The sequence below is a fragment of the Spiribacter halobius genome (assembly GCF_020883455.1).
Lineage (GTDB): Bacteria > Pseudomonadota > Gammaproteobacteria > Nitrococcales > Nitrococcaceae > Sediminicurvatus > Sediminicurvatus halobius.
On sequence record NZ_CP086615.1, the window covers coordinates 2980244 to 3034927 of the forward strand.

Sequence of the window (54684 nt, forward strand, 5' to 3'; positions counted from 1 at the left end):
TCGAGCCGGCGGCTGGCCTGCTCGGCGACCACGACCGTCTCCCCCTCGGGTCCGGGAAGGCGGGCGAAGACACCCTGCATGCGTCCGCTGCCGTCCACCGCGGCGACGTAGACGGTGGCGCCGCCCACCTCGAGAAACCGCCCCGGCTGCACGCCCTGGAACTGGGCATCCTGGCGGGCCTGGGCCAGGGTCTGGTCCGCCAGCCGCTCCGCCGTCGGGCCGAGGACCAGGGAGACCGCGGCGACGCCCACGGCGAGCGGAATCGCCAGGGCGAACAGCGCCCGGTAGAGACGCGCGGGCCCTACGCCGCAGCCCGCCAGCGCCGTCATCTCCGAGTCCCGATACAGGCGGCCCAGCGCCAGCATGACGGCGAGGAAGAAGCTTGCCGGCAGCAGCGTGCCCAGGTTGGAGACGAGCTTGAGCCCGAGCAGGGCGAAGATGGCGTCCACCGGGAACTCGCCGCTCGCCGCCTCGGCCATGAAGCGTGCCAGCCGGTTTGCGAGCAGCACCACCACCAGCACCACGGTCACCGCCAGCCAGGTGGTCAGGACCTCGCGCACAAGGTAACGGCTGAGGCGCGTCATGCGGCGCCCGAGACCGCCCGCGGGCATAGCAGGCACGCCGGTCGGCCGGGGGCTTGCCGTGCGGCGGACAAAATGCGGTACACTTCACAGAAAGTTGCCCGGCCAGGAGGTATGCGCTCCGCCGGTTGCCGGAAGATGGGCCAGGCGCGTGAGGTCGGCTGCGGCCGCGCCGCTGAGCCGTGTTCCGCGTACATCGTTGGCATTCCTGCGGTGGGGCGGCACCGGTCGACGCGCGCCAATGTACCAGAGGCCCCGGCGCAGCGGGGCAGAGCGAGGCGCCATGCAGGTGGACTTCTACGTGCTGCCGGAGGCGGGGGATGCAGCCCGAGAGCTGTTCTGCTGCCGGCTGGCGGAGAAGGCCTGGCGCAGGGGCGTGAGCGTCTTCGTGCGCACCGCCGACGAGGCCGGCGCCGAGCGCCTGGACCAGAGGCTGTGGACCTTCCGCCCGGGCAGCTTCGTGCCGCATGCACGGGCCGCCGAGGCGGACGGCGAGCCGGTGCTGATCGGCGCCGAGCCGCCCGGGTCAGGCGAGCTGCTGATCAACCTGGGCACGGACGTTCCCGGCGGCTGGCAGCGCTGGTCGCGGGTGGCCGAGGTGCTCAGCAGCGACGCGGACACGCGGCGCCGGGGACGCGAACGCTTTCGTACCTATCGTGATGCCGGCACCGCCCCGAACACGCATAATCTCTAGGCTTGCAGGGGAGCACAGCGCATGAGCCGTAACGATTCACAAGCGCAGAGCGCGCTCTACACCGACGGCGGCGGCGTGCCGACGCTGTTCGACGTGGTGCTCCCTGGCGACGTGATGCGCCGCCGCGGCTATCTGCTCGGGCGCGAGGACGAGCCGGCGGCGGACCCGGGCGAAAGTGCCGAGGCCTACCTCGAGCGGCGGATACGCCACACCATCGAGACGGTCCTGCCCCAGGCCCTGGAGGAGGTCTCCGAGCGGCTGGCCGGGCACGAGGACCCACCCCATGACGGGGACGACCGGCGCTAACGGCCTGCGCTATACTTGCCGGCTTTCCCCGCGCGAGAGTGGATGCCGCCGACGATGGAGAAGACCTACGACCCGGGCCGGATCGAGCCGCAGTGGTACGCGTGGTGGGAGCAGCACGGGCACTTTCGGCCGAGCGGCGAGGGCGAGCCCTACTGCATCATGATCCCGCCGCCGAACGTGACCGGCACCCTGCACATGGGTCACGCCTTCCAGGACACCATCATGGACATCCTCACCCGCTATCACCGGATGGCGGGTCGCAACACGCTCTGGCAGCCGGGCACGGACCATGCCGGGATCGCCACCCAGATGGTGGTGGAGCGCCAGCTCAACGCCGAAGGCAAGAGCCGGCACGAGCTCGGCCGCGAGGCCTTCGTGGAGCGGATCTGGCAGTGGAAGGCGGAGTCCGGCGGCACCATCCAGAACCAGCTGCGGCGGCTCGGCGCCTCGGTGGACTGGAGTCGCGAGCGCTTCACCATGGACGAGGGGCTCTCCGCGGCGGTGCGCGAAGTGTTCGTGCGCCTCTACGAGGAGGGGCTGATCTACCGCGGTCAGCGGCTGGTCAACTGGGATCCGGTTCTGCAGACCGCGGTCTCCGATCTGGAGGTGGAATCCGCGGAGGAGCAGGGTCAGATCTGGCACCTGCGCTACCCCCTGGCCGATGGCAGCGGCAGCCTGACCGTGGCCACCACCCGCCCGGAGACCATGCTCGGCGACACCGCCGTGGCCGTGAACCCGGACGACGAGCGCTTCCGCCACCTCATCGGCCGGCATGTGCGCCTGCCGCTGGTGGGCCGCGAGATCCCCATCGTCGCCGATGACTACGTCGACCCGGCGTTCGGCACCGGCTGCCTCAAGATCACCCCCGCGCACGACTTCAACGACTACCAGGTGGGCCTGCGCCACGGCTGCGAGCCGATCAACATCTTCACGCCGGACGCCCGGGTCAATGACAACGCCCCCGAGCGCTATCGTGGCCTCGACCGGTTCGAGGCCCGCGAGCGCGTGGTCGCCGACCTGGAGGCGGAGGGCCTGCTCGAGCGCGTGGAGGCGCACCGGCTGGTGGTGCCCCGGGGCGACCGCACCGGGGCGGTGATCGAGCCCTATCTCACCTTCCAGTGGTTCGTCGATCTCACCCGGGAGACCCAGGACGACGGCCGCCCCGGCGGCTGGCGCGAGATTACCGCGCCCGCGATCGACGCCGTGCGCGAGGGGCGCATCCGCTTCATCCCCGGCAACTGGGAGAAGACCTACTTCAACTGGCTGGAGGACATCCAGGACTGGTGCATCAGCCGCCAGCTCTGGTGGGGCCACCGCATCCCGGCCTGGTACGACGAGGCGGGCAACGTGTACGTCGGCCGTGACGAGGCTGCCGTGCGCGCGCGCCACGGGCTCGGCCCCGAGGTGGCACTGACCCAGGACGCGGACGTGCTGGACACCTGGTTCTCCTCGGCGCTCTGGCCCTTCTCCACGCTGGGCTGGCCGGAGAAGACCCCGGAGCTCGCCACCTTCTACCCCACGAGCACCCTGGTCACGGGCTTCGACATCATCTTCTTCTGGGTGGCCCGGATGATCATGATGGGGCTGAAGTTCATGGGCGACGTGCCGTTCCGCGAGGTCTACATCCACGGCCTGGTGCGCGACTCCGACGGCAACAAGATGTCCAAGTCCAAGGGCAACGTGCTCGATCCCATCGATATCGTCGACGGCATCGACCTGGAGTCCCTGGTCGCCAAGCGCACCACCGGGCTGATGCGCCCGCAGCTTGCCCCGAGCATCGAGCGCCAGACCCGCCAGCACTTTCCCGAGGGCATCGCCGCCCATGGCACCGACGCCCTGCGCTTCACCTTCGCGAGCCTCGCCACCACCGGGCGGGACGTGGTCTTCGACATGGGCCGGGTGGACGGCTACCGCAACTTCTGCAACAAGCTCTGGAACGCCGCCCGCTACGTGCTCATGAACACCGAGGGCGAGGACTGCGGCGCCGAGGGCGGCGAGGTCACCCTCGGTAGCGCCGAGCGCTGGATCATCTCGCGGCTGCAGCACACCGAGCGCGCCGTGGCCGGGAATATCCGGGGCTACCGCATGGATCTGGCTGCGCAGGCCCTCTACGAGTTTCTCTGGGACGAGTACTGCGACTGGTACCTGGAGCTCTCCAAGCCGGTGCTCCAGGGCGAGGCCGACGCCGCCACGCGGCGCGGCACGCGGCGCACGCTGGTGCGGGTGCTGGAGGCCGTGCTGCGCCTCGCCCACCCGTTCATGCCCTTCATCACCGAGGAGATCTGGCAGCGGGTGGCCCCGCTCGCCGGGCGCCGGGGCGAGAGCATCATGCGCGCGCCGTTCCCGGAGCCGGACCCGTCCCGGGAGGACGCCGCCGCCGAGGCGGAGATCGCGTGGCTGCAGCGCTTCATTCTGGGCGTGCGCCGCATCCGCGGGGAAATGAACATCAGCCCCACGCGGCCGCTGCCGCTGCTGCTGCAGAACGCGAGCGCGGCCGACCGCGAGCGCATCGCCCGCCATCGCGAGGCCCTGGACTTCCTCGCGCGGCTCGAGTCCCTGCGTACCCTCGAGCCCGGCGAAAGCGCGCCGGAGTCGGCGCTCGCCCTGGTGGACGAGCTCGAGCTGCGGGTGCCGATGGCAGGCCTGATCGACAAGCAGGCCGAGCTGGAACGCCTGGCGAAGGAGCGCAGCCGCGTCGCCAGGGATCTGGAGCGCACCGAGGGCAAGCTCGCCAACGACCGCTTCGTCGAGCGCGCCCCGGAGGCGGTGGTGCAGAAGGAGCGCGACAAGCTCGCCGACCTGCGCGCCACCCTCGCCCGCCTGGACGAGCAGACCCGGCGCATCGAGGCGATCTGATCAGCGCCCCTCGGCCCAGCTGCGGATGAGCCAGCGGGCGATGGAGTCATGGCGCGGCAGCTGCACGGCCGCGGACTCATCCCCCCAATCGCCCGCCGCCAGCACCTCCGCCGGCGTGAACCAGCGCGCCTCGCGGATCTCCTCGCCGTCGGGGACGATCGCCCCGGGCCGCGCCCGGGCGCGAAAGCCGAGCATGAGCTGGCCGGGGAACGGCCAGGGCTGGGATGCCTGGTAGCGAACGTCGTCCACGGCGATGCCCACCTCTTCCCACACCTCCCGCGCCACGGCCTCCTCCAGGCTCTCCCCCGGCTCCACGAAGCCGGCCAGCGTCGTGAACATCCGCTCGGGCAGCCGGGCATGCCGGGCCAGCAGGCAGACCTCGCCGTCCGCCCCAGGCGCCGTGACCAGCATGATCACCGCCGGATCCGTCCGCGGGTAATGCTCCCGGGCGCAGTCGGGGTGGGTGCAGCGGCGCAGGTGCCCGGCCCGCTCGCTCGCCGTGGGGCTGCCGCAGCGCCCGCAGAACCGGTGCTGGCGGTGCCAGTGCAGCAGGGCCCGGGCGTAGGCGAGCACCTGGGCGTCCCGCCGGGGCAGCGCCGGGCCGACGCGGCGCAGGTCGAGTGCTTCTGCCGCCGGGTCCAGAGCCGCCAGCGCCGGCGGCTCGTGGTCGGAGAGGTCGAAGGCGAATACCGGGACCCCATCCTCCAGGCCGAGGAAGGCGCAATCCTCCGGGCCGAACCCGATTCCACGCAGGCGCGCTCCGGAGACGCCGAGGGCCCGGTAGCCGCAGGCGCGCTCGGCCACGACCACCACCTGCCCTCGCCATACCGCCACCGCACGGGCGCGCTCGTCTGCCAGCCGGGCAGCCAGCCAGTCCGGTGTATGCCGCCGGTCGCCCAGACGGTCGAGATAGGCGCCGGTGTAGCTCAGGTCGGGGGCGGTCATGGCCGGATGGTCCGCAACCGCCACGCGACTGTCCAGTCGCCGTCTCAGCCGAGGCCGAGCAGGCGCTTCCAGAGGGGCCGCTGGGCCCGGCGCTGCGTGCCGCGTTCATGGGCGTGCGCCGCCATGGTGGGATCGACCCCCACGACGCAGGCCTCGAGGAATTCCTGGATGAACGCCTCGGTAAACTGGTACGGATTGAACTCGAGCCGGTAGCGCTCCAGCAGCCCGCGCAGATCCCGCTCGATGGGCAGGTACTTCATGGACCAGTCGCCGAACAGCCGCTCGCCGACCGGGGAGAACGTGAGCGTCTTCACGTCCCTGTGGCGCGGGTCGCGACTGATGCGCTCGTAGAGCTTCTGCACCGCGTCGCGCTCGCCCTCCAGGCACTGGAAGAAGTAGCCGTTGCCATAGTGCAGGACGCCACCGACGGCAAGCTCGCGGTTGTTGCGGCGGGACTGCTTCAGGATGCGCGCGACCTCCACCTCCACGCCGCCCTGGACACTGGGTTCGAAGGTCGCCGTGCTGGCGTAGTTCAGACGCACGAGTTCCTCTGCTGCCATCAGGCCTCCTGGTGCCGATTCGCTGCGTCGGGGGAGGCTCGAACATAGCACGGCGCGCCGATCGGCCCGGCTCACTCGTCATCCAGATAGGCACGGTCATCGAAACTGCGCACCCACTCCGGGCGGAATACGGCGAGGGCGGTGATCACTGCGCCGTTGATGAATCCCTCGGGGAAGAGCAGCAACGGCATCAACGCCAGGTAATCGGCGCGCACTGTCGCCGGCGGCTGCAGCCCGAGGGCGAGGATGAGCAGCGCCGAGGCGAGCACGACGCTGCCCAGTGCCAGCATCCCGCCCAGGAAACCGCTGCCGAGGAAGTAGATGAACGGGTGCGCCGGCAGCCGCCGCCGCAACAGCCCGTGCAGGCGGCTCGCCACGGTAACGGGCAGCGCCACCAGCAGCAGGCCGTGGACGCCGAAGGCAAGCGGCGCCTGGATGCCGGCCCCGGCAAGCAGCACGAGCACGGCGCCGCCGGCCACCAGGGCCAGCGCCGGCCCGAACATCAGGACCAAGGTGGCGGTGCCGAGGAGATGCAGCGTCAGCCCCTCGCGCACGCCCACCTGCATGCTCCAGAGCAACGCCGACAGGGCGATGGCCGCGGCGTACACGGACACCAGACCATTCGCCTGCAGCAGCCGCCAGGGCGCGGCCACCAGGGCCCGCAGCAGCAGGCCGCACCACGCGGCAGCCGCCGCCAGCAGGAGCCACAGCGGCAGGGCTTCGGCTGGGAGATTCAGGACGCACACTCCCGGCGGCGATAAACGCTCACCGGGACTCTACGGGTTGACGGCGGTCCTGCGGCTGATCGCGGTCAAGCCCGGATCAGCCGCAGGCCGGGCCCTCAGGCCGCCCGCTCGCGATCGGCCGGATCGGTCACCGGCCCGACCTTCAGCGAGGTCAGCGCCGGCTCCGGCAGCCTGGCCACGGGTATCCGGCGCCAGACCACAACGAGCGCAGCGATCAGCAGCACCGAGACGACCACTGGCCACACGCCGTGACCGTCTTCCGGGGCATTGAGAAAGTGCTCGAAGGCGAAGCCGAAGCTCATGGCGAAGAGCATGGTCACCCCGGGGGCGACGATCCACTCCACCAGCCGGTCGGGCCAGCCGCCGCCGGGGGATCGGGTGACGGCGCGCACGCCGAAACGCAGGATCAGCATGGCCACGACCAGCAGAATCGAGGCAGTCACGAGCATCATGGGAGTAATCTCGAACAGGTCTCCGTGAAGAGACCGCAAGGCGGCCCTGGCGCCGGTAGCAGTCGGAGACGATCAGCAGGGTCGGCGCGGGCCTCACGGATCGCCCTGCTGTCGCGTTATTCCGAATCTTCGTATACGCCTGCCCTTGCCGCTGCGCAAGCGTCGCCGCGAACCGACTCGAGCAGGCACAGAAAGAGCCGGACATCCCCGGAGGAGATGCCCGGTATCACTGGGCGTCGTCCGACGCGGATCAGGCGGCCTTCACCTCGATGCGCCGGCGGCGATGGCTGGACTTCTTCGGCAGGGTGACCGTCACCACGCCGTTGTCCATCTCCGCGCGAATGCCCTCGGTGTCCACTTCCTGGCCGAGGCTGAAACGCCGCCGGTAGCGGGAGCCGCCGACCTCGGCGTAGGTCGCGGCGATGCCCTCCGGCATGTCCACCGCGATCCGCCCCTCCAGGGTCAGCACCTGGTTGTCCACCTCGATGCTGACCGCATCCGGCGCGACGCCGGGCATGTCCGCGAAGATGCGGATGCTGTCGTCCTGCTCGCCGATGTCCACCAGCGGCAGGAGGTGGCGCACGTTCTGCGCCTCGGCGGCGCTGCCGCCCTGGCTCTCCATGTTCTGACCCTGAACCGTCTTCAGCTCGCTCATGGTCCTATCACCTCCCGATCAGGCGGCCTTGACCTCGATGCGCCGCGGCTGCAGCGCCTCGGTCTTCGGCAGACGGATGGTCACTACGCCGTTGCGGAAGCTCGCCTCGGCGGCATCCGCATCCAGGCCCTCGGGCAGGCTGATGCTGCGCACGAACTCACCCTGCGGGCGCTCACGGCGATACCAGGTAATGCCGTCGTCGCCGGCAGGCTCCCGCCGGCCGCGCAACGTGAGCACGTTGTTCTCGATGCTCACGTCCAGGTCCTCGGCGCGCAGCCCGGGGGCGAACACATAGACCTGGATGGCATCGTCAGTGCTCCCGAGGTTGATCCGCGGGAAGGTTCCCTGCGGCGCACGCAGGTCGCTCAGGCCGAAGTCGCGGAACGTATCGTCCATCCACTGCCGCATCCACTCGAACTCGCGGCCGATGGCCGGGGAATCGAAACGCCACAGATCGCCGAACATGGTTGCTTTCCTCCCATCTGAACACCTCACGATCTGCCAGCGCTGGGGGGCACGGCAGCGCCGCACCCGCCCGGCATCCCGAAAAATAGGGGCATTGCGCGTCGCTTCAACCCCCCCCCAATGCCAACCGGTTCCGGGCGTTCATCCAGGTCAAGGAAGGCGTCGACGACCCCCTGTCGCACGGCTCTGGCTCCCTATACTCCCGGGGCCGGAACACTTCCCACAGCGCGACCGGCCCGCCTCCGGCGCGCCCGTAGACGACCCGAAGGAGGTTCGCACTCATGGAGACACGAAGCACGGAGCATTTCCTGCGTCAGCTCGGCGACATCCAGCAGCAGTTCCTGGCCGATCTCGTCCGCAGCAGCCGGGCGCTCGGTGACAGCCGGGGTGATGTCGGCGACGTCTTTCGCGAGCAGCTGCACTGCTATCGCCGGGCAGTGGACGACACCCTGCGCCTCGAGCACGAGCTGTGCGAGTCCCTGAAGTCCGAGCAGCAGAGCGGTGAGGCGGACGCCGGACTCGCCCGCTTCGCCGCGGACCTGGCCGAGACCGGCATCGAGTTCCGTGAGCAGTTGTGGCACACCTGGTTCGAAACGGCCGACCGCCTCGGCGACGGCAGCCTCGGCACGTTCGTGCACCCGCTGCGCTTCTGGAGCCAGATGCTCCGGCGCGAGGAGGGCAGCCAGCCCGCCGCCGACCAGCCCCCGGCAGCAGAGCACAAACCGTCAGCCGCCGACATACCGCGGACGCAGCAGCGGGCCTGACCCGCATCAGACCACGCGCTCGGGCCGGTGGCGCATGGCGCCGCCGGCCATTGCCCGCAGGGCCTCCGGATCCTGCAGCATCACCTCCCCGCCATGGGACCGGAGCAGCCCGTCCGCCTCCAGCTCATGCAGCGCCCGGCTCACCGTCGCCGGTGCCAGCCGCAGATAGCTGGCGAGATCCCGCCAGGTCATGCCGAGGTGCAGCTGCGTCGACGAGAGGCCGCGTCGGGCCTGGCGGTCGACCAGGTCCACCAGCACCGACGCCACCCGCTCGCGCGCCGTCCGCCGCCCGAACAGGCCGAGCATATCCCGCGCCTTGGCCAGCTCGTGGCTCAGCAGCCGGAGAAAGTGCTCGTGCAGCGCCGGCAGCTCGCGCATCAGTGCCTGCACCTCGGGGTACGCCAGCAGGCAGACGCTGCTAGTGTCCACCGCCGTGATGGAGTCGCGGTGACGGCCGTCGGCAACGGCGTCCAGCCCGGCAATCTCCCCGGGCAGGACGAAGCCCGTGATCAGGCGGCCGTCACTGGCGTCCCAGCGGTGGGTACGCAGCAGCCCCGAACGCACGACCATGAGATTGCGCAGCGGCGCCCCGGCCCGCACCAGCACCCGGCCGCGGGCATAGGGCCTCGGGTGCTGCACCACGCCCTGGAGGCGCGCCAGCCCCTCACGGTCCAGAGCGCTGGTCAGGCACAGGAAACGCAGGCTGCACTCGCGGCAGTCGCCGCGGACGGAAGACGCGGGCGATTCGACCCTCAACAGCGGGCTCCGCTGGGCCATGGCTCCCTCCTGCACGAGGCGTCGCCCCCCCCGGGGGGACGGCAGCTCGCCGTCGCCCCTGTGCAGATACTGGAGGCGAAAGGTGACATTTCCACCACCGTCCGACGGCCGCCGCACCGTGGCCGGCTCACTCCCCCAGCGTTATCCTCGGCCGAGGTCGCATTCGCATCCGGCTCATGGGCCCGGCGCCGCAGATCCGAAGGGCCCCGGGGCCGCTGTCGGGCTGACGCAGAGCCGAACTTGCATTACATTTGTAAATTAAACAGGACATATGTTCTCTGCGCCCCGAGGCAGCGGGCGCATCCCGGGAGGATCACATGAAATTCTTCGTCGACACCGCCGATACCGGCGAGATCCGCCGCCTCGCGGCCATGGGCCTGCTGGATGGCGTGACCACCAACCCCAGCCTGGTGGCCAAGACCGGCCGCGACTTCCTCGATACCGTGCGCGAAATCTGCGACGTGGTGGCGGGGCCGGTAAGCGCCGAGGTGGCCGCCACGGACTTCGAGACCATGCTCGCCGAGGGGCGCGTCCTCGCCGCCCTGGCCCCCAACGTGGCGGTCAAGGTGCCCCTCACCCCGGACGGCATCCGCACCTGCAGCGCCCTCGCCGCCGAGGGCGTCACGGTGAACGTCACCCTCTGCTTCTCCGCGGCGCAGGCGCTGCTCGCCGCCAAGGCGGGCGCGGCCTTCGTCTCGCCCTTCGTGGGCCGCCTGGACGACATCGGCATGGAGGGCATGGCGCTGATCCGCGACATCGTCGACATCTACGGGCAGTACCCGGACATCCGCACTCAGGTGCTCGCCGCCTCCATCCGCAGCGCGCAGCACGCCGTACAGGCGGCGCAGGCCGGCGCCGACGTCGCCACCCTGCCCCCGGCGGTGATCGACCAGATGTTCCGCCACCCGCTCACCGACAGCGGCCTGGAGCGCTTCGTCGCCGACTGGCAGAGCACCGGCCAGCGCATCCTGCGCGACTGAACGACCCGCCGTGGCCGGGTCGTCCTACGTCATCGGCATCGACTTCGGCACCGGCAGCGCCCGGGCGGTGCTGGTGGACGCTGCCGACGGCCGCCTGGCGGGACATGCGCAGGCCGCCTATCCCCACGGGGTGATGACCGGCACCCTGCCGGGCGGCGAGGCGCTGCCCCCGGACTGGGCGCTGCAGGACGCCGACGATTACCTCGCCGTCACCCGTGAGCTGCTCACGAGCCTGGGTGAACGGGCCCGCGCCGACCGCGCAGAGGTGCTGGCGGTCGGGCTCGATTTCACCGCCTCCACGCCGCTGCCGGCACGCGCCGACGGCGCCCCGCTCAGCCGCCTGCACCCCGGCGCGCCCCACGCCTACGTGAAGCTCTGGAAACACCACGCCGCCGAGCCCTGGGCGCAGCGCCTCAACGCCCGTGGCGGCGATTTCCTGCGCTATACGGGCGGCATGACCTCCTGCGAGTGGCTGCCGGCCAAGGCCGGCCAGCTGGCCTCTGAGGCGCCTGCGCTGTGGGCGGAGACCGAGCGCTTCATCGAGGCCGGCGACTGGATGGTCTGGCAGCTCACGGGGCGCGAGGTCCGCAGCAGCTGCCAGGCCGGCTACAAGGCCCACCATGTCACCGGCGAGGGCTATCCCGAGGCGCTGGAGGCGGAGGCGCCGGGGCTGCGCGCACGTCTCGCCGAGCCGCGGCCCATCGGCACCGCGGCGGGTGCGCTCGGCGGCGACTGGCTACGGGAGACGGGACTGCCCGGAGAGCCGGTGGTGGCGGTGGCGACGGTGGACGCTCACGCCGTGGTGCCGGCGGTGGGCGTGGCGCGGCCCGGCGCGCTGGTCGCCTCCCTTGGCACCTCCGCCTGCCACCTGATGGTGGACCCGCACTGCCATTGCATCCCCGGCGTGGCCGGCGTGGTCCGGGACGGCATCCTGCCGGGATACTGGGGCTACGAGTGCGGCCAGGCCGGCTTCGGCGACCTGCTCGCCTGGTTCGTCGCCGCTTTCGCGCCGGACGAGCCGCGCGAGCAGGCCTTCGCGCGCTTCCGGGAGGCCGCGGCCGCGCTCGCCCCCGGGGAGAGCGGCGTGCTGGCCCTGGACTGGTGGCATGGCTGCCGTACCCCGCTGATGAACCCCGGGCTCTCCGGGCTGTTCGTCGGCATGACCCTGGAGACCTCGCCGGCGGCGCTCTACCGTGCCCTGCTGGAGAGCCTCTGCCTCGGCACCCGCCGGGTGATCGACACTCTCACCGGCGGCGGGCTGGCCGTGAACGCACTGCTGCTCACCAGTGGTCTCGCGGAACGCAATCCCCTGCTGGTGCGCCTGATGGCGGACATCACCGGCCGCTCCGTGCAGGTGCCGGAGGTCACCGAGGCCACCGCTCGCGGAGCCGCCATCCACGCCCTCGCCGCCAGCGGCGCGGTGGCCGGCTTCGACGAGGCCGTGGCGCGCCTCGGCGCCCGCAGCGCCCGCAGCCACGAGCCCGATCCCGCAGCGGTGGCTGTCTACGACGAGCTCTACGCGCTGTACGGGGAGCTCGCCGGGCAGTTCGGCGATGGCCGGCTGATGGCTCGCCTGCGCGCCCTGCAGCCGCAGCGGCAGCCGGCCGGTGGCGGGCCGCCCGCGCCCTCCCCCGAAGGCTGCTGAAGCGGTTGCAGACCATGCCCGACTCCGACCTCTACCTCGGCATCGATCTCGGCACCTCGGCACTCAAGGCGGTGCTCACCGACCCGACGGGCGCGGTACGCGCCGAGGCCGAGGCGGGCTATGCCGTGTCCCGGCCCCGGCCGCTGTGGTCCGAGCAGCAGCCGGAGGACTGGTGGCAGGCCTGCCGGCACGCGCTCGCGCAACTGGCGGCGAACGGCGCGCCGCTGGACCGGGTGGCCGCCGTCGGCGTCGCCGGGCAGATGCACGGCGCCGTGCTGCTCGATGACCGCGCGGCCGTGCTGCGTCCGGCGATTCTCTGGAACGACGGCCGCAGCGCCCGGGAGTGCGGGGAGCTGGAGCGGCGGGTGCCGGATCTGCGCCGGCGCACGGGCAATCTCTGCATGCCGGGGTTCACGGCGCCGAAGCTGCTCTGGGTGGCCCGCCACGAGCCCGGGCTGGCCGCCCGCGTGGCCCGCGTGCTGCTGCCCAAGGACTATCTCGTCCACCGTCTCACCGGCCGCTTCAGCACGGACCCCTCGGATGCCGCCGGCACCCTGTGGCTGGATCCGGCGCGACGCGACTGGGACGACACCCTGCTTGCCGCCTGCGGGCTCACCCGCGCGCACATGCCCTCGCTGCACGAGGGCTGCGCCGTGGTGGGTCCGGTGCAGCCGGCGGCCGCGGCCACCCTGGGGCTGCCCGAGGTGCCGGTGGTGGCCGGTGCCGGGGACAACGCCGGCGGGGCGGTGGGTGCAGGCGTGGTGCAGCCGGGGCAGGGACTGCTCTCCCTCGGCACCTCGGGGGTGATCTTCGTCGCCTCCGACCGCCACCACCCGCTGCCGGAGCGCACCGTGCACGCCTTCTGCCACTGCCTCCCGCGGCGCTGGCACCAGATGACGGTCACCCTGTCCGCCGCGGAGTGCCTGCGCTGGCTCGCGCAGGTGACGGGCAGCGCCCCGGGCGAGCTCATCGCCCGGCTGGAGGCCTCGGGGCGCCGCGAAACGGGGGTGCTGTTCCTGCCCTATCTCTCCGGCGAGCGCACGCCCCACAACGACCCCGACGCCGTCGGTCTCTTTCACGGCCTGCGCGCCGATACCGACAGCACCGACCTAACCCTGGCCGTGCTCGAAGGCGTGGCCTTCGCCTTTGCCGACGGCTTCGAGGCGCTGCAGGCGGCGGGCAGCGCCCCGGAGCGGCTCGCCATCATCGGCGGCGGAGCCCGCTCGCCGCTGTGGCGCCAGCTCTGCGCCGACACCCTGGGCGTGCCCCTGGAGTACCGCGAGAGCGGCGCCGTCGGCCCGGCCTGCGGCGCGGCCCGCCTGGCGCGTCTGGGCGCGCGGGGCGGCGACGTCGAGGCGGCGATCCGCGAGGACTGCCTGCAGCCGCCGCTGCAGGCGACTGCGGAACCGGACGGCTCGCGCCGGGACTACCTGGCGGCGCGGCTCGATCGATACCGGCGCCTCTACCGGCTCACCCGTCCCCTGCACGCGGCGGACTGACCACGGCGACCCAGCCCGCTGCAGCGGCTGCAGCTGCCGGTAGGCATGCGCATGGACCCCACCCCTGCCCCGAGGCCTCGGCAGGGCGCGCGGTGCGCCCGGCGTCCCGCCTGGTGTAGGCTCCGGGACCGGGCCGCGCAGCCCGTGCCGGCCGGCCCGGGCGAGAGCGGCTGGCCGCAACCGGGGAGGGAGATCGAGATGGCCGAGTTCGGCGCCCATGCCTTCATCTGGGAGAGCGACTGGAACCCGGCGAGCGCGCGGCGGGTGATCGCCGGGGCGGCCGCCGCGGGGCTCGATTTCGTGGAGATCCCGCTGCTGCGGCCGGAGTCGATGGACACGGCGGGCACCCGGCGGCTGCTCGCCGAGCACCGGCTCGGGGTGCGCTGCTCGCTCGGGCTGCCGCCGGCGGCGAGCCTGCCGGCGCACCCGCAGGCGGCGGAGGCGTTCCTGTGCCGGGCACTGGACGTGACCCGGGCGCTCGGCGGCCCGGTGCTGACCGGCGTGATCTACGGCACCCTGGGGCAGCTTCCCGGGCACCCGCCGCGACCGGGAGACCTGGATATCGTCGCCCAAACCCTGCGCCGGGTGGCCGCGTACGCGGCCGACCAGGGCCTCGCCCTCGGCATCGAGCCGGTGAACCGTTACGAAACCCACCTGGTTAACCTGACGGACCAGGCCTTGGAGCTGCTGGACGCCATTGGCGCGGACAACGTCTTCCTGCACCTCGACACCTACCACATGAACGTGGAGGAGAAAGGCTTCCGTGGACCCGTCGAGGCGGCCGGGAAGCGCCTGCGCTACATCCACCTCTCGGAGAGCGACCGGGGCACGCCGGGCACCGGCAACGTGCACTGGGACGAGGTCTTCGACGGCCTTGCCGCCATCGGCTACCGCGGCGACCTGGTGATGGAGTCCTTCGCCGCGGTGAACGAGGACATTGCCCGCGCCACCTGCATCTGGCGCCAGGTCGCGCCCGACCCGGACACGCTGGTGCGCGAGGGCCTCGCCTTCCTGCGCGGGAAGGCCACCGCCCGCGGCCTCATCCCGTAGCTCGCGCAGACACCTGGCCCGTATATCTCACCGATTCACGGCTGCGGGCGCGGATCCAGCTCGCGCAGCAGCGGGGCGAGTGTCCCGTAGATGCGCTGGTGGACGCCACGCAGGCGGGCGTAGGCGGAGGCCGCGTCCGGAGCGGGGGTGAAGACATCCCCCCCGCGCGGGGCCATGGCTGCGGCGGCGGTCTCCAGGTCCGGGTGCAGACCCGCACCCACGGCGGCGCACACCGCCGCGCCGAGCGCCGCCGCCTCCAGGCCCGGCTGGCGGCGCACCGGCAGGTCGAGGGCGTCGGCGTGCACCCGGCACCAGAGATCGCTCGCCGCCGGGCCGCCGATGGCGACGGCCTCCCGCGGCGCGAGTCCCGCCTCGTCGCGCAGGGCGGCCAGGAAGCCGGCCTGCTCCAGGGCGACGCCTTCCACCACCGCCCGGTACAGGCTCGCGCGGTCGTCGGCGTCGCTGAGGCCAAGCACCGCGCCCCGGGCAGCGTCGTCCCAGTGCGGGTTCATCACCCCCTCCCAGTAGGGCAGCAGGAGCACCCCGTGGCCGCCGGGGGGCAGCGCGGCGGCCTCCGCCTCGAGCGCCGCCAGGGCCTCGCGGTCGCGCACCGGATCGAGGCCGGCGACGCGCTTGAGCAGCCAGTCCGATAGCAGCGCGCCGCTGCGCAGGCTGCTCTCCAGGTAGTAGCCGCGCCCGGCGCCGGCGGTCAGCGTTCGCCACCGGGGCGAAACCTCGGGCGTGCGGCTCCAGGCCCCGGCGACCACGGCGGTACCGAGGTTGAGGTAGAGGCGGCCGTTGTCGAGGGCAGCAACGCCGAGCCCGGCGCACTGGCCGTCGCCGCCGCCGGCCACCAGTGGCGTGCCGGCCGGCAGGCCGGTGGCCGCCGCGGCCTCGGCGTGCAGCGCGCCGATGGGCTCGCCAGGGGCAAGCACCTCCGGCAGCTGCGCCGGCTGCACGTTCACCAGCCGGCAGATCGCCTCCGACCAGGCGAGGGTGCGGAGATCGAGCAGGCCGAGCGGGTCCGCGCCGCTCCAGCTGGTGGCCCGGCGGCCCGTAAGGCGCTCCGCAAGCCAGGCCTGGACGTCGCAGAAGCCAGCCGCGGCGCGGAATGCCTGCGGGCGCTCGGCGGCCAGCCAGGCGATCTTGTAGAGCGCGGGCCCGTAGTTGGGGGTCTTGCCGCTGAGCGCGCGCAGGTGCTCGGCAGGGAGATCCCGGTGCAGGCCTTCCACCCAGGGCGCGCCGCGGCGGTCGAGCCAGAGCAGCGCCGGGTGCAGGGCCCGCCCGGCGGCGTCCACGGGGACGAAGGTCTCGCGCTGATGGGCAATGGCCAGAGCCGCCGGTGGCCCCGGCAGCCGCGGCGCAAGCGCGCGCAGCGTGCCCGCGAGCGCCCGCCACCAGTCCTCCGGATCCTGCTCGTAGCGGTGCGGGCCGGGGCGCGCCAGCGGCAGCGCCGCGCGCGCCTCGCCCAGGGGCCGGCCCGCGGCGTCCCAGGCGCAGGCCTTGACCGCCGTGGTGCTGACATCGACGCCGATGAGCGGCGCAGCGGTCATCGGCGCGCCTCAGGCGGCGGCGTCGAGGCGCGGGCAGGCCTGCTCGTCACCGCGGAAGAGATGGCAGCGGTGCGCCGGCACGCCCACCTCGACCTGATCCCCCGGGCGCACCGGCGTGTCCCCGGAGGCCTTGACCTCGAGCATGGCCTCACCGGCGAGGCGCACGTGCAGGAGCGTTTCCCCGCCCAGGTGCTCCACCACCACCGCCTCGCCGCGCAGGCGCAGGTCGCTCGGCGCCTCGGCGCCCGGCTCCACCAGGTGTTCCGGGCGCACGCCGAGCACCAGCCGCTCGCCGTCGAGCGCACCGCCGTCCACCGCGAGCGCCAGCCGCTCGCCGCCCGGCAGGCGCACCTGCGGGCGGCCGTCGCCGTCGAGGCCGTCCAGCGCGACGTCCAGAAAGTTCATCCTGGGTGAGCCGATGAATCCGGCCACGAACCGGTTGGCCGGCTCGCGGTAGAGCGCGAGCGGGCTGCCGATCTGCTCCACGCGGCCGTCACGCAGCACCACGATGCGGTCGGCCATGGTCATGGCCTCGGTCTGGTCGTGGGTGACGTAGATCATGGTCGCGTGCAGGCGCTGGTGCAGGCGGATGATCTCCAGGCGCATCTGCACCCGCAGCGCCGCATCCAGGTTGGAGAGCGGCTCGTCGAAGAGGAACACCTTGGGATCCCGGACGATGGCCCGCCCCACCGCCACGCGCTGGCGCTGCCCGCCGGAGAGCGCGCGCGGCTTGCGCTCGAGCAGGGGCTCGATCTGCAGGATGGCCGCCGCCTCCTGCACCCGCCGGCGGATCTCCTCCTCGGGGCGGCGCGCCATGCGAAGGCCGAAGGCGATGTTCTCGAACACGGTCATGTGCGGGAACAGCGCGTAGGACTGGAACACCATGGCGACGCCGCGCTCGGCGGGATCCACGTCGGTGACGTCCTCGCCACCGATGACGATGCGTCCGGACTGTACCGGCTCGAGCCCGGCGATGCTGCGCAGCAGGGTGGACTTGCCGCAGCCCGAGGGGCCCACGAAGACCATGAACTCCCGCTCCTCGACGTCGATGCTGATGTCCCGGAGGACGTGCACGTCGCCATAGTGCTTGTCGATGCGGGACAGGGTGACCGCCGTCATCTGCTCTCCTCCCCGGTGCGGGCTTTCGTCGCCCGGCGCTTGACAACTGCCTGGAACCCGATATTACTTTTGTAACTCAAACAAGACAAATGTTCAGACTCCAGGAGGCCAGCCGGTGCGCGCAACGTTCATCCACGGGGTCCGCGACGTGCGGACCGGCGAGAAGGCCGCTCCGGAACGCACCGGTGACGAGGTCCTCATCCGCGTCGCGGGGGTCGGCGTCTGCGGCAGCGATCTCCACTACTACCTCGAGGGCGGCATCGGCAGCGCCCATATCCACGCACCGTTCATCCCCGGACACGAGTTCGCCGGCTGGGTCACCGAGGACCGGCCCGAGCTCGGCCTACACCGCGGTCAGCTGGTGGCCGTGGACCCCGCCCGGCCCTGCGGGCACTGCGAGTGGTGCGGGCGTGGCCATGTCAACCTCTGCCCGAACGTGGTCTTCACCGGCGCACCGCCCCATCACGGCGCCATGACGGAAACCATAGCCGTTGCGCCGGAGCAGATCTTCCCCGTGCCGGAGCATTTCACGGTGGCCCAGGCGGTGATGCTGGAGCCCCTCGGGGTGGCCGTGCACGCCATGGACCTCGCCAAGCAGCGGGTGCTGGAGACCGTGGCCGTGCTCGGCTGCGGGCCGATCGGCCTTTGCCTGCTGCAGCTCGCACGCCGCGCCGGCGCCGAGCGGGTCTACGCGGTGGATCCCTGCGACTACCGCGCCGAGGCGGCGCTGCGCCTCGGTGCCGACCGCGTGGACGCGAGCCATGAGCGCATTGACGAGTGGACCGGGGGCCGCGGCTGCGACCTGGTGCTGGAGGCGACCAACGCGCCCGCGGGCTTCCAGATCGCGGTGGACAGCGCCGCCATTGGCGGGCGCGTGATCATGGCCGGCATCCCGGATGGCAACGCCTACCACCTCGACGCCGCGCAGGTGCGCCGCAAGGGCCTGGTGATCAAGTTCGTGCGCCGCATGGGCCACGTCTATCCACGGGCGATCAAGCTGGTCGCCGCGGGCGGCGTGGACGTGGAGTCCGTCGTCACCCACCGCTTTCCCCTGCAGGAGGCGGGGCGGGCCTTCGAGCTCCAGACCGAGCGGCGCGACGGGGCCATCAAGAGCCTGATCGTGCCGCAGGAGCGCTTCGAATAACGCAGAAAGGCAACGACGACCAGCGGGGCCAACCCCGCACCCAACGAGGAGGAGAAACCATGCGAGTCCCGATGAGCGCTCTCGCCGCTGCGGCGGCGATGACCGTAAGCGGCCAGGCCCTGGCCTGGTCCCTGGAGGAGGCGGCGGCGCCCTACGAGGGCACCACCATCAAGGCGATCTTCCTGGACCGTCCCGGCTACGCCGCGGCGGCGGAGCTCATCCCCGAGTTCGAGGAGCGCACCGGCATCGACGTCACCTGGGAGACGCTGCCCTACGAGAACTCCCGCGAGCGCCAGGTGCTGAACTTCGTCGGCGGCGGCGACATCGACGTGGTGCTCGTGGACGTGGTGTGGATCGGCGAGTTCGCCGCCAACGGCTGGGTGACGCCCATGTCCGAGTTCTACGAGGACGAGGACCTGGCGGATCCGGACCTGAACCTCGACGACTTCTTCCCGGTGCTGCTGGAATCCTTCGGCACCTGGGACGAGGTGGTCTACGGCCTGCCCTTCGACAACTACTCCGGCCTGCTCTACTACAACGAGTGCATGCTCGAGGAGGCCGGCTTCGACGGTCCGCCGCAGACCTGGACCGAGCTGCTGGAGGACTACGGCCCGGCGCTGACCGATGCGGACAGTGACCGCTACGCCTTCGCCCTGCAGTCCCGCCGCGGCGAGACCCAGTCCGCGGACAGCTTCATGCGCGTGCTCTGGCCCTTCGGCGGCTCGCTGCTCGACGAGAATTTCCGCTCCAATCTCACCTCCGAGGAATCCCTGCGCGGGCTGCGCTTCCGCCAGGAGCTGATGGACTACATGCCCCCGGGCATCGTCGACTACGACCATGCCGAGGCGGTGGATGCCCTCGCCCAGGGCCAGGTGGCGATGATCACCGAGTGGTCGGCCTTCTACCCGACCCTGGCGGATCCGGACCAGTCGCGCATCACCGACTGCCTGGGCGTGACCACCGAGCCCGAGGGCCCGGCGGGGCTGAAGCCCGCGCTCGGCGGCTTCTCCCTCGCCATCTCCTCCCAGAGCAGCCCGGCCCAGCAGGCGGCGGCCTGGCTGTTCATCCAGTGGATCACCTCCCAGGACAAGGCCCGGGACTACGTCGAGGCCGGGGGCGTCAGCGGCCGCATGTCGGTGTACGAGGACGAGCAGCTGCTCGAGGAGTACCCGTACATCGAGCCCATGGTGCAGTCCTGGCAGGCGGACACCGCGGTCCCGGACTTCCGCCCGCGCTTCCCCGAGTGGCCTGAGCTCTCCGAGATCATCGCCCTCTACGGCACGCGCATGATGCTTGGCGAGCTCGGCGTCGAGGAAGGTGCCCGGGAGCTCGGCGAGGAGGTCGAGCAGGTCCTCGAGGAAGCGGGGTACTACAGTGGCGACAAGCCGCTGCTGAAGTAGACCACGCGCGCCCGGCGCCCGCCGCAGCGGGCGCCGGGCACGCCGTCATGGAGAGGATCCGCATGCCGAGCAGCTCCACCCCCGAGGCCGCCGCGGCGACCGCGACACCGCAGCGGCGCCGCCCGCGCGGGCTCTCGCGCCGGCCGGCGTTCTGGTTCATCGCCCCGTCGGTGATCGCGCTGCTCACCATCGGCCTCGCGCCCATCCTGTTTGCGGTCTGGAACTCGCTGCACGAGTACAACCTTGCCCGACCCATGGCGGGGAAGCCGTTCGTCGGCCTCGAGAACTACGCCCACGTGCTCGGCGACGGCACCTTCTGGAGCTCACTCGGGCGCACTCTGGGCTTTCTGGTGACGGCCGTGCCCATCGAGATCGCCATCGGGCTGTGGGCCGCGCTGCTGCTGCACCGCCCGGGCCTCGGCTTCATGCGCGCGCTGGCGCGGGTGTCGCTGGTCATCCCCATGGCCACCACCTACGCCGTGGTGGGCCTCATCGGGCGGCTGGTCTTCAACCGCGAGTTCGGCGTCGCCAACGAGATCCTGGGCTGGGTGGGCATCCCCACCACCGACTGGCTGGGCGACCCCACGCGGGCCTATGCGGCGCTGGTGATCATGGACGTCTGGCAGTGGACGCCGTTCTGCACGCTGATCCTGCTTGCCGGCCTCAGCATGGTGCCCAGGGAGACCGAGGAGGCCGCGCGCCTGGAGACGCCGAGTGCCTGGCGGATCCTGCGTCACGTGCAGCTGCCCTATCTGCTGCCAGGGCTCACCGCCATCCTCATCCTGCGCACGGCGGACATCCTCAAGGAGTTCGACAAGATCTTCACCATGACCCGCGGCGGACCCGGCTCCGCCACGGAGCTGATCAGCGTGTACATCCAGCGCATCGCCTTCCGCGTCTTCGACCAGGGCACCGCCTCGGCGCAGGCGATCCTGCTGCTGGTGCTCTGCATCGTGCTCTCGCGCCTGTACATCCGCTACGTCTACCGGGAGGCCGAGCAATGAGCGTCACCGCCACCGCCCCCCGTGCCGCGGGACGGCGCGCCCGCGCCTCCGTCTGGCACTTCCTCGGGCTCGCCGTGGTGTTTCTCACCTCGGTGTTCCCCTTCTACTGGATGGTGACCACCAGCCTGAAGACCCGTGCCGAGGCCGTGGCGCGGGATCCGGTATGGCTGTTCACCCCGACGCTGAAGAACTACGAGGCGGCGCTGTTCGACTACGGCGTCGCCCACGCGCTGCTCAACTCCACCATCGTCGCCAGCTGCACCACGGTGCTCGCGGTGCTGCTCGGCACGCCCGCCGCCTACGCGCTCGCCCGCTACGAGTTCCGCGGCAAGCGCGAGCTGTGGTTCTGGTACATCACCAACCGCATGGTGAGCCCCATCGTGCTGGCGGTGCCGGTATTCCTGATCGCCAACAGCCTGGGGCTGATCGATACCCACCTGGTGCTGATCCTGCTCTACCTCACCTTCACCCTGCCGATCGTGGTGTGGATCTGCACCGACCAGTTCCGCGGCGTGCCGGTGGCGCTGGACGAGGCCGCGCGCCTTGAGGGCGCCGGCGCCTGGACCATCTTCTGGCGCATCAACCTGCCGCTCGCCATGCCCGGCGTGGTGGTCTCGGCCATCCTCTCGTTCATCTTCGCGTGGAACGATCTCCTGTATGCGCTCGTGCTCACCCGCAGCGAGGCGCGCACGGCCCCGCTCGCCGCCACCAGCTTCATGAGCGGCTACGAGCTGCCGTGGGGCGAGATCATGGCCACCGGCACCATGATCGTGCTGCCCATGGTGGTGTTCGCGCTCATCGTCTCGCGACGCCTGGTGCAGGGGCTGACCATGGGGGCGGTGAAATAGCGCGTCGCGCCGGTTTCGGGTTGCGGGTTTCGGGTTTAAGGTTCGCCGGGGCCGCGGCCGGGCGGCGACGAGGAAATCGGGAGCATGAAGCCAGCACAGACGGGCGCCATCGACCCCGACGAGCAGCTGCAGGCGCGGGTCGCCTGGTACTACTTCGTCGGCAACCTCACCCAGCAGGAGATCGCCAACCGCCTCGGCACCAGCCGCGTGCGAGTCAACCGGCTGCTCGCCGCGTGCCGCGAGAACGGCGTGGTGCAGATCACCATCAACAGCCGGCTGGCCTCCTGCGTGGCGCTGGAGGAGGCGCTGGTGCAGCGCTACGGGCTGGAAGCGGCTGTGGTGGTGCCCACACCGGAGAACCCGGAGCTGGTGCGGGACGCCCTCGGCGTTGGCGCGGCGCGCTACGTCGACGAGCACATCGCCGACGGCATGACCGTCGGCATCGGCTGGGGCCAGACCCTGCGCGCGCTGATCCGCGCCCTGCCCGCCCGTCCCCGGCGCGGCCTATCGGTGGTCTGCCTGCAGGGCGGCCTCGCCCACTGCTCGCGCATCAACACCTTCGAGATCGTCTCCGACTTCGCCGACCGCTACGGCGCCGACCGCCACTTCTACGCCGCGCCCATCTATGCCGCCAGCGAGGCCGACCGGGACATCATCCTGCGCCAGGGCGCGATCCGCGAGACCCACGAGAAGGCGCTGGCGAGCGACCTCGCCATCCTCACCGCCGGCGACATCACGCAGTCCCTGATCGTCGAGTACGGCCTCTCCCATCCGGGGGATCTGGACGAGCTGCTCGCCGCCGGTGCGGTGGGGGACGTCATCGGCCACTTCATCGACGCCCGGGGTCGGCCGGTGGAGCACTCCCTCAACCGGCGCACCGTAGCGGTTGACCTGGAGGCCCTGTACCGCATCCCGCGCACGGTGTTCCTCTCCGGCGGCGCCCACAAGCGCGAGGTCAACCGCGCGGTGCTCCTCGGCGGCTATGCCGACGCGTTCGTGACCGACGAGGAGACCGCGGCGGCGCTGACGGGTGACGGGTGACGGGTGACGGGTGATGAGATGATTGCCTGGGTTCGGGCTCGCGGCTGCGCTCGCGTGATGAGGTTATGAGGTGATGAAGTGATGAGCAGGGAACGCCTGCCGCGCGGAAGGCGCCGCCGCGACGGACGTCATCACCTCATCACTTCATCACTTCATCACTTCATCACCTCATAACCTGACCCCCCGAGCGCCCGGCGCAACACCTCCGCGGTATGCAGCACCTCCCGCCCCGTGGTCTGCACGATCTGCTCCCGGCAGCTGTAGCCGTCGCTGACGATGAGCGTGTCCGGGGCGGCCGCGCGCACGGCCGGGAGCAGGGTCTCCTCGCCGATGCGCAGCGACAGCTCGTATTTGTCCGGGTGGAAGCCGAAGCTGCCGGCCATGCCGCAGCAACCCGAGGCGAGCATCTCCACCTCCAGGCCGAGGCGCTCCAGCAGCCGCCGGGTGCCATCCATGCCGCCGAGCAGGGCCTTGTGGTGGCAGTGCCCGTGGACCAGGGCACGCCCCTCGAGGCGCGGCCAGTCCAGATCCTCGCGCAGGGCCAGGAAGTCGGGCAGCGTCCAGGTATTGGCGGCGAGCCGCGCCGAGCGCGGGTCGTCCGGGAGCAGGTTCGGCAGCTCGTCGCGGAACGTCCCCAGGCAGGCGGGCTCAAGGCCCACCACCGGCACCCCGGCGTCGATCTCCTCGCCCAGCACGCTCAGCACCTGCGCGAGCCGCCGGCGGGCCGTGGTCAGCAGCCCGAAGTCGTACAGCGGACGCCCGCAGCAGACCGGCCGGCGCGGCAGGCGCACCTCGAAGCCGCAGCGCTCCAGCACCTCCGCTGCGGCCACTAGCGTGCCGGCGTGGAAGTGGTCGTTGAAGGTGTCCGCCCAGAGCAGCACCGGCCCGCGCCTGCCCCGGCCGCTCGGCCGCCAGCGGCGCCGGAACGGCCGCGAGGACAGGCGAGGGATGGCCCGCTCCGGGGCGATGCCGGCGATGCGCCTGGCGAGCGCGGAGAGCCCGGGGGTCGCTGCAACGCCGTTCACGAGCCAGGGCACGTAGGCGGCGAGCGTCACCCACTCGCGCAGCCGCCCCATGCTGAGCGCCTGGCGCGGGCGGCGGTGGCGCTCGTAGTAGTGCGCCATGAACTCGGCCTTGTAGGTGGCCATGTCCACCTGCACCGGGCACTCGTGCCGGCAGCCCTTGCAGGCGAGGCAGAGGTCCAGGGCCTCCTTCACCGGCTCGCTGTCCCAGCCATCGGCGAGCGGATCCCCCTCCAGCATCTCGAACAGCAGCCGCGCCCGGCCGCGGGTGGAGTGGCGCTCCTCGCCGGTGGCGCGGTAGCTCGGGCACATCACCCCGCCGGCGACGCGCCGGCACTTGCCGACCCCCACGCAGCGCCCGGCCGCGCGGGAGAAGCGGCCCTCGTCGCGCTCGAAGGTGAAGTAGGTGGCGGGCTCCTTCGGCCGCTGGCCGCGTCCGGTGCGCAGGTGCTCGTCGAGCCGGTAGGGCGCGATCAGCTTGCCGGGGTTCATGCGACCGTCCGGGTCCCAGATGCGCTTGAACTCGGCGAAGGCGCGCATCAGCTCCGGGCCGAACAGGCGCGGCCAGAGCTCCGCTCGGGCGTGGCCGTCACCGTGCTCGCCGGAGAGGGAGCCGCCGAAACGCACCACGAGGTCCGCAGCCTCCTCCATGAACCGCCGCCACGCGGCCACGCCGTCCTCGCTGGAGAGATCGAAGGTGATCCGCCCGTGGATGCAGCCGTCGCCGAAGTGCCCGTAGAGCGAGGACTTGTAGCCGTACCGGGCGAGCAGCGCCCGGTACTCGCGCAGGTAGTCCCCCACCCGCTGCGGGTCCACGGCGGCGTCCTCCCAGCCGGGGTAGGTCTCCGGCTCGCCGGGCACGGCGTTGGTGGCCGCCGCCCCGCTCTCGCGGATGGACCAGACGGTGGCCTGGTCCGCCGGGTCGGTGTAGAGCCGTTGCGCCAGGCAGGGCGCGCCGAGCCCCGCCAGCGCCGCCTCCGCCGCCTCGCGTGCGGCCTCCGGCGTGGCGCCGGCGTACTCCACCATGAGCCAGGCCTGGCCCTGGGGCAGGCGCCGGATGGCGCCGAGCTCCAGGCCCTTCTTGCGCATGTCGCCGATGATGTGTTCATCCAGGCCCTCGATGCACTGGGGCCCGGTTTCCAGAATGGCCGGGGCATGGTCGCCGGCGGTGCAGATGTCGGGGTAGCCGAGCACGGCGAGCACGCGGTGGGCGGGCCGCGGCAGCAGGCGCACGGTGGCGTCGAGCAGGGTGACGCAGGTGCCCTCCGTGCCCACCAGGGCGCGGGCGACGTCGAAGCCGTTCTCCGGCAGCAGCGCATCCAGGTTGTAGCCGGAGACACGCCGGCGGATCGCGGGGAAGCCGCGGCGGATCACCTCCGCATAGCGGTCGCGCAGCGCCCGCAGTCCGGCATAGATCTCGCCGCGGCGGCCGCCCGCGGCGATGATGCGCTCGAGCTCGTCCTCCGGGGTCGGCCCCACCTCGAGCTCCAGGCCGTCATAGGTGAGCACCGTGAGCCGTTCGACGTTGGCGACGGTCTTGCCCGCCACCACCGAATGGGCGCCACAGGCGTTGTTGCCGATCATGCCGCCGAGGGTGCAGCGGCTGTGGGTGGAGGGATCGGGCCCGAAGTACAGGCCGTGAGGGGCCGCCGCCTGATTGAGCGTATCGCAGACGATGCCCGGCTCCACGGTGGCCAGCCGCGCCTCCGGATCGAGCGCCAGCAGGCGCCGGCAGTGCTGCGAGGCGTCCAGCACCAGGGCGAAGTTGCAGGCCTGGCCGGCGAGACTGGTGCCGCCGCCCCGGGGCAGCACCGGCACGCCGTGCTCGCGCGCCACCGCCAGGGCGGCGATGACGTCCGCCCGATCCCTGGGCACGACCACGCCGAGGGGCACCTGGCGGTAGTTGGAGGCATCGGTGGCGTAGAGGGCGCGACTGCCGGCGTCGAAGCCGACATCACCGGCCACCCGCCGGCGCAGCGCCGCCGCCAGGGCCGAGTCATCCATGTGCGTGCCGGGTCGCGCCACAGTCGCCATCGTGCCTCCCTGGGTGGCGGAGATCGCGAACTCAAATTACATTTGTTGCTGGATTAAAACAAATGTAACCGGGTGCGCCCGCCGGTTGCTGCGACCGACGATAGGTGCTCCCGGTGCGGCGCGAAACCCGTCCCGGCACCCGAGGAGGAGCCCCCATGTCCACGACCCTGCAAGACCCTGCCCACAAGGCCTGCGAGGAGATCGCCACGGTGTTCGCCGAGGTGCCGGTCACGGCGCTCGAGACCCTGGCGGAGGAGATCGGCGGCGCGCGGCGCATCGCTGTCCACGGCGTCGGCCGGGAAGGGCTGATGCTGCGGGCCCTCGCCATGCGCCTGTACCACCTGGGGCTCGATGCCTCGGTAGTGGGCGACATGACCACTCCGCCGCTCGGCCACGGGGACCTGCTGCTCGCCAGCGCCGGCCCTGGGCACTTCGCCACCGTCGAGGCGCTGATGGGCGTGGCGCGCGGGGCAGGCGCCCGGGTGGCCCTGCTCACCGCACAGCCCGAGCCGGGGCTGGGCGCCCTGGCGCACAACGTGGTGCGGCTGCCGGCCCGTACCATGGCCGCCGCCGGCGCCGGCGACGCCGTGCTGCCCATGGGCAGTGCCTACGAAGGGGCGCTGTTCGTCTTCGGCGAGCTGCTGGTGCGCCGGCTGCGCGAGCGCCTGGGCGCCGACGAGGCCGCCATGCGCGCCCGTCACACCAACCTCGAATGAGCGAGGAGGCCGCCATGAGGCTGGAAGGTCAGCGCATCCTGGTCACCGGCGCCGGTCGGGGCATTGGCGCCGTCGTCGTGCCACGGCTTCAGGCCGAGGGCGCCGAGGTGATTGGCCTCGCGCGCAGCCGCGGCGATCTGGAGCGGCTGCAGCAGGAGACCGGCTGCGCCACCCTCGCCTGTGACCTTGCAACGCCGGAGGCACTGGCGACGGCGGTCGCTCCGCTGCTGCCCCTCGACGGGCTGGTCAACTGCGCCGGCACGGTGACGGTGCAGCCGGCGCTCGACACGGACGCAGCCACCTTCTTCTCCACCCTCGCCGTGAATACCGTCGCGCCCCTGGTCCTCGCCCAGCTGGTGGCGCGCAGCCTGATCGAGCGGGAGCGCGGCGGCGCCATCGTCAACGTCTCGAGCATCGCATCCTGGGTGGGCACCCCCGGCCACGCCGCGTACTGCGCCTCCAAGGCCGGCCTCGATGCCCTCACCCGGGTGCTGGCGGTGGAATGGGGCGCCTACGGCATCCGCGTCAACAGCGTGGACCCGGTGGTGACCCGCACGCCGATGGCGGAGAAGGCCTGGAGCGATCCGGACAAGGCGGCCCGCATGCGCGCCCGCATACCCCTCGGACGCTTCGCCGAGCCGGAGGAAGTAGCCGCGGCCGTGGCCTTCCTGCTCGGGCCCGATGCCGCCATGATCCATGGCATCAGTCTGCCGGTGGACGGCGGCTTCAGCGCCGGCTGACCCGCGACGGCGCTCGTCCGCGGGCGCCCCGGCTGCGCCACGCAGGCGGGCCTGGCGCAGCCGCCTGGCGGCTTGCACGGGGTCGCTGCGAGCGCCATCCTCGGGGTTGATCCCGACACGGCATCGTCTGCCGGCTCGGTTCATTCCGCCGACAGGATCGAGGAGCGACGACATGGCAGTACGCAAGTCCAACGCCGAGTGGCAGGGCGACCTGAAGAGCGGCAGCGGCCGCATGCGCCTTGGCAGTGGCGCCTACGAGGGCGCGTTCTCGTTCCGCTCGCGCTTCGAGGAGGGCGACGGCTCCAATCCCGAGGAGCTGATCGCCGCGGCCCACGCGGGCTGCTTCTCCATGGCGCTGTCCAACATGCTCGCCGAGGCGGGGCACGCACCCGAGTCGGTGCGCACCGAGGCCCACGTGCATCTGGAGATGGGCGCCGACGGACCGAGCATTCCCCGTATCGAGCTCGTCACCGTGGCCCGCGTGCCCGGGCTCTCGGAGGCGGACTTCCTCCGCCACGCCGAGGCCGCCAAGGCCGGCTGCCCGGTGTCGAAGGTGCTCGCCGGGGCGGAGATCAGCCTCGACGCAAGCCTGCAGTAGTGTCGCCGGGGGCGGCCGTCGCCGCCCCCCAACACCGCCGCGAACGCCCGTCCCGCGGCGTTCCTCCGCCGTTCCTCCGCGATTTCCGCCTCGAGGTTTGTCATTGCGGCGTCGCGCGCCCATTCTCGAGTTGTGACGGGGTCGACATCGACGCACCCGCGCAATCGGAGGAGCAACACCATGACCTTGAGACACCTGCTGCTGGCCGGCGCCCTGGCACTGGCCGCCTCACCCGCACTGGCGCAGGACGATTCGGACACCGGGGACGCACTGGCTGCCGACGACCGCGCCGAGGCCGTGGCGGCCATCGACCGGGCCCTCGAGGAAGCACCGCCTGAGGCCATCGAGGGTCTCGAGACCGCCCGCGAGGCGATCCTGTCCGGTGAGGAGGACGAGCTCGGCGAAGAAGAGCGCGAGGCCGCGCTGGACGCACTGGCGCGGGCCCGGGAAGAGGCACCGGAGGACGCGGCATTCGGCCTCGACACCGCTACCCTCGCCGTCGAGTCCGGTGGTCAGGCCGTGGCCGAGCGGGCCCGCGACGGTCGCGGCCTCGGTCAGGGCGATGAGCGTGGCAACCGCGGCATGTCCGCCGACAACCGGGGTGGCGCCGGCAATGGCCGTGGCGGCCCCGGAGGTGGGGGCGGTCCTGGCGGTGGGGGCGGTCCCGGAGGCGGAGGCGGTCCCGGCGGCGGGGGCGGTCCCGGCGGCGGCGGTGGTGCCGGCGGCGGAGGCGGCTCCGGTGGCGGAGGCGGCGGCTCCGGCGGCGGCCGCTAGCGCCTGGCGAAGCAGGCGGCGGCCTCGGCGCGGGTGTAGAAGCGCCCGGCGGCGAGGAAGCCGCACACCACATCCGGCCGCGTCCTCAGGGCGCGGCCGTTGTCATCCCGCGCCGCGATCCAGCCCTCGGGCAGCCCGTCCAGCACGTGTAGCGGTGCCGGGCGGCCGTCCGCGAAGCGCGCCGCCACCACCTCGCCGGTGCCCTCGTCGCGAAAGGCCGGCTGCAGGCCGAGACCAACCGCCAGCGCGCTCTCCCCGGCCGTGCCGCGATATTGCCGCCGCTCGTCGTCCAGTGGATCCGCGCAGCCCCTGGTCGCGACCGCCACCACCTCGGTTTGCCCCATATCCAGCCCTCCAGCCGGTCGCTATGCCCAATGCGCAGCAAGACACGGGCCAATCTGGTGCGTGGAGCCGCAGGCCCGCCACCAGCGGCGCGCGGCGGAATCCCCGCCGCCAACCGGCGCCGCGGCTGTCAATTCCGCTGACGCGCCAGGGCAGGGAGGCGACGCGCCCGGGCACCCGTGCACTGGCCGGCAAGGCAGGCTAGTGTTCTAGGAAACCGCAACCACTCCGGAGTCTGCATGCGCAAGCTGGAACTGCTGCTCGCCGCCGCGCTGATGGTGCTCGGCCTGGGTACGGCGCTGACCGCCTCGCCCGAGGGGGGGCTGCTCGCAAGCATCGGCGTGACGCTGTTCGCCGTCTGCCTCGCGGCGATTGCCCTGCATCTCATGCACTACGGCCTCGCGAGCGTGCTCGGCGACTGCGGCCTGCGTGGCCCGGGCACGCGCCAGCGCCGGGAGTGACGGCGCCGTACCTTCGCCGTCGCAGCCACCAAGCCTGACGCCGTCCCGGAGCACACGGTCGCAACGGAATCACGGTGCAATACGGGTCACGTTGATACGCGGCTGCCGGAGGCCTCATGGCCACACCCTCCCCAACCCATTCCACGGCCGCAGAGCCGGGGCCCGCCATCTCCCTGTTCGAGCTCTTCCGCATCGGCATCGGGCCGTCCAGCTCGCATACGGTGGGCCCGATGGAGGCGGCGCGGCGTTTCGCGAGCGGGCTGCGGGATGGCGGCCTGCTCGCGGCGGTGCAACGCCTGCGGATCGACCTCTACGGGGCGCTGGGCGCCACCGGACGCGGCCATGGCACCGGCCCGGCGGTGCTCATGGGCCTGGAGGGGGCAGCACCGGATACGGTCGACCCCGACGCCATGCGCGAGCGCACCGCCGCGCGGCGCGAAACCGGCGAGCTCAGGCTCGCTGGCGAGCGGAGCATCGCCCTCGACGAGGCCACGGATCTCGTCTATCACAAGCGCGAATCCCTGCCCGAGCACCCCAACGGCCTGATCCTGACCGCGCTCGGCGGCGACGGCGACGTGCTCCGGCAGCGCACCTACTACTCTGTGGGCGGCGGCTTCATCCGCGACCCGGACAGTGGCCTGCGCGAGCGCAACGACCCGGTCCCCTTTCCCTTCGCCACCGCGGATGCGCTGCTCCGGCACTGCCGCGAGACCGGGCTGCGTGTGAGCGACCTGGCCCGGGCCAACGAGCGCCTCTGGCGTGACGACGCCGCCATCGATGCCGGGATCGACGCCATCTGGGCGGCCATGCAGGACTGCGTGCAGCGCGGACTGGCCGCCGAGGGCGAGCTGCCCGGTGGGCTGCATGTGCGCCGCCGGGCGGCGGCCCTGCACCGCCAGCTGCGCGCCGGCGGCCGGGTGGACCGGGTGGCCCCGGCGCTGGCGGCGATGGACTGGGTGAACGTCTACGCCCTGGCGGTGAACGAGGAGAACGCCGCCGGCGGGCGTGTCGTCACCGCGCCGACCAACGGCGCCGCGGGGATCATCCCTGCGGTTCTGCACTACTACCGCGACTTCGTCCCCGACGCGGACCCCGACGGCGTGCGCCGGTTCCTGCTGACTGCCGCGGCCATCGGCGGGCTGATCAAGCGCAACGCCTCGATCTCCGGCGCCGAGGTGGGCTGCCAGGGCGAGGTGGGCGCCGCCTGTGCGATGGCGGCGGCCGGGCTCGCCGAGGTCTGCGGCGGCAGCCCGGAGCAGGTGGAGAACGCCGCGGAGATCGGCCTCGAGCACCACCTGGGCATGACCTGCGACCCGGTGGCGGGCCTGGTGCAGATCCCCTGCATCGAGCGCAACGCCGTGGCGGCGATGAAGGCCATCAACGCCGCGACCCTCGCCCTGCGCGGCGACGGCCAGCACTACGTCTCTCTGGACAAGGCCATCCGCACCCTGCGCGAGACCGGCCGCGACATGCTCGACAAGTACAAGGAGACCGCCCGCGGCGGCCTCGCGGTGAACGTCATCGAGTGCTGACGTCAGCCCGCCTGTCTCACCGATTCGCGTAGCGAGGGCGTGGAGCTATGCGGGATAGTCTTCAGAACAGCGGCCAGGTACGGCCGTTGAGGGTCAGGCGGCCGTCGCTGAGGCTCGCATCGAGCCGCGCCTCGTCCCCCTCCGCCACCAGCGCGCCGAAAGCCTGCAGCTGACCCAGCAGACCGGCGAGCCCGTCGGGCAGGTCATCGCTGATGGCGCGGTCCACGCGCAGGGCGAGCTCGCCGTCCACGTAGGGCAGCAGGGCCTGCCCGCCGCTTGCGACCACCCCCGGCACGCGCTCGGCGGCGCCGGCGGCCAGCGCCACGCGGGCGGTCAGACTGAGCCGGCCGCCGCCGGCGCCCTCGAGCTCCAGGGCCTGTACGCGGAACACCGGCGCCGCGGCAAGCAGAGCGGCAAGGCCCTCCTCGGACACGTTACCCTGCGCCCCCGCCTCGTTGAGGGCGAGCAGCCCCGGCACGGACAGATCATCGGCCCGCAGCTCGAGCCGTCCACCCGCGAGATCCGCATCGACGGTGCGCAGGCCTTCCAGCGTGCCGTCCAGCTCCGCCGCGAGGCGATCGTCGCCGGCACGGCGGGTCTGCGAGCGAATCACCAGCGAGCTGAAGGCGCCGAGAACCCGGCCGTCCTCGACCAGGCGGACCGGCCCCACCCGGACCTCGCTGCTGCCCGCCCAGAGCCCGCCGGCGGCATCCCCCGCGATGAGCGTGCCCTCGCCGTCCACCGCTACCGTGCCGATGGCCAGCCGGGAATCCGTCGCCGCCGCCGTCAGCGTCAGCCCGTCCCAGGCGAGGCGGCCGGTGGCCAGCCCGGAGCCGGCATCGAAGTCCAGCGACGCGGCGAGCGGCTCGACCCGGAGCTGCTGGTCGCCGGCCTCGTCCAGCGCACCGGCCAGCCGGGCCGAGGCGATCTCGAGCCGGCGCTCCATCACCCCTACCCGGCCCCTGAGCGTGAGGCTGTCGGCGTTGCCACCGAGCCGCTCGAGCACGGCGCCGACGAGGCCCTCGGGCACCAGCCGGCCGGTCAGGTCGACCCCGGTCAACCCGTGCTCGAGATCGAGACGGATATCCAAGGTGCTGGGGCCGGGCGGCAGGCCCAGCGCGGCACGCAGCTCGTTGCCCTCCTCGCTCTCCGGGAAGCGCAGCCGAGCCACGGCCTCGCCGCCCAGCGGCCCGCGCTGGTAGCGAACCAGCGCCAGCGAGGCGTCACTGCGCGGGTCCGCGGCGAGTCGCGACTCGGCAGCCGCCACGCCGGCGCGCACCGCGTTCTCGGCGCGCAGCCCGTTCACCCAGGGCAGCGCCGCGGCCCCGCCGGCCGCGAGCAGGATCACCGCCGCGGCGCCGTATCGCCATCGCTTCCTCATCGCTCCCTCCCTGGTCACTCGGTGGACGGATCGGTATCCCGGCCAGCGCCGGCCGCCGGCGCCGATTGATACACGGGTTGCGGCCCCGCCGGATCAACGGCACAGTACCACGCGTCGACCGCTTGTCGGCCGGCACCACAATCCGTACCCGAGTCGCCAGGGGAGTCCCATCGGGGGCTGAGAGTGCGCAGCGCGCAGACCCTGGAACCTGATCCGGTTCATACCGGTGGAGGAAGCGCGACATGACCGCCATCACCCTCGCCGCCGTGGCCGCGGCCCTTGTCCTGTTCACCGTCCTCGGCCTGCGCGCCCGTCGCGCGGACGGCCTCGACGACTACCTCACCGCCCGCGGCAGCCAGTCCGCCGGCACGCTGGGGCTTTCGTTCCTCGCCTCCGGCATGGGCGCCTGGATCCTGTTCGCGCCGCCCGAGGTCGGCGCCTTCGTCGGCCCGGTGGCCGTGGCCGGCTATGCCCTGGGCTCCGCGCTGCCGTTCCTGGTGCTCGGCGCCTGCGGGCCGGCCATCCGGCGCCGGCTGCCGGCGGGACGCAGTCTCGCGGAGTTCGCCCGCGAGCGCTTCGGTGCCCCGATGCGGCGCTGGGTGGCGCTGCTCTCGGTGCTCTACATGCTCTGCTTCCTCGCCGCCGAGCTCACCGCGGTGGGTGCCATCACCGGCCTGCTCTCCGGCGTCGACGGCCGCCTCGCCACCCTCGGCGTCGCCCTCGCCACGCTGATCTACACCGCCGTGGGGGGGCTGCGGGCGAGCCTCGTCACCGACCGCTGGCAGGCCTGGCTGCTGCTGGCCCTGCTCGCGCTGGTGGGGACCGCCGCCGTGACCGCGCTGCCCGTGGACGCCGCGCCGGCGCCGGAAGCCGCCAGCGCGCCCCTGCCCGATGCCCTCGCCGTGGCCGCCACGCTGGTCATCGCCGTCACCGCGGCCAACCTGTTCCATCAGGGCTACTGGCAGCGCCTCTGGGCGGCGAGCGACGACGCCGCCCTCGGCCGCGGCGCGCTGGTGGGCGGCGCCGCGACCGTGGCCGTGGTCGCCGTCGTCGGTGGCCTGGGCGTCCTCGCCGCCCGCAGCGGCCTGCCCCTCGGCCAGCCCCCGATCCCCTTCTTCGCGCTGCTCGGCGAGGCCCCTGCCTGGCTCTCGCTGCCGGCGCTGGTGCTCGGCGTCACCCTGGTCGCCTCGTCCGTGGACACCCTCCAGAACGGCCTGGCGTCGCTGGCCGCCACCGAGGCCGGCAACCGCTCGCTCAACTCGGCGCGCTGGATTACCGCGCTGCTCATGATCCCCGTGATCGCCGTCGCCCTGCAGGGCATCTCCGTGCTGCGCCTGTTCCTGATCGCCGACCTGCTATGCGCCACCGCCGTCGTCCCGCTGCTGCTCGGCCTCTGGCACCGCGTGCCGGCCGCTGCCGCCGTCGCCGGCGCCCTCGCCGGCCTGATCGGGGCCGTGCTGCCGGGCCTTGTCGCCACCGGCAGCCTGAGCCAGGCCCTGCTCGCTGCCAGCTTCCCCGGCGGCGTCCCCACCCTCGGCCCCTTCCTCGGCGCGCTGCTCGCCTCCAGCGTGGTGACCATCGGCTGGAGCCTGCTGCGCCCGGCGACCGTGGTCGTCAGCAGCCGCTAGCAACGCGGCTCCGCTGCCAAGGGGGATTCGCGGCGGGGGCGCCGCTTCTACGGGGTCGGTGCCGGTGGCACCGTCGTATCGGCGCCTGCGGGAGGCACGCCCTCGCGCCGAGTCCGACGGGGGCAACGCCTCAGAAGCGCCGCTGCGCTGTACTAGCCCCGGGCGCCCCACCCTCCGCCTGCGCCCAGCACAGCTGCGTGCAGGCGGGCACATCCTCGTCGCGGCGGAGGGCACCCACCTATCAGAGCGAGCGGTGGCAGGCGCGGCCGGGACCGTAGGCGAGAGGGACCTCGCCTACGAGCCTACAGGGACGTATTCACGGCGTGTCCCGGCCGCGCCTGCCACCGCTCGCGCCCGGCACGGCACAGGCCCGTTCGCCCCAGCCGAGCACGGCGCAGTCACGCCAGCGCCGTCGCGACGCTGTCGAGCAGCCCCTCCTCCTGGAAGGGCTTGGTGAGATAGGCCGTCACCCCCGCCGCCTCCGCCTGGCGGCGATGCTTCTCCATCGCCCGGGAGGTCAGCATGATCACCGGCAGCGCGCGGGTGGCCGTGTCCGCGCGCAGCCGCTGGGTGAGCTCCAGGCCGTTCATCCGCGGCATCTCCAGATCCGCCACCACCAGCTGCGGCGTGCGCTCGGCGATCATCGCGACCGCCTCCACGCCGTCCCGCGCCCGGCGCACGTGATAGCCGGCATCCTCCAGGCACTGGCCGAGCGCCCGGCGGACACTCAGCGAATCGTCCACGATCAGCACATCCGCGCCCCCGGCCCGCAGCGGCTCCGCCGCCTCGCCCAGGGCGACGGCCGCCTCCGTCAGCGCCGGCGCCCGCAGCAGCGCAGGCAGATCCAGCACCGTGGTCACCGTGCCGTCGCCGAGGATCGCCCCGCCGCGCACGCCGGGCAGCGCCGGCAGATAGCGCCCGAAGCCCTTCAGCACCAGGTCCCGGCTACCCACCAGCGTGTCAACGGCCACCGCCGTCACGCCCTCGTCCGCCGCCACCAGCAACACCGGCGCCTCCGCCGGCGGTGCCTCGGCACGACGGCCCAGGAGGGCCGCCAGGCTGATGGCCGGATAGTCCTCCTCGCCGCTGCGGTAGCGAGTTTCGCCGTCCACCGTCTCTATGCCGCCGGCGGCCGGCAGCGGCACGCGCTGCACGTCGCTGCCCGGCACCGCCACCTGCTCCCCCCCTGCCTGCACCAGCAGGCAGTGGAGGCTCACCAGGCTTGCCGGCAGGCGGATGATGAACTCCGAGCCTTCGCCCGGCATCGTGCGGATGTCGAGCCGCCCCTTGAGCCGCCGCACCCGGTCGTTGACCACGTCCAGACCCACGCCGCGGCCGGAGAGCTGGGAGACGGCCTCGCGGGTAGAGAAGCCGGGCAGCAGCACAAGCCGCGCCGCGGCGGCGTCGGAGAGCCCCTCCGGGGCCTCGGCGAGGCCCCGCAGGCGGGCCTGATGGCGGATGGCGTCGAGGTCGAGGCCGGCGCCGTCGTCCCGGCAGCGCACCACCGCCAGGCTCCCCTCACGGCTGAAGCTGAGCTGCAGGCGACCACTGGCGGGCTTACCCCTGGCCGCGCGCACGGATGGCGCCTCGATGCCGTGGTCCACCGCATTGCGCAGCAGATGCAGCAGCGGATCCATGAGCCCGTCGAGGATCTCGGCGTCCAGCTGCAGCGACTCCCCCTGGATCTCGAGACTGGCCTCGCGCCCGCTCACCCGGGCCGCCTGCCGTACGGCACGCTGCAGCCGCGGGACCAGGCCGCTCACCGGCAGCAGGCGCGTGGCGAGCACGCTGGCCTCGAGGTCCTGATTGAGGCGCCGCTGCCCGGCGAGCAGGGTGCGCAGGCGGCCGATCTCCTCGTCCACCCCGAGGCGAAGCTCGCGCCAGTCCGCAACGGCCTCGGCCAGCGCCCGGCTGCAGCTGTGCAGCTCGTTGTAGCGGTCCATCTCCAGCGGGTCGAAGTCGCCGCCGACCGCGGCGCCGAGCCCATAGCCCGCCGAGGCGACGTCACGCACGTCGATCAGATCCTCGAGCTCGAAGATGCGCTGCTGGACCACCTGGTCCTGCTCGGCGAGGCGCCGCTGCAGGCCCTGCAGGCGCTCGGTGACCGCCTCCAGCTGACCGGCCTCCACGGCAAGCTCGCCGGTGACGCGGAACAGCGTATCCACGGTCGGCAGGGGCACGCGCAGGGTGCGCTGGGGCTCAGCGGCCTCGCCGGTATGGTCCGGGGCCGACGCCGGGTCGGCGGTTGCTTCTGCCGCCGCCGGCAGCGCCTGCCGCGACGGGGCTTCGGGCGCCGGGGCGCCCGTCTCCAGCGCCGCCGCCGCATCGATGACAGCCTGCAGCACCGCCACCGCGTCCGCCGGCGGCTGGTCCCGGCCGAGCAGGGCGTCGATCATGGCCTCGAGGCAGTCCGAGGCGGCGGTCAGGGTCGTCATCAGCGGGGCATCCGGGACCCCGTCCGTGGCCGACAGGTGATCGAGGATGTCCTCCAGCCGATGGGTGAGATTGGCGACGCCTTCGATGCCGGCCACGGCGGCGGCGCCCTTCAGGGTATGCGCCAGTCGCCGGGCGGTATCGCGGCTCGCCGCGGCGGCCTCGCCGCGGGCCAGCGCTGCCAGCGCGGCGGCGAGGCCCGCCGCCTGCTCCGGGGCATCCTGGAGGAAGGCATCCACCACCTGCGGGTCGACCCCCGCCGCCGGCGCCAGGCTGACCGCTGCGGGCGTGGCCTCGCGCACGCCGGCCGCTCCCGCCGTTGCCGGATCCTCCGGCTCGGCGCCGCCGGCGTCGTCCATGAGCCGGCCCACCAGGGCGGTGGCCTGGGCATCGTCCAGGGGCTGCGGCCAGGCCGGATCGGCCAGCACCGTCACCGGGCCGGCAGCCGCGGTCTCCGCCTCCGGCTCCTGCAGGTAATGCAGCACGGCGGCGGGCCAGTCCAGCAGCCCGTCCATCACCGCCACCCGTGCCTCGGCGCTGGCAACGGAGAGCGCGCTCAGGCCCTCGCCCAGGCGCGCGCAGACCTCGGCCAGGACCTCGAGCCCGGCGGCCCGGGCGCCGTCGCCCAGGCGCTCGAGCTCGTCGATGCAGGGCTCCAGGGCCGCGGCGGCCGTGTCCTCATCCGCTGCCGCGCAGAACTCCGCCAGCGCCTCGGCCAGGGGATCGGCCGTGGCGGCGACGGCCTCCGCGAGGCAGTCAAGAACCTCGCTGCTGCTCACCGCCGCCCACCGTACGCACCGTTGGGGTCGCCGCCTCGGCCTGCTCGTAGGTCTCGCCGGCCGGCTCACCCTCGCTGCCGGGCAGGCGGAAGGCGCGAATGGCGGTCAGCAGGCTGCCGGCGCTGTTGGCGAGCACACCGGTCTGGCGGGTCTGCTCGTCCAGGCGCTCGCGGGTATTGCGGGTGCTGAGCTGCACGCTCGCCGCACGCCGGCGCAGCGACGTGCTGCCCTCCACCTGGCGCCGGGAGTCGCCTGCGATCTCCTGCACCGCGGCCACCAGCTCGCCGGTGGTCTCGCGGGTGCGGGCCATCTCCTGACCGGCCTGCTCGGCCAGTCGCGAGCCCTCCACCACCTCGCTGATGGTGCGGCCCATGGTGGTGATGGTGTCGGCGGTCTCCACCTGGATGTTGTGGACCAGCCCGGAGATCTGGGAAGTGGCGTTGCGCGAGCTCTCCGCCAGCCGCTGCACCTCGTCCGCCACCACGGCGAAGCCGCGACCCGCCTCGCCGGCGGCGGCCGCCTGCATGGCGGCGTTGAGCGCCAGCACGTGGGTGCGCTCGGCGATGGTGTTGATGAGGTCCACCGCGCCGGAGATCTCCTGGGAGCGCTCGCCGAGGCGCTTGATGCGCTTCTCGGTCTCGTGCACCAGCTCGCGGATCACGCCCATGCCCTGCACCGTGCCGTTCACCGTCTCCAGCGCGGTGCCGGTGGTCTCCGAGGCCTGGGCGGCGATGCGGTCGCAGCGCTCGGCGAGCTCGGCGATCTGGCTCATGGTCTGCGCCGCCGCCTCGAGCTCGGCGGTCATGGCGTCCACCTCCTCGCCCTCGCGGCCAGCCATCTCCTTGACCGCCTCGGCCTGTCGCTTGAGCCGGGCCGACGCGGTGCCCACCTGCTCGGCCACCCCGGAGGCCTCCTGCAGCAGCTCGCCCACCTCGCTCACCATCTGGTTGAGCGCGTCCGCCACCGGACCGGTGACGTCCTCGGTGACCGGGACCTTGACGGTGAGGTCGTGCTGGCTGAGCTCATGCACGGCCTTGAGCAGCTCGATCACCGAGTTGTTGAGCCGTTCGTTCTCGCGCTGCGCCTCCTCGTAGCGGCGGATACGCTCGTCCAGCAGCTCGTCGAAGGCGTCACCCAGGGTCTGCATCTCGTCGCCGGTGGTCATGCGCGCCCGCGCCTCGTCGTCGCCGGCACTGATGCGGCGCACCGTGTCCTCGAGATGGCGCACCGGGCGCGTCACCGTGCGCGTGAAGGCCCAGCCGGCGCCGCCGCCGAGGGCAAGCACCACCAGACCCACGGCGGCGGAGCCGCCCAGCACCGAGGTGCGCAGCTCGGCCACCGGCGCCAGCGCCTCGGCCTCGTCGAACTGGGCGACGATGGCCCAGTTCAGCCCCTGCACCCGCAGCGGCGCGTAGGCCGCGAACACGGACTCGCCGCGGTAGTCGGTATCGCGCTGAAAGCCGGTGCGCCCGGCGAAGGCGGCCTCCACGGAGTCGGTGCGGACCGGCTGCAGGAGCACGCTGCTGCCGCTCTCCCCGATACGGCGCACGGTGTCACCGTCCACGCCGGCCTCGCCGAGAGCCGAGAGGTAGTCCTCCCGCGCCTCCACCAGGAAGCGGCTGTCGTTGCGCATGGTGCCGTCGGCGCCCACGAGGTAGGTCTCGCCGGTCTCGCGCAGGCCGGCCTGGCGCCAGGCCTCGGCGCTGCTCATGATCGCGTCGATACGATTCGGCGGGAAGCGCAGCACCATCACGCCCACGCGCTCGCCACCCGCCGCCACGGGGGAGGCGATCAGGGCCGACGGACTGCCGTAGCCGGGCCGGTAGGCGGCGAAGTCGGCGAACACCACGTCCTCGGTGCTGGCCGCATCCCAGGCCCGCCGGAACGCGCGCCCGAGCGCCGTATCGGCGTAGGCCTCCGCCTCCAGCGAGACGCCGAAGTCCAGGGCCTTGGCACTGCTGTATACGACGCGAGCGCTGTCGCCGTCGATCAGCAGCACGTCCGTGTAGCCGGCACTGTCCCCGGAGGCGCGCACAATATCCCGAAGATCCGGATGATGGCGCGCGTGGGCGAGGTCGTAGGCGGACTCGCCGGCGCTGGTCAGCTCGTCCTTGAATCCCACGGGGCTCGGGTTGGCGACCAGATAGGACTGCTGAAGGGCGGCGGCGAGCGGGTCGAGCCCGGCGAGCAGCGATTCATTGTCCACCTCCTGACCGGTACGCTCGCGGGCGAGGCGCACGGCATCGTCGCGGTAGAAGCCGGCAACGCTCTCGGGGACTGGCCCGGCAGGATCCAGCGTCCCGTCCAGCTCCGCGGCGGCGGCGCTCAGCTCGCGCAGGGCCGTCACCACGCTCCCGCGGGCGGACTCGGTCTGCAGCTCGCCGCGCACGATGCGGAAGTAATCCTCGATCTGCTCGCCCTTGAGCTCACGGATCGTGGTCAGCTGCTCCCGCGACTGTTCCACCAGCGAGCGCTCCGCCAGCTCGGTGGAGAGAAACGAGATCAGGCCGCCGGTGGCGAGCACCGGCAGCACCGCGAGCAGCGAGGCCCCCAGCAGGATCTTGTGTCGGAGCTTCATGTCCCTTGCCCCCGGACGGTCGTGGTCGCTGAGCCTCGGCCGGCGCGCGCCATCGCGAGGCGCCGGTCGGGTCCGTTCATGCCCTGCCGGCCTGGCGGCCGAGCTCGGAAAACAGTGCCGGCAGGTCGCACGCGAGCCAGAGCTCGCCGTCGATCCGCCAGGCGTCGCGGATGGCGCCGGCCAGCGCCGGCGGCAGCGCCGCGGGCGGGTCCGCCAGCGGCGGCCCGAAGGTGTTCGGATCGTGCCGGAACGGCATGCCGCCGATGGCCAGCACGGCAGCGGCCTCGCCCTCGCCCACCGCAAGCAGCCGCGGCGAGACGGTGCGCTGGGGCGGATCCGCGCATTGCGCGAGATCGAACACCGGTACCAGGTTGCCGCGCAGATTCACCACCCCGGGCAGCCATGCGGGCGCGCCTGGCAGCGGGGTCGGGCGGCGCGGCTCCAGCAGCTCGCAACCGAGCCCCGGGTCGAACATCACCCGCCAGGGACCAATGGGCGCCACCCAGGCGGCCTCGCTCGTCTCCGCCACCGGGGCCGCGGGCAGCTCCGCGGCCGCCAGCCGCCCACGGTGGCGACGCAACGCGGCCACTGGCGCCAGCCAGCGCGGCGCCCGCGTCTCGGAGGGGGTGCTCGCGGTCATCCCGGCCTACTGCAGGGCCGTGACCTGCCCCAGGATGTCCTCCTGGCTGCACGGCTTGGTGATGAAGGCGCGCGCTCCCTGCATCTGCGCCCAGACCTTGTCGGCTTTCTGGTTCTTGCTGGTGACGAAGACCACCGGGATGTCCTTGGTGGCGTCGTCCTTAGCAAGGCGCCGGCAGGCCTCGAAGCCGTCCATCTCCTGCATGATGATGTCGAGAAAGATGAGATCCGGGCGCTGGCTCTGGGCCGTCGCCACCGCCTCGCGGCCGGAGGTGGCGGTGAGCGTCAGGTAGCCGGCATCCTCCAGGATCTGCCGGATGTGGACGAGATCGGCGGCGGAATCGTCAACCACCAGTACTTTGCTGACGGGCATGGTCGCTCTCCTTGAGCAGATGGCGGCGCAGCACCTCGTGCAGCGCCTCCTGGGCCACAGGCTTGGTGAGATATTCGGTGCAGCCGGCCATGGCGCCGCGGATGCGGTCGATGCGTGAGCCGCGGCCGGTGAGCATGATCACCATGAGCCGGCGCAGGCGCGGATCGCGGCGGATCTGCTTGCAGACGGCGTAGCCGTCCATCCCCGGCAGCACGAGATCGAGGAACACCAGGTCGAAGGTGTCATCGCGCAGCCGCTCCAGGGCCGCCTCGCCAGTCTCGGCGTAGGTGACCTCGACGCCGAACAGCCCGAGCTCGATGCCCATGACCCGGCGCACGGCGGCGCTGTCGTCCACCACCAGGGCGCGCGCACCGGAGCGCTCCGCGCTCTCTGCGGCGCGACTGGCGGCCTGCAGCACCGCCTCGCTGTCGGCGCTGCCGCTGCCTTCGGAGGCCTCGCCGATGACCAGGCTCGGCACATAGCGGTAATTGCGCATGGCCACGGCATCCAGGCCGTCCAGCAGCCGGCGCACGGTGAACGGCCGGCGCAGGGTGACCGTGTCCCCATCGGCGTGTTCCGGCGGTGTCCGGTGTACCTGCAGCGCCGGCGGCGCATCGGCCTCGGCGCCGCCCCAGTCCGCCACCGCCTTCGGGTCGTCCATGTCGACGATGGCGATGTCCGCACCGCTGCGGGCCGCACCGTCGAGCAGGCTGTATTCGCGCCCACGGCTCGCAGCGAGGCGGGTGGCGCTGGCCATGACACGGCGCTCGGTCTCCGAGAAGCCGAAGATCCCCAGGCTGAAGCGGCGTGTGCTCATGCGGGCGCCTCCGCGGGACAACGGTGGATGGCGGCGCCGGCGTAGCGGGCGAGCCGGGCACGACCCGGCGCCGAGAACACACGCCCCAGGTCGAGGATGGGCACCGCCGTCGCGCCGTCGCGGAAGGCGCCGAGGGCGAACTGCGACCACACCAGGTGTTCCCGAAGCGTCCCCTGGGGCGGCTCGCAGGCGAGGCCGTCATGCACCGTCACCGCCTGCGGCGGTGCGGCCAGCGGCAAAGCAGCGAAGACCACCGTGCCCTCGGGGTCCAGTGCCCGGGCCACGGCCGCCCAAGGCGCCTCGGTCTCCCTATGGAAGGGCGCCGCGGGGTCCACCACCGGCAGCAGCCGGTCGCGCCAGGCCAGGGTGGCCTCGTCGCCCAGATCTCCCTCGAGCCGCGGCTGCGGAATGACCTCCAGCAGCTCGTACTCCGCCGCCGCCGCGCGCACGCCGCCACGCAGCGGCAGCAGCCAGGCGCGTTCGGTGTCCTGGACAGCTTCGCTGCTCATCGCTCCGCCAGCAGCTGCTGCCAGACGCCCGCGCTCGCATCCACCGCCACCCAGCCCCGGGGCGTGAGCTGGTTGAGGGCGACGAAGCGGGAGGCCTGATTGCCGTCGCGGGTGAAGTCGATGGCCACGCCCCCCAGGTCGAAGCGGGCCTCGCGGGCATGGGCCATGAAATTCTCCCGGGTCAGGTCACCCGGCATCTCCTCCAGCAGACGCAGAATCATCCGCCCGACGATGTAGCCCTCCAGCGAGACGAAGCCGAAGTCCGGGCCGAGGGCCTGGCGGGCCTCGTCGACGATGGCGAGATCGGCGTCCAGGGAGGGCACCACCTGGGTCATGAGCACCCGGTTCTCGATGCCGTAGCGGGCGAGGTCGCTGCGGAAGCTGTCGGCGCCGGTGAAGGAGACGGCCGAGACCACCCAGGCCTCTTCCTGCTGCTCCGCATAGCGCACGAAGTGGGCGATATTGCCGTAGGCGCCGACGGTGACCACGAGCCGGCAGCGCTGACCGCTGGCGGCTTCCCATTCCTTCAGCGAGCGATAGCCCGGCTCGATGTCGGTGGTGTTGCGCCGGTAGACGCCCACCGGCCCGATGCCGTTGCGCACCGGGCGCTCGCCGGAACGGGCGAGGATCTCGTCGTAGCGGTCCAGCAGCGGCTCCGGCGCCTCGGCCCGGGACAGTGCCTCGCGCACGCCGATGATGCCGGCCATGCCGTAACCGTCGTTCTGGACGTAGGCGCAGACCTCCCCGGGCTGCACTCCCTCCGCCAGGGCGGCCTCGACGACGGTGGCCACCTCCTGGCGATAGCTCGCCCGGTAGTTGAGGATCGGCCCGCCGTCGCCCGGGCGGAGGACGCCGGCACCGGTGAAGAACCCCACTGCCGGCACGCCCGCCTCCTTGAGGATGGGCAGCGTGACCTGGGCCGTGGGGGTGCCGACGTTGCCGGCCATCATGAACACGCCGGGTGGTTCGTCCAGCAGCCGGCGGGTGCTCTCGGCGGCCTTCGGCGGCTGGTAGGAGTCATCCAGCGCCCGCAGCTCGATCCGCCGCCCGCGCACCTCGCGCCCGCGCAAGGCCGCCTCCAGGCCGGCTCGCATCCCCTTGCCGAGGCCGCTGGCCGGCCCGTTCAGCGCGAGCACGGAGCCGATGACGATGCGCTCGTCGGTGATGCCGGGTTCGCTGTCTCCGCCGAAACAGCCAGTGAGCAGTGCAGTGACCGCGAGTGCGGCACCGGCCAGCGCAGTGCGTGTGCGCATGGCTCCCCCCTCGTCCGTGAACGGCGTGCCCTGGGGCGGCCCTTGCCGGCCCCGCCGAACGACTGTCGCCGGAGAGCGACAGTCGTTGACTACGGTTTACTGCTCACGGACAAGGCAAAGCGTGACGAAACGCACAAATCTGACAGATCGCCATCAGGCGGCCGTGCTGAGCACGATATTGACGATCACCACCAGAGCGATGACGAACAGGACGGTGAACACCAGCCCGGCGATGATGAAGGGGGCCGGGCTGCCCTGGGTGAAGTCCCGCCGCCGCGCCTCCTCGGTCTGTACGCCGAAGGCCGCCGCCAGGGTGCTCTTCGCCACCTGCCACACCGTGAGGCGCCGCGGTTGCTCCGCCTCGTGCCGCTCCTCGCCATGATCGCTCATACCGGAACCTCCCGATTGCGCATACTAATCGGCATTGTGCCGCAGCCGGTCGTCCTGCCGAAGCCGGCGTGTCACGCCGGCGCAGGCGCAGGGCCGGTCTCGCGAACGCGGGTGAGCACCGCCGCCCCGGCGACGAACAGCAGGATCAGCGCCAGCATCGAGTAGCGCACGTCGCCGAACCAGGCGCCGAACAGCCCGAACAGGGGCGGGCCGATCAGGGCGGCGAACTTGCCGAGCAGGTTGTAGAAGCCAAAGAACTCGCCGGCGGCCGCCGGTGGGATGAGCCGGGCATAGAGCGAGCGGCTGAGCGACTGCACGCCGCCCTGCACCAGCCCCACCAGCACGGCGATGACGTAGAACTCCCAGGCCGACTGGATCAGCGCCCCCCAGGCGCAGATGCCGATATAGACCCCGAGGCCGATGAAGATCCCCCGTCGCGGTCCGATGCGCTCCCCCAGCCAGCCGAAAGCGATGGCCGCCGGGAACCCGACGAACTGGGTAATGAGCAGGGCGACGATCAGGTCTCCCTGCTCAAAGCCCAGGGAGCGACCGTAGGCGACGGCCATGCGGATGGTGGTACCGACGGCATCGATGTACAGCCAGTAGGCGATCAGGAACACCAGCACGGGCCGGTAGGCGCGAAGCTGACGGACCGTCGCGGCGAGCTGGCGGAATCCGCCGCCGAGGGCCGTACCATCACCCGCGTTGGCGGCAGGCTCCGGCACCCAGATGAGCAGCGGCAGCGTGAACAGCGCCCACCACAGCGCCGTCGCCCCGAATGCGGCGAGCGCCGCCTCGCTGGTGGAGGAGAACCCGAACGCCGCCGGGTTGAGCGCCGCCAGCACGCAGCCCAGATAGAGCAGCCCGCCCCCCAGATAGCCCAGCCCGAAGCCGAGCCCGGAGACCGCGTGCCAGCGCTCCCGCGGCGCCACCGAGACCAGCAGCGCATCGTAGAAGATATTGGCCCCCATGAAGCCGACGGTGGCGCAGGTGAAAAGCAGCCCCGCGGCGAGCCAGTCGCCGCCGGGCACGCCCGCCAGCAGGCCAGTGCCCAGCACGCCCAGCACCGCAAAGGCCAGCAGGAGCCGCTTGCGCGCCCCGGCACGGTCGCCCACGGCGCCGAGCAGCGGGGCGGTGAGCACGATCACCAGGCTCGCCGAAGCGTTGAACCAGCCCAGGCGCAGGTTGGCGGTGGCCGCGTCGGCGTCGGTGCTCCAGAAATCCTGGAACAGCAGCGGGAAGAACCCGGCGAGGACGACGGTGGCGTAGGCGGAGTTGGCCCAGTCATAACAGGCCCAGGACCAGACAGTGCGCCGCCCGGGCGCGCTCACCGCCGCCCCGAGCGGCTGGTCTCGCGCAGATCGAGGCGCATCACCAGGGCGTCCTCACGCCCGTCCGGCGCCGGGTAGTAGTGCCGGCGCCGGCCCACCCGCCGGAACCCCTCGACCCGATACAGATGCACGGCGGCGGCGTTGCTCGGCCGCACCTCCAGGAACACGGACTCCGCCCCCAGGCGCTCCGCCTGGCGCAGGGCGCGGCGCAGCAGCCGGCGGCCGAAGCCGCGGTTGTGCCAGGCCGGGGACACGGCGAGGTTCAGCACGTGCGCCTCACCGGCGCCCACCGACAGGATGAGATGCCCCACCACGCGGTCCGCGGCGAGCTGCACGGCGCAGTCGTAGCCCATGCGCAGGCAGTCGCGGAAGATGTTGGCGGTCCAGGGGTAGTCGTAGGCGGCCTGCTCCACCTGCAGCACGGCAGAGATGTCCGCATCCCGCATGGGCCGGATCACCGACAGGAAGCTCGAGGGCTCGGCACTCATGCGCTCACCTCCGTGTCCAGGGCCCGGCGCACCGCCTTGAGATCCTGCCAGGCCTTGCGCTTGTCCGCCGGGTTACGCAGCAGGTAGGCAGGGTGATAGGTCGCCAGCAGCGGCGTCTCGCGCGGGCCGTAGCGATGCCACTGCCCGCGCAGCCGCCCGAGCGGGCGGTCCGTGCGCAGCAGATTCTGCGCGGCGACGCGGCCCACGGCCACGATCAGCGCCGGCGCCAGCAGCTCGATCTGCCGGCGCAGGTAGGGCTCGCAGGCGGCCACCTCCTCCGGACGCGGATCGCGGTTCTCCGGCGGGCGCGACTTGAGGATGTTGGTAATGTAGACCGTCTGCCGGTCGAGACCGATGGCCCGCAGCATGGCGTCCAGCAGCTGCCCCGCCCGGCCGACGAAGGGTTCGCCCCGGCGGTCCTCCTCAGCCCCCGGCGCCTCGCCGACGATCAGCAGCCGCGCAGTCTGGCTGCCGACGCCGAACACGCCCTGGGTCCGCGTGCGGTGCAGCGGGCAGCGGGTGCAGCTCAATACCTGCTGGCGCAGGGTCTCCCAGTCCGCGGCCTCGGCGGCGGTGCCGGCAGGCTCGCGGACCGTTTCGTCGGGAGACGCCGGCATTTCGCCCGCAGGCGCCGGCTGCGCAACGGACACCTCACCCGCCCGCGCGGATTCCGGCGTGCGCTCCGACTCCTCGGCGGTCTCGGGCCGGAGGGACGGCACAGCCGCATCAGTACGCCGCACCCAGACGTCGATGCCCATGCGCTGGAGGTAGAGCAGCCGGCGGGAATCCATAGCAGCCATGGGGTCGCGCGATACCGAGGTTCCGAGGAAGTTAGCACGCACGGGGGATCACATGCGCGCTCTGGCGCACACTCGGGACGCGGAGGGATAACGGCACCTGCACCGAGCGGATAGGGGGTGAGTCTCGTAGGTCGGCAAGCACGCAGTGCTCGCCGACAGCCGTGCGGAGCAGGACGGGGGGTTCGCCTGCCGGCGTGTCGGGTAGCGCCTGCGGCGCTTCCCGACCTACCGCTCTCACGAGCCAGAGTTCAAGGTTCAAAGTTCAAGGTTCAAAGACGCCCGCCGCGTGCGGCGGGCTCCAACCGGCGAAGCGTGTCCCGGCGCACGCGAAGAGTGCCTTTGAACCTTGAACTACCCCCCTCGGACTGCGGCCCGCTCAGACCTCCGCCGCCTGAGGATGGGTGCGTGCCGAGCCGCTGCGCAGGCGGTTGAGGGCGTTGAGGTAGGCCTTGGCGGAGGCGATGACGATATCCGTGTCCGAGCCCTGGCCGTTGACCACCCGTCCGCCCCGCTCGAGGCGCACCGTGACCTCGCCCTGGGCGTCCGTGCCGGTGGTGATGTTGCTCACCGAGTAGAGCAGCAGCTCCGCGCCGCTGCCGACGATGCCGTCAATCGCCTTGAAGGCGGCATCCACGGGGCCGTCGCCGGCGGCGGAGTTCTTCTGCTCCGCACCGTCCACCAGCAGGGTGACATCGGCCACCGGCGTCTCGCCGGTTTCCGAGCAGCAGCGGAAGGCCACCAGGCTCACCCGCTCCTCCTCGTCCAGCGCGGCGGCGGCCTCGGTCACCAGCGCCTGCAGGTCCTCGTCGAAGATCTCGTGCTTCTTGTCGGCGAGGTCCTTGAAGCGGTGGAAGGCCTCGTTCAGCTCCGCCTCCGAGGCGAAGGCGATGCCGATCTCCGCACAACGGCTGCGGAAGGCGTTACGGCCGGAGTGCTTGCCGAGCACCATGCGGTTCATGCCCCAGCCGACGTCCTCGGCGCGCATGATCTCGTAGGTCTCGCGGTGCTTGAGCACACCGTCCTGGTGGATGCCGGACTCGTGGGCGAAGGCGTTGATGCCGACGATGGCCTTGTTCGGCTGTACCTGGAAGCCGGTGATGTTGGCCACGAGCTTGGAGGTGGGCACGATCTCCCGGGTCTCGATGCGGGTGTCGCAGGGGAAGAAGTCCTGGCGGGTGCGCACCGCCATGACCACCTCCTCCAGTGAGGCGTTGCCGGCGCGCTCGCCGAGGCCGTTGATGGTGCACTCCACCTGACGGGCGCCGGAGAGAACCGCGGCCAGCGAGTTCGCCACGGCGACGCCGAGGTCGTTGTGACAGTGCACCGACCAGACCGCCTTGTCGGCGTTGGGCACGCGCTCGCGCAGGTCCCGGATGAGCGCGGCGAACTGGGCGGGCATGTTGTAGCCGACGGTATCCGGGATGTTCACCGTGGTGGCGCCGGCATCGATCACCGCCTCGAGGATGCGGCAGAGGAAGTCGGGCTCGGAGCGCCCGGCATCCTCCGGCGAGAACTCGACGTCGTCGCAGTAGCGCCGGGCGTGCTTCACGGCCGCCACCGCACGCTGCAGGACCTGCTCCGGCGGCAGCTGGAGCTTTTTCTCCATGTGGATGGGCGAGGTGGCGATGAAGGTGTGGATCCGCCCCGCCGCAGCCGGCGCGATGGCCTCGCCGGCGCGGTCGATGTCCGCCTCGCCGGCCCGGGCGAGACCGCAGACGCGGCTCTCGCGCACGGTCTCGGCCACGGCGCGCACGGACTCGAAGTCGCCCCGGCTCGCCGCGGGAAAACCGGCCTCGATGACGTCCACCCGCAGGCGCTCGAGGGCCTTGGCGATGCGCACCTTCTCCTCACGGGTCATGGAGGCGCCCGGGCTCTGCTCGCCATCCCGCAGCGTGGTGTCGAAGATGATCAGGCGATCGCGCTCACTCATGCCGGCCTCCTCCATGCATTCGTCGCCAGTCTACCCCCGCCGGCCACGGCGCCGCAGCCGTCACGTCGCGCCATGATGGCGCCGCCGGCGCCGCCGGCGGCGCAGGATGGTGAGCACCGGCCCCGAGACCATGTAGGTCAGCGCCAGCACGAACAGCACCGTCGGCGGGTGGACCGAGGCGAGCGCCACCGCCAGCACGCCGAGCACCATGGCCATGAAGGGCACGCGGTAGCGGAAGTCGATCTCCTTGAAGGAGTAGTAGCGCACGTTGCTGACCATGAGAATGCCGGCCAGCACGGTGATCACCAGCGCCGGTATCCCCACGGGCCAGCCGCCGAACTCGAGGCGGTCACCGGCCCAGACCATGCCGGCGAGGGTGGCAGCGGCGGCGGGGCTCGGCAGCCCCTGGAAGTAGCGCTTGTCGGCGACGCCGGCCTGGGTGTTGAAGCGGGCGAGGCGCAGGCCGGCGCAGGCGGCGAAGATGAAGGCGCCGAGCCAGCCGAGCTTGTCCCATGGCCCGCCCAGCTCGGCGAGGTCGGCCAGGGCCCAGAGGTAGATCACCAGCGCCGGGGCGACGCCGAAGGAGACCATGTCGGCGATGCTGTCGTACTGGACGCCGAAGTCGCTCTGGGTGTTGGTCATGCGGGCGACCCGCCCGTCCAGGCCGTCCATGACCATGGCGACGAAGATGGCGATGGCGGCGGTCTCGAAGGCGAGGCTCTGCGCGGCGACGACGGCGTAGAAGCCGAAGAACAGCGCGAGCGTGGTGATGAAGTTGGGTAGCAGGTAGATGCCGCGGCGGCGGGGCCGCCTGGGCGTATCGGCGTCGGTCATTGTTCGGGTTTCCGGCTGCGAGGGGCATCAGCGTACCGGTCAGGGGCGCACGGGGGAATTGCGGTGCATGGGGCTGAGACGTCGCACACCGCCTGCGGCGGTGCACGACCTACGGCGTTGCTGCCGAAACAGCGTCGCCCGGCGAGGGGCCGGGCGACGGAGATGCTGCTCCCTGCGAGCAGCGGCCTACCGAGAAGGCGCTCAGTTCTTCGAGCGGTCCACCAGCTGCTTGGCCTTGATCCAGGGCATCATGTCGCGGAGTTTGGCGCCCACCTGCTCGATCTCGTGCTCGGCCGCCTTGCGGCGCATGGCCTTGAGGCGCGGGGCGTGGGCCTGGTTCTCGAGCACGAACTCCTTGGCGAACTGGCCGTTCTGGATCTCCTCGAGGATCTCGCGCATGGCCGCGCGGGAGTGCTCGTTGATCACCCGCGGCCCGCGGGTGAGGTCGCCGTACTCGGCGGTGTTGGACACCGAGTAGCGCATGTTGGCGATGCCGCCCTCGTAGAGCAGGTCGACGATGAGCTTGGTCTCGTGCAGCACCTCGAAATAGGCCATCTCCGGGGCGTAGCCCGCCTCGGTCAGGGTCTCGAAGCCCGCCTGGATGAGGGCGGTGAGGCCGCCGCAGAGGACCACCTGCTCGCCGAAGAGGTCGGTCTCGGTCTCCTCGCGGAAGCTGGTCTCGATGATGCCGGCGCGGCCGCCGCCGTTGGCGGAGGCATAGGAAAGCGCCACGTCGCGGGCGCGGCCGCTGGCATCCTGATGGATGGCGATCAGGCTCGGCACGCCGCCGCCGTCGACGTAGGTGGAGCGCACCAGATGGCCCGGGCCCTTGGGCGCGATCATGAGCACGTCGAGATCGGCCCGCGGCTCGATCTGCTGATAGTGGATGTTGAAGCCGTGGGCGAAGGCGAGGGTGCCGCCCTGGCGCAGGTTCGGCTCGATGTGCGCCTGGTAGAGCGCGGCCTGGTGCTCGTCAGGCGTGAGCACCATGACGAGATCCGCCTGGGAGACGGCGGTATCGATGTCCGCCACCTCCAGGCCGGCGGCCTTGGCCTTGTCGGCGGAGCCGGAGCCGGGGCGCAGGCCCACCACGACGGGGACGCCGGACTCCTTCAGGTTGTTGGCATGGGCATGGCCCTGCGAGCCGTAGCCGAGCACGGCCACCTTCATGCCCTGGATCACGGAAAGGTCGGCGTCTTTGTCGTAGTAGACTCTCATGGCTCCCCCAGTGGAACGGAATTCAGACACGCATCTGCTTGTCGCCGCGGGCGATCCCGATCACGCCCGAGCGCACCACCTCCATCGGCGTCTTCTTGCCGAGCAGGTCGAGGAAGGCATCCAGCTTGCTGCTGGTCCCGGTGAGCTCGAGGGTGTAGGTCTTGTCGGTCACGTCCAGCACGCGGCCGCGGAAGATGTCCGTGAGGCGCTTGAACTCCTCGCGGGCCTCGCTGGAGGTGGCCTGCACCTTCACCAGCATCATCTCGCGCTCGATGTGGGTGGCCTCGGTGATATCCATCACCTTGACCACGTCCAGCAGCTTGTTCAGCTGCTTGATGATCTGCTCGATGATCCGGTCGTCACCGAAGGTGACGAGGGTCATGCGCGACAGAGTGGGGTCGTCGGTGGGGGCGACGGTCAGGCACTCGATGTTGTAGCCCCGGGCGGTGAACAGCCCGGCGATGCGCCCGAGGGCGCCGAACTCGTTCTCCACGAGAATGGAAATGATGTGCCGCATAACCCCTGTCCGAAAGGCCGCCCCGGTACCGGCCGGCACGGCCGGTACGCTGCTGCGCGCGCGTGGAAAATCGTGGCAGTCGCCGGGAGGCGGTCAAGCTACTGCCCGCGCGGTAACCCGTCAAGCAGCGCGACGGCCGCGCCCGTCGGGCGTCTGCTGAGGTGCGCACCGCACGGCGGCCATACTCGGGGGGCTGGACGCGGCGCCCGGCCGCCGCGGAGAACACGGGCACCATTGGGGAGGCTCCCATGCGCTATTGCGTGATTCTGCTGCTTGCGCTCGGCATCGGCCTGCCGGCGGCGGCCGCCGAGGTCTATCGCTGGACGGACGCGCAGGGCCAGGTGCACTTCGGCGCCACGCCGCCGCGGGGCGTCAGCGCCGAGCGGGTGGACCTGCGGGTCAGCCGGCCGGCCTCCGGGGGCGACCGCGCAGCCGCCGGGAGCGCGCCCTCCGCCGGCGGCGGCGCCGGCGACGGCGCGCCCGACGAGCCCGTCAGCCCGCAGCGCGACGTCGCCTTCGAGCGCCAGCAGTGCGAGGCGGCCCGCGATAACCTGGAGGTGCTCCGTAACGGCGGCGCGAACCGCCGCTTCCGCGACGCCGATGGCAACGTGGTGCGCTACACCGAGGAAGAGCTGGCCCGGGAGATCGCGCGCCTGGAGGAGATCGCCAGCCGCTACTGCCGGGGGTGAGGCGCCGTTTCGGTTTGCGCGCGGCATCCGATATCCTGCCGGACCGACATCCCCACCGGAGGCATCGCCGGCATGCGCGCAAGCCGCTTTCCGCTGTTCACCAGCAAGGAGACCCCCGCCGACGCCGAGATCGTCAGCCACCAGCTCATGCTGCGGGCCGGCATGATCGAGAAGCTTGGCGCCGGGCTCTACACCTGGCAGCCGCTGGGCCTGCGGGTGATGCGCCGAGTGGAGCAGGTGGTGCGCGAGGAGATGGACGCCATCGGCGGCCTCGAGGTGCTGATGCCCGCCGTGCAGCCCGCCGAGCTCTGGCAGGAGTCCGGCCGCTGGTCCCAGTACGGCCCGGAGCTGCTGCGGCTGAAGGACCGCCACGAGCGCGACTTCTGCATCGGCCCGACCCACGAGGAGGTGATTACCGACTACCTCCGCCGGGAGCTGCGCAGCTATCGCCAGCTGCCGCTGACCTACTACCAGATCCAGACCAAGTTCCGCGACGAGATCCGCCCGCGCTTCGGCGTGATGCGCGCCCGCGAGTTCGTCATGAAGGACGCCTACTCCTTCCACATGGACGAGGCGTCGCTGCAGCAGACCTACGATGACATGCGCGCCGCCTACGCTCGCATCTTCACCCGGCTCGGGCTCGAGTTCCGTCCGGTGGGCGCGGATACCGGCGCCATCGGCGGCAGCGTCTCCGAGGAGTTCATGGTCCTCGCGGACTCCGGCGAGGACGAGATCGCCATCTGCGAGCGCTGCGACTACGCCGCCAACACCGAGCTCGCTGCGAGCCGCCCGCCCCTGCCGGAGCGCGAGCCGGCCCTGAGCGCCGAGGAGAAGCCCACGCCCGGCATCCAGACCGTGGCCGAGCAGGCGGAGGTGCTCGGCATCCGCCCCGAGCAGGTGGTCAAGAGCGTGGTCGTCATGGCCGACGAGGTGCCGGCGGTGCTGTTCGTCGCCGGGGATGACGAGCTCAACCTGGTCAAGGCCGGACATGCCCTCGGCGCCGGCGAGGTGCGCCTGGCAGAGCCCGAGGAGGCGCTCGAGGCCACCGGCGTGCCCCGGGGCTTCATCGGCCCGAAGGGCCTGCCGCAGGGGCTGACGGTGCTGGTGGACGAGCGCGCCGCCGGCCTCGCCAACTTCTCCTCCGGCGCCGGCCGCGCCGACTGGCACTGGGTCAACCTCAACTGGGACCGGGACATGCCCCTGCCCCCGGTGGCGGACCTGCGCACCGTGCGCGCCGGCGAGGGCTGCCCGCGCTGCGAAGGCCGGCTCGCGATTCGCCGCGGCATCGAGGTCGGCCACATCTTCCAGCTCGGCACCAAGTACAGCGAGGCCATGGATGCCCGCGTGCTCGACGAGAACGGCGAGCAGCTGCCGCTGCGCATGGGCTGCTACGGCATCGGCGTCTCCCGCGTGGTCGCCGCCGCCATCGAGCAGAACCACGACGCCCACGGCATCGTCTGGCCGGAGCCCCTCGCCCCCTTCCGGGTCGCCCTGGTCTCGCTCAACGCCCACAAGTCCGAGGCCGTGGCAGACGCCGCTGCCCGCCTCTACGACGAGCTGACGGCCGCCGGCCTGGAGCCGTTCTGGGACGACCGCCCGGCGCGACCGGGGGTGAAGTTCGCGGACATGGAGCTGATCGGCCTGCCGCACCGGCTCGTGGTCGGCGAGCGCGGTGTGGCGGCGGGCACCGTGGAGTATCGCGGCCGCCGCGACAGCGAGAGCCGGGACGTGCCCGTCGCCGAGGTGGTGGACTTCCTGCGCCGCCAGGAGGCGTAACGGGCCATGCCGGGGCGCGTGCTGCGGGGGCTCGCCGGCGCCGTGCTGGCGGCGGCCCTGGTGCTCGCCGCGCCCCTGGCCGGCGGCAGCACCACGGGACCGGACCCGGAGCTGCGCCGTGCCCTGAGAGCGGCCCTGGAGAGCAGCGACAGCTTCCGCAACCGCTTCGACGCCCAGGTCTGGCTGCTCGACATGTCTGCCCGCCTCGCCCCCCGCATCCCGGACCCGGCGCGGCGCCTGCGCCTGCTGCGCATGGTTCACTACGAGGCGAAGCGGGCCGGCCTGGAGCCGGAATGGGTGCTGGCGGTGATCGAGGTGGAGAGCGCCTTCAACCGCTTCGCCCTCTCCACCGCCGGCGCCCGCGGCCTGATGCAGATCATGCCCTTCTGGCTCGAGGAGATCGGCCGCCCGGAGGACAACCTCTTCGACGTCGCCACCAACCTGCGCATGGGCTGCACCATCCTCGCCCACTACCTCGAACGCGAGAACGGCGACCTCACCCGCGCCCTCGCCCGCTACAACGGCAGCGTCGGCGAGCGCTGGTATCCGGCACGTGTCTACCGGGCCCTGGAGGAGCGCTGGTACGCCCAGTGAGCGGCCTTGCGGCCTGCTCACTGGGCGTACCAGCGCTCCTCCAGGGCCAGTTCAAAGTTCGAAGTTCAAGGTTCAAAGTCCGAGAGTCATACGCTGGTGCCGGCGTCAAACGCGCCCCTGGCGCCCCGCTTTCTGCTCCATAGCTTTGAACTTTGAACTGCGAACTTTGAACTGCAACTTCGAACTCCGGTGCGCGGCGCTAGCCGCGCACCGGATCCCCATCCCCATCCAGCGCCGGATAGGGCTTGCCCCGGGCGCGCAGGTGCTCGGCGAGCCTGGGGTGGAGCCACTCGAACAGTGTCTGGTGATAGGTCTCCGGGTCCAGGCGCGGGGTGTCGTAGAGGCCGGCGGCGGCGCGCTGGCGCTGGGCCTCGAACAGGATCACCGCAGCGGCGACGGAGACGTTGAGCGAGGCGACCAGCCC

At 72.2% G+C, this 54684-nt stretch carries 52 protein-coding genes and 1 riboswitch (2 of these 53 only partly in view); of the genes, 23 read left to right on the plus strand and 29 right to left on the minus strand.

Features of this window, described 5'->3' with window-relative positions; translation table 11 throughout:
• Nucleotides 1–584, minus strand: partial view of an LPS export ABC transporter permease LptF gene (lptF, locus tag LMH63_RS13955; protein ID WP_158280376.1) — the 5' portion only. 490 nt of this gene lie to the left of the window's left edge; only the first 584 of its 1074 coding nucleotides appear in the window; it begins with the start codon at nt 582–584; its stop codon lies off the left edge, out of view.
• A gap of 280 nt (nt 585–864) precedes the next feature.
• On the opposite strand from lptF, the gene LMH63_RS13960 reads away from it, so the two are divergent.
• Genes LMH63_RS13960 through LMH63_RS13970 form a run of 3 tightly spaced genes read left to right on the plus strand, consistent with a single transcriptional unit; the run spans nt 865 to nt 4437 of the window.
• Nucleotides 865–1275 carry a DNA polymerase III subunit chi gene (locus LMH63_RS13960; RefSeq protein WP_109678789.1) on the plus strand — a complete coding sequence of 137 codons (411 nt, stop codon included), beginning with the start codon at nt 865–867 and terminating at the stop codon, nt 1273–1275.
• Between the two features lie 21 nt (nt 1276–1296).
• Complete coding sequence (locus LMH63_RS13965) at nt 1297–1581, plus strand: hypothetical protein (protein WP_109678788.1); 285 nt, start codon at nt 1297–1299, stop codon at nt 1579–1581.
• Between the two features lie 54 nt (nt 1582–1635).
• Nucleotides 1636–4437, plus strand: a complete 2802-nt coding sequence (locus tag LMH63_RS13970; protein ID WP_109678787.1) for a valine--tRNA ligase — start codon at nt 1636–1638, stop codon at nt 4435–4437.
• Here the strand turns inward: LMH63_RS13970 and nudC are convergent, their stop codons facing one another.
• The 6 genes from nudC to LMH63_RS14000 form a co-directional block, all read right to left on the minus strand.
• Nucleotides 4438–5382, minus strand: coding sequence for an NAD(+) diphosphatase (gene nudC, locus LMH63_RS13975; protein ID WP_109678867.1), 945 nt, complete (start codon nt 5380–5382; stop codon nt 4438–4440).
• A 44-nt stretch (nt 5383–5426) separates the two neighbouring features.
• Nucleotides 5427–5942 carry a BLUF domain-containing protein gene (locus LMH63_RS13980; RefSeq protein ID WP_109678786.1) on the minus strand — a complete coding sequence of 172 codons (516 nt, stop codon included), beginning with the start codon at nt 5940–5942 and terminating at the stop codon, nt 5427–5429.
• Nucleotides 5943–6013: 71 nt separating this feature from the next.
• Nucleotides 6014–6688, minus strand: coding sequence for an energy-coupling factor ABC transporter permease (locus LMH63_RS13985; RefSeq protein WP_109678785.1), 675 nt, complete (start codon nt 6686–6688; stop codon nt 6014–6016).
• A gap of 95 nt (nt 6689–6783) precedes the next feature.
• Nucleotides 6784–7140 carry a hypothetical protein gene (locus LMH63_RS13990; RefSeq protein ID WP_109678784.1) on the minus strand — a complete coding sequence of 119 codons (357 nt, stop codon included), beginning with the start codon at nt 7138–7140 and terminating at the stop codon, nt 6784–6786.
• 250 nt (nt 7141–7390) lie between these two features.
• Nucleotides 7391–7795: an Hsp20/alpha crystallin family protein gene (locus LMH63_RS13995; RefSeq protein ID WP_109678783.1), complete on the minus strand. Its 405-nt coding sequence runs from the start codon at nt 7793–7795 to the stop codon at nt 7391–7393.
• A gap of 18 nt (nt 7796–7813) precedes the next feature.
• Nucleotides 7814–8260 (minus strand): Hsp20/alpha crystallin family protein, encoded by a 447-nt coding sequence (locus LMH63_RS14000; protein WP_109678782.1) that lies wholly within the window; start codon nt 8258–8260, stop codon nt 7814–7816.
• A 281-nt stretch (nt 8261–8541) separates the two neighbouring features.
• Here LMH63_RS14000 and LMH63_RS14005 point away from each other — a divergent pair, with 281 nt between their 5' ends.
• A complete protein-coding gene (locus tag LMH63_RS14005; RefSeq protein ID WP_109678781.1) occupies nt 8542–9024 on the plus strand; it encodes a hypothetical protein in 483 nt (160 codons plus the stop codon).
• A 6-nt stretch (nt 9025–9030) separates the two neighbouring features.
• On the opposite strand, the gene LMH63_RS14010 is transcribed toward LMH63_RS14005, so the two are convergent.
• The gene (locus tag LMH63_RS14010; protein WP_109678780.1) at nt 9031–9801 is read right to left on the minus strand and encodes a Crp/Fnr family transcriptional regulator; all 771 of its coding nucleotides are present in this window, start codon (nt 9799–9801) and stop codon (nt 9031–9033) included.
• Nucleotides 9802–10118: 317 nt separating this feature from the next.
• Here LMH63_RS14010 and fsa point away from each other — a divergent pair, with 317 nt between their 5' ends.
• The 4 genes from fsa (at nt 10119) to LMH63_RS14030 (ending at nt 14975) form a co-directional block, all read left to right on the plus strand.
• Nucleotides 10119–10781, plus strand: coding sequence for a fructose-6-phosphate aldolase (gene fsa / locus LMH63_RS14015; protein WP_109678779.1), 663 nt, complete (start codon nt 10119–10121; stop codon nt 10779–10781).
• A gap of 10 nt (nt 10782–10791) precedes the next feature.
• Nucleotides 10792–12426, plus strand: coding sequence for a ribulokinase (locus LMH63_RS14020; protein ID WP_109678778.1), 1635 nt, complete (start codon nt 10792–10794; stop codon nt 12424–12426).
• 14 nt (nt 12427–12440) lie between these two features.
• Nucleotides 12441–13925: a xylulokinase gene (gene xylB, locus LMH63_RS14025; protein WP_109678777.1), complete on the plus strand. Its 1485-nt coding sequence runs from the start codon at nt 12441–12443 to the stop codon at nt 13923–13925.
• 198 nt (nt 13926–14123) lie between these two features.
• Nucleotides 14124–14975 (plus strand): sugar phosphate isomerase/epimerase family protein, encoded by an 852-nt coding sequence (locus LMH63_RS14030; protein WP_109678776.1) that lies wholly within the window; start codon nt 14124–14126, stop codon nt 14973–14975.
• Nucleotides 14976–15010: 35 nt separating this feature from the next.
• Here the strand turns inward: LMH63_RS14030 and LMH63_RS14035 are convergent, their stop codons facing one another.
• Both LMH63_RS14035 and LMH63_RS14040 read right to left on the minus strand, forming a co-directional pair.
• Entirely contained in the window at nt 15011–16528 is a 1518-nt protein-coding gene (locus tag LMH63_RS14035) for a xylulokinase (RefSeq protein ID WP_109678775.1), read from the minus strand.
• A 9-nt stretch (nt 16529–16537) separates the two neighbouring features.
• Nucleotides 16538–17647 carry an ABC transporter ATP-binding protein gene (locus LMH63_RS14040; RefSeq protein WP_109678774.1) on the minus strand — a complete coding sequence of 370 codons (1110 nt, stop codon included), beginning with the start codon at nt 17645–17647 and terminating at the stop codon, nt 16538–16540.
• 115 nt (nt 17648–17762) lie between these two features.
• Here LMH63_RS14040 and LMH63_RS14045 point away from each other — a divergent pair, with 115 nt between their 5' ends.
• The 5 genes from LMH63_RS14045 (at nt 17763) to LMH63_RS14065 (ending at nt 23084) form a co-directional block, all read left to right on the plus strand.
• Nucleotides 17763–18791 (plus strand): zinc-dependent alcohol dehydrogenase, encoded by a 1029-nt coding sequence (locus LMH63_RS14045; protein WP_109678773.1) that lies wholly within the window; start codon nt 17763–17765, stop codon nt 18789–18791.
• Between the two features lie 59 nt (nt 18792–18850).
• Entirely contained in the window at nt 18851–20191 is a 1341-nt protein-coding gene (locus LMH63_RS14050) for an ABC transporter substrate-binding protein (protein ID WP_109678772.1), read from the plus strand.
• A gap of 62 nt (nt 20192–20253) precedes the next feature.
• Nucleotides 20254–21195 (plus strand): carbohydrate ABC transporter permease, encoded by a 942-nt coding sequence (locus LMH63_RS14055; RefSeq protein WP_109678771.1) that lies wholly within the window; start codon nt 20254–20256, stop codon nt 21193–21195.
• Nucleotides 21192–22043, plus strand: coding sequence for a carbohydrate ABC transporter permease (locus LMH63_RS14060; RefSeq protein ID WP_109678770.1), 852 nt, complete (start codon nt 21192–21194; stop codon nt 22041–22043). The genes LMH63_RS14055 and LMH63_RS14060 overlap by 4 nt, the downstream gene beginning before the upstream one ends.
• Nucleotides 22044–22127: 84 nt before the next feature.
• Nucleotides 22128–23084, plus strand: a complete 957-nt coding sequence (locus tag LMH63_RS14065) for a sugar-binding transcriptional regulator (RefSeq protein WP_109678769.1) — start codon at nt 22128–22130, stop codon at nt 23082–23084.
• A 155-nt stretch (nt 23085–23239) separates the two neighbouring features.
• Here LMH63_RS14065 and LMH63_RS14070 read toward each other — a convergent pair whose 3' ends face one another.
• Complete coding sequence (locus LMH63_RS14070) at nt 23240–26140, minus strand: FAD-binding and (Fe-S)-binding domain-containing protein (RefSeq protein WP_109678768.1); 2901 nt, start codon at nt 26138–26140, stop codon at nt 23240–23242.
• A 155-nt stretch (nt 26141–26295) separates the two neighbouring features.
• On the opposite strand from LMH63_RS14070, the gene LMH63_RS14075 reads away from it, so the two are divergent.
• The 4 genes from LMH63_RS14075 (at nt 26296) to LMH63_RS14090 (ending at nt 28968) form a co-directional block, all read left to right on the plus strand.
• The gene (locus LMH63_RS14075) at nt 26296–26856 is read left to right on the plus strand and encodes a phosphoheptose isomerase family protein (RefSeq protein ID WP_109678767.1); all 561 of its coding nucleotides are present in this window, start codon (nt 26296–26298) and stop codon (nt 26854–26856) included.
• A 14-nt stretch (nt 26857–26870) separates the two neighbouring features.
• Entirely contained in the window at nt 26871–27596 is a 726-nt protein-coding gene (locus LMH63_RS14080; RefSeq protein WP_109678866.1) for an SDR family oxidoreductase, read from the plus strand.
• Nucleotides 27597–27768: 172 nt separating this feature from the next.
• The gene (locus LMH63_RS14085) at nt 27769–28194 is read left to right on the plus strand and encodes an OsmC family protein (RefSeq protein ID WP_109678766.1); all 426 of its coding nucleotides are present in this window, start codon (nt 27769–27771) and stop codon (nt 28192–28194) included.
• Between the two features lie 180 nt (nt 28195–28374).
• Nucleotides 28375–28968: a hypothetical protein gene (locus LMH63_RS14090; RefSeq protein WP_199225664.1), complete on the plus strand. Its 594-nt coding sequence runs from the start codon at nt 28375–28377 to the stop codon at nt 28966–28968.
• Here the strand turns inward: LMH63_RS14090 and LMH63_RS14095 are convergent.
• Nucleotides 28965–29312 carry a hypothetical protein gene (locus LMH63_RS14095; protein ID WP_109678765.1) on the minus strand — a complete coding sequence of 116 codons (348 nt, stop codon included), beginning with the start codon at nt 29310–29312 and terminating at the stop codon, nt 28965–28967. The genes LMH63_RS14090 and LMH63_RS14095 overlap by 4 nt on opposite strands.
• 237 nt (nt 29313–29549) lie before the next feature.
• Between LMH63_RS14095 and LMH63_RS14100 the strand changes: the two genes are divergently transcribed.
• Both LMH63_RS14100 and LMH63_RS14105 read left to right on the plus strand, forming a co-directional pair.
• Nucleotides 29550–29771, plus strand: a complete 222-nt coding sequence (locus tag LMH63_RS14100; protein WP_109678764.1) for a hypothetical protein — start codon at nt 29550–29552, stop codon at nt 29769–29771.
• A gap of 116 nt (nt 29772–29887) precedes the next feature.
• Nucleotides 29888–31303, plus strand: a complete 1416-nt coding sequence (locus tag LMH63_RS14105; protein WP_109678763.1) for an L-serine ammonia-lyase — start codon at nt 29888–29890, stop codon at nt 31301–31303.
• Nucleotides 31304–31364: 61 nt separating this feature from the next.
• Here LMH63_RS14105 and LMH63_RS14110 read toward each other — a convergent pair whose 3' ends face one another.
• Nucleotides 31365–32684, minus strand: a complete 1320-nt coding sequence (locus LMH63_RS14110; protein ID WP_109678762.1) for a DUF945 family protein — start codon at nt 32682–32684, stop codon at nt 31365–31367.
• Nucleotides 32685–32832: 148 nt separating this feature from the next.
• A riboswitch (TPP riboswitch) is annotated at nt 32833–32937 on the plus strand.
• On the opposite strand from LMH63_RS14110, the gene LMH63_RS14115 reads away from it, so the two are divergent.
• Nucleotides 32927–34312: a sodium:solute symporter family transporter gene (locus tag LMH63_RS14115; RefSeq protein WP_109678761.1), complete on the plus strand. Its 1386-nt coding sequence runs from the start codon at nt 32927–32929 to the stop codon at nt 34310–34312. Its footprint overlaps the riboswitch before it by 11 nt.
• A 398-nt stretch (nt 34313–34710) precedes the next feature.
• On the opposite strand, the gene LMH63_RS14120 is transcribed toward LMH63_RS14115, so the two are convergent.
• The 15 genes from LMH63_RS14120 to ilvN all read right to left on the minus strand — a co-directional run bounded on the left by LMH63_RS14120 (nt 34711) and on the right by ilvN (nt 51201).
• A complete protein-coding gene (locus LMH63_RS14120) occupies nt 34711–37524 on the minus strand; it encodes a hybrid sensor histidine kinase/response regulator (RefSeq protein WP_109680228.1) in 2814 nt (937 codons plus the stop codon).
• Nucleotides 37502–40102, minus strand: coding sequence for a methyl-accepting chemotaxis protein (locus LMH63_RS14125; protein WP_109680229.1), 2601 nt, complete (start codon nt 40100–40102; stop codon nt 37502–37504). The genes LMH63_RS14120 and LMH63_RS14125 overlap by 23 nt, the downstream gene beginning before the upstream one ends.
• A 76-nt stretch (nt 40103–40178) precedes the next feature.
• Nucleotides 40179–40742, minus strand: a complete 564-nt coding sequence (locus tag LMH63_RS14130; RefSeq protein ID WP_199225761.1) for a chemotaxis protein CheW — start codon at nt 40740–40742, stop codon at nt 40179–40181.
• Nucleotides 40743–40748: 6 nt separating this feature from the next.
• A complete protein-coding gene (locus LMH63_RS14135) occupies nt 40749–41114 on the minus strand; it encodes a response regulator (protein ID WP_109680230.1) in 366 nt (121 codons plus the stop codon).
• Entirely contained in the window at nt 41086–41931 is an 846-nt protein-coding gene (locus LMH63_RS14140; protein WP_109680231.1) for a response regulator, read from the minus strand. The genes LMH63_RS14135 and LMH63_RS14140 overlap by 29 nt, the downstream gene beginning before the upstream one ends.
• Nucleotides 41928–42440 (minus strand): hypothetical protein, encoded by a 513-nt coding sequence (locus LMH63_RS14145; protein WP_109680232.1) that lies wholly within the window; start codon nt 42438–42440, stop codon nt 41928–41930. Before LMH63_RS14145 ends, LMH63_RS14140 begins: the two co-directional genes overlap by 4 nt.
• Nucleotides 42437–43693 carry an ABC transporter substrate-binding protein gene (locus LMH63_RS14150; protein WP_109680233.1) on the minus strand — a complete coding sequence of 419 codons (1257 nt, stop codon included), beginning with the start codon at nt 43691–43693 and terminating at the stop codon, nt 42437–42439. The genes LMH63_RS14145 and LMH63_RS14150 overlap by 4 nt, the downstream gene beginning before the upstream one ends.
• A gap of 153 nt (nt 43694–43846) precedes the next feature.
• On the minus strand, nt 43847–44083 hold the full coding sequence (locus LMH63_RS14155; RefSeq protein ID WP_109680234.1) for a DUF2970 domain-containing protein: 237 nt from the start codon (nt 44081–44083) through the stop codon (nt 43847–43849).
• A 71-nt stretch (nt 44084–44154) separates the two neighbouring features.
• Nucleotides 44155–45414: an MFS transporter gene (locus LMH63_RS14160; protein WP_109680235.1), complete on the minus strand. Its 1260-nt coding sequence runs from the start codon at nt 45412–45414 to the stop codon at nt 44155–44157.
• Nucleotides 45411–45902 (minus strand): ribosomal protein S18-alanine N-acetyltransferase, encoded by a 492-nt coding sequence (rimI, locus tag LMH63_RS14165; protein ID WP_109680236.1) that lies wholly within the window; start codon nt 45900–45902, stop codon nt 45411–45413. Before rimI ends, LMH63_RS14160 begins: the two co-directional genes overlap by 4 nt.
• Entirely contained in the window at nt 45899–46693 is a 795-nt protein-coding gene (locus LMH63_RS14170; RefSeq protein WP_199225762.1) for a uracil-DNA glycosylase, read from the minus strand. The genes rimI and LMH63_RS14170 overlap by 4 nt, the downstream gene beginning before the upstream one ends.
• 385 nt (nt 46694–47078) lie before the next feature.
• Nucleotides 47079–48632 (minus strand): 2-isopropylmalate synthase, encoded by a 1554-nt coding sequence (locus tag LMH63_RS14175; RefSeq protein ID WP_109680245.1) that lies wholly within the window; start codon nt 48630–48632, stop codon nt 47079–47081.
• 60 nt (nt 48633–48692) lie between these two features.
• On the minus strand, nt 48693–49466 hold the full coding sequence (gene pssA, locus LMH63_RS14180; RefSeq protein ID WP_109680238.1) for a CDP-diacylglycerol--serine O-phosphatidyltransferase: 774 nt from the start codon (nt 49464–49466) through the stop codon (nt 48693–48695).
• 201 nt (nt 49467–49667) lie between these two features.
• Nucleotides 49668–50684 carry a ketol-acid reductoisomerase gene (gene ilvC / locus LMH63_RS14185; protein ID WP_109680239.1) on the minus strand — a complete coding sequence of 339 codons (1017 nt, stop codon included), beginning with the start codon at nt 50682–50684 and terminating at the stop codon, nt 49668–49670.
• 22 nt (nt 50685–50706) lie between these two features.
• Nucleotides 50707–51201, minus strand: a complete 495-nt coding sequence (gene ilvN / locus LMH63_RS14190) for an acetolactate synthase small subunit (protein ID WP_109680240.1) — start codon at nt 51199–51201, stop codon at nt 50707–50709.
• A 248-nt stretch (nt 51202–51449) separates the two neighbouring features.
• On the opposite strand from ilvN, the gene LMH63_RS14195 reads away from it, so the two are divergent.
• The 3 genes from LMH63_RS14195 to LMH63_RS14205 all read left to right on the plus strand — a co-directional run bounded on the left by LMH63_RS14195 (nt 51450) and on the right by LMH63_RS14205 (nt 54260).
• Nucleotides 51450–51890: a DUF4124 domain-containing protein gene (locus LMH63_RS14195; protein ID WP_109680241.1), complete on the plus strand. Its 441-nt coding sequence runs from the start codon at nt 51450–51452 to the stop codon at nt 51888–51890.
• Nucleotides 51891–51962: 72 nt separating this feature from the next.
• Entirely contained in the window at nt 51963–53666 is a 1704-nt protein-coding gene (locus LMH63_RS14200) for a proline--tRNA ligase (RefSeq protein WP_109680242.1), read from the plus strand.
• 6 nt (nt 53667–53672) lie between these two features.
• Nucleotides 53673–54260 carry a transglycosylase SLT domain-containing protein gene (locus LMH63_RS14205; RefSeq protein WP_109680243.1) on the plus strand — a complete coding sequence of 196 codons (588 nt, stop codon included), beginning with the start codon at nt 53673–53675 and terminating at the stop codon, nt 54258–54260.
• A gap of 199 nt (nt 54261–54459) precedes the next feature.
• Here LMH63_RS14205 and trmH read toward each other — a convergent pair whose 3' ends face one another.
• Nucleotides 54460–54684: the final stretch of a tRNA (guanosine(18)-2'-O)-methyltransferase TrmH gene (trmH, locus tag LMH63_RS14210; protein ID WP_109680264.1), read on the minus strand. It continues 426 nt past the right edge of the window; the window shows 225 of its 651 coding nt (coding positions 427–651); the start codon falls outside the window, past its right edge; its stop codon occupies nt 54460–54462.

What these genes read in the sequence shown, in the direction of transcription:
- LMH63_RS13960 (WP_109678789.1), top strand. Translation starts at nt 865, where the DNA reads ATGCAGGTGGACTTCTACGTGCTGCCGGAGGCGGGGGATGCAGCCCGA.
- LMH63_RS13965 (WP_109678788.1), top strand. Translation starts at nt 1,297, where the DNA reads ATGAGCCGTAACGATTCACAAGCGCAGAGCGCGCTCTACACCGACGGC.
- LMH63_RS13970 (WP_109678787.1), top strand. Translation starts at nt 1,636, where the DNA reads ATGGAGAAGACCTACGACCCGGGCCGGATCGAGCCGCAGTGGTACGCG.
- nudC (WP_109678867.1), bottom strand. Translation starts at nt 5,382, where the DNA reads ATGACCGCCCCCGACCTGAGCTACACCGGCGCCTATCTCGACCGTCTG.
- LMH63_RS13980 (WP_109678786.1), bottom strand. Translation starts at nt 5,942, where the DNA reads ATGGCAGCAGAGGAACTCGTGCGTCTGAACTACGCCAGCACGGCGACC.
- LMH63_RS13990 (WP_109678784.1), bottom strand. Translation starts at nt 7,140, where the DNA reads ATGATGCTCGTGACTGCCTCGATTCTGCTGGTCGTGGCCATGCTGATC.
- LMH63_RS13995 (WP_109678783.1), bottom strand. Translation starts at nt 7,795, where the DNA reads ATGAGCGAGCTGAAGACGGTTCAGGGTCAGAACATGGAGAGCCAGGGC.
- LMH63_RS14000 (WP_109678782.1), bottom strand. Translation starts at nt 8,260, where the DNA reads ATGTTCGGCGATCTGTGGCGTTTCGATTCCCCGGCCATCGGCCGCGAG.
- LMH63_RS14005 (WP_109678781.1), top strand. Translation starts at nt 8,542, where the DNA reads ATGGAGACACGAAGCACGGAGCATTTCCTGCGTCAGCTCGGCGACATC.
- LMH63_RS14010 (WP_109678780.1), bottom strand. Translation starts at nt 9,801, where the DNA reads ATGGCCCAGCGGAGCCCGCTGTTGAGGGTCGAATCGCCCGCGTCTTCC.
- fsa (WP_109678779.1), top strand. Translation starts at nt 10,119, where the DNA reads ATGAAATTCTTCGTCGACACCGCCGATACCGGCGAGATCCGCCGCCTC.
- xylB (WP_109678777.1), top strand. Translation starts at nt 12,441, where the DNA reads ATGCCCGACTCCGACCTCTACCTCGGCATCGATCTCGGCACCTCGGCA.
- LMH63_RS14030 (WP_109678776.1), top strand. Translation starts at nt 14,124, where the DNA reads ATGGCCGAGTTCGGCGCCCATGCCTTCATCTGGGAGAGCGACTGGAAC.
- LMH63_RS14035 (WP_109678775.1), bottom strand. Translation starts at nt 16,528, where the DNA reads ATGACCGCTGCGCCGCTCATCGGCGTCGATGTCAGCACCACGGCGGTC.
- LMH63_RS14040 (WP_109678774.1), bottom strand. Translation starts at nt 17,647, where the DNA reads ATGACGGCGGTCACCCTGTCCCGCATCGACAAGCACTATGGCGACGTG.
- LMH63_RS14050 (WP_109678772.1), top strand. Translation starts at nt 18,851, where the DNA reads ATGCGAGTCCCGATGAGCGCTCTCGCCGCTGCGGCGGCGATGACCGTA.
- LMH63_RS14055 (WP_109678771.1), top strand. Translation starts at nt 20,254, where the DNA reads ATGCCGAGCAGCTCCACCCCCGAGGCCGCCGCGGCGACCGCGACACCG.
- LMH63_RS14060 (WP_109678770.1), top strand. Translation starts at nt 21,192, where the DNA reads ATGAGCGTCACCGCCACCGCCCCCCGTGCCGCGGGACGGCGCGCCCGC.
- LMH63_RS14065 (WP_109678769.1), top strand. Translation starts at nt 22,128, where the DNA reads ATGAAGCCAGCACAGACGGGCGCCATCGACCCCGACGAGCAGCTGCAG.
- LMH63_RS14070 (WP_109678768.1), bottom strand. Translation starts at nt 26,140, where the DNA reads ATGGCGACTGTGGCGCGACCCGGCACGCACATGGATGACTCGGCCCTG.
- LMH63_RS14075 (WP_109678767.1), top strand. Translation starts at nt 26,296, where the DNA reads ATGTCCACGACCCTGCAAGACCCTGCCCACAAGGCCTGCGAGGAGATC.
- LMH63_RS14080 (WP_109678866.1), top strand. Translation starts at nt 26,871, where the DNA reads ATGAGGCTGGAAGGTCAGCGCATCCTGGTCACCGGCGCCGGTCGGGGC.
- LMH63_RS14085 (WP_109678766.1), top strand. Translation starts at nt 27,769, where the DNA reads ATGGCAGTACGCAAGTCCAACGCCGAGTGGCAGGGCGACCTGAAGAGC.
- LMH63_RS14090 (WP_199225664.1), top strand. Translation starts at nt 28,375, where the DNA reads ATGACCTTGAGACACCTGCTGCTGGCCGGCGCCCTGGCACTGGCCGCC.
- LMH63_RS14095 (WP_109678765.1), bottom strand. Translation starts at nt 29,312, where the DNA reads ATGGGGCAAACCGAGGTGGTGGCGGTCGCGACCAGGGGCTGCGCGGAT.
- LMH63_RS14100 (WP_109678764.1), top strand. Translation starts at nt 29,550, where the DNA reads ATGCGCAAGCTGGAACTGCTGCTCGCCGCCGCGCTGATGGTGCTCGGC.
- LMH63_RS14105 (WP_109678763.1), top strand. Translation starts at nt 29,888, where the DNA reads ATGGCCACACCCTCCCCAACCCATTCCACGGCCGCAGAGCCGGGGCCC.
- LMH63_RS14110 (WP_109678762.1), bottom strand. Translation starts at nt 32,684, where the DNA reads ATGAGGAAGCGATGGCGATACGGCGCCGCGGCGGTGATCCTGCTCGCG.
- LMH63_RS14115 (WP_109678761.1), top strand. Translation starts at nt 32,927, where the DNA reads ATGACCGCCATCACCCTCGCCGCCGTGGCCGCGGCCCTTGTCCTGTTC.
- LMH63_RS14125 (WP_109680229.1), bottom strand. Translation starts at nt 40,102, where the DNA reads ATGAAGCTCCGACACAAGATCCTGCTGGGGGCCTCGCTGCTCGCGGTG.
- LMH63_RS14130 (WP_199225761.1), bottom strand. Translation starts at nt 40,742, where the DNA reads ATGACCGCGAGCACCCCCTCCGAGACGCGGGCGCCGCGCTGGCTGGCG.
- LMH63_RS14135 (WP_109680230.1), bottom strand. Translation starts at nt 41,114, where the DNA reads ATGCCCGTCAGCAAAGTACTGGTGGTTGACGATTCCGCCGCCGATCTC.
- LMH63_RS14140 (WP_109680231.1), bottom strand. Translation starts at nt 41,931, where the DNA reads ATGAGCACACGCCGCTTCAGCCTGGGGATCTTCGGCTTCTCGGAGACC.
- LMH63_RS14145 (WP_109680232.1), bottom strand. Translation starts at nt 42,440, where the DNA reads ATGAGCAGCGAAGCTGTCCAGGACACCGAACGCGCCTGGCTGCTGCCG.
- LMH63_RS14150 (WP_109680233.1), bottom strand. Translation starts at nt 43,693, where the DNA reads ATGCGCACACGCACTGCGCTGGCCGGTGCCGCACTCGCGGTCACTGCA.
- LMH63_RS14155 (WP_109680234.1), bottom strand. Translation starts at nt 44,083, where the DNA reads ATGAGCGATCATGGCGAGGAGCGGCACGAGGCGGAGCAACCGCGGCGC.
- rimI (WP_109680236.1), bottom strand. Translation starts at nt 45,902, where the DNA reads ATGAGTGCCGAGCCCTCGAGCTTCCTGTCGGTGATCCGGCCCATGCGG.
- LMH63_RS14170 (WP_199225762.1), bottom strand. Translation starts at nt 46,693, where the DNA reads ATGGATTCCCGCCGGCTGCTCTACCTCCAGCGCATGGGCATCGACGTC.
- LMH63_RS14175 (WP_109680245.1), bottom strand. Translation starts at nt 48,632, where the DNA reads ATGAGTGAGCGCGATCGCCTGATCATCTTCGACACCACGCTGCGGGAT.
- pssA (WP_109680238.1), bottom strand. Translation starts at nt 49,466, where the DNA reads ATGACCGACGCCGATACGCCCAGGCGGCCCCGCCGCCGCGGCATCTAC.
- ilvC (WP_109680239.1), bottom strand. Translation starts at nt 50,684, where the DNA reads ATGAGAGTCTACTACGACAAAGACGCCGACCTTTCCGTGATCCAGGGC.
- ilvN (WP_109680240.1), bottom strand. Translation starts at nt 51,201, where the DNA reads ATGCGGCACATCATTTCCATTCTCGTGGAGAACGAGTTCGGCGCCCTC.
- LMH63_RS14195 (WP_109680241.1), top strand. Translation starts at nt 51,450, where the DNA reads ATGCGCTATTGCGTGATTCTGCTGCTTGCGCTCGGCATCGGCCTGCCG.
- LMH63_RS14200 (WP_109680242.1), top strand. Translation starts at nt 51,963, where the DNA reads ATGCGCGCAAGCCGCTTTCCGCTGTTCACCAGCAAGGAGACCCCCGCC.
- LMH63_RS14205 (WP_109680243.1), top strand. Translation starts at nt 53,673, where the DNA reads ATGCCGGGGCGCGTGCTGCGGGGGCTCGCCGGCGCCGTGCTGGCGGCG.